The 56,900-nt window shown below is 59.2% G+C and carries 51 protein-coding genes and 2 pseudogenes (2 of these 53 only partly in view); 24 read left to right on the forward strand and 29 right to left on the reverse strand.

Going from position 1 to position 56,900, the window contains the following annotated elements:
- Both J3R84_RS32455 and J3R84_RS32460 read right to left on the reverse strand, forming a co-directional pair.
- A protein-coding gene (locus tag J3R84_RS32455; RefSeq protein WP_203529196.1) for an FtsX-like permease family protein crosses the window boundary here: on the reverse strand, positions 1-796 show its start. It extends 1,616 nt beyond the left edge of the window; only the first 796 of its 2,412 coding nucleotides appear in the window; its start codon is at positions 794-796; the stop codon falls past the left edge of the window.
- Complete coding sequence (locus J3R84_RS32460; protein WP_057221043.1) at positions 793-1,449, reverse strand: ABC transporter ATP-binding protein; 657 nt, start codon at positions 1,447-1,449, stop codon at positions 793-795. Before J3R84_RS32460 ends, J3R84_RS32455 begins: the two co-directional genes overlap by 4 nt.
- A gap of 433 nt (positions 1,450-1,882) precedes the next feature.
- Between J3R84_RS32460 and J3R84_RS39180 the strand changes: the two are divergent.
- From J3R84_RS39180 to J3R84_RS32475, 4 genes and pseudogenes are all read left to right on the forward strand, one after another.
- Positions 1,883-2,302: pseudogene (locus J3R84_RS39180) on the forward strand (DNA-methyltransferase); the annotation flags it as partial.
- A gap of 128 nt (positions 2,303-2,430) precedes the next feature.
- On the forward strand, positions 2,431-2,703 hold the full coding sequence (locus J3R84_RS32465; protein ID WP_057221040.1) for a helix-turn-helix domain-containing protein: 273 nt from the start codon (positions 2,431-2,433) through the stop codon (positions 2,701-2,703).
- Positions 2,700-3,938 (forward strand): type II toxin-antitoxin system HipA family toxin, encoded by a 1,239-nt coding sequence (locus J3R84_RS32470; RefSeq protein ID WP_203529197.1) that lies wholly within the window; start codon positions 2,700-2,702, stop codon positions 3,936-3,938. The genes J3R84_RS32465 and J3R84_RS32470 overlap by 4 nt, the downstream gene beginning before the upstream one ends.
- A gap of 427 nt (positions 3,939-4,365) precedes the next feature.
- Positions 4,366-4,836 (forward strand): GNAT family N-acetyltransferase, encoded by a 471-nt coding sequence (locus tag J3R84_RS32475; RefSeq protein WP_203529199.1) that lies wholly within the window; start codon positions 4,366-4,368, stop codon positions 4,834-4,836.
- Here J3R84_RS32475 and J3R84_RS39185 read toward each other — a convergent pair.
- Both J3R84_RS39185 and J3R84_RS32480 read right to left on the reverse strand, forming a co-directional pair.
- Positions 4,774-4,995, reverse strand: a pseudogene (locus tag J3R84_RS39185) (hypothetical protein); the annotation flags it as partial. The gene J3R84_RS32475 and the pseudogene J3R84_RS39185 sit on opposite strands and share 63 nt — an antisense overlap.
- Before the next feature lie 395 nt (positions 4,996-5,390).
- Entirely contained in the window at positions 5,391-5,633 is a 243-nt protein-coding gene (locus J3R84_RS32480; protein ID WP_203529201.1) for a hypothetical protein, read from the reverse strand.
- Positions 5,634-5,954: 321 nt separating this feature from the next.
- Here J3R84_RS32480 and J3R84_RS32485 point away from each other — a divergent pair, with 321 nt between their 5' ends.
- A complete protein-coding gene (locus J3R84_RS32485) occupies positions 5,955-6,266 on the forward strand; it encodes a hypothetical protein (protein ID WP_203529203.1) in 312 nt (103 codons plus the stop codon).
- Positions 6,267-6,473: 207 nt separating this feature from the next.
- Here J3R84_RS32485 and J3R84_RS32490 read toward each other — a convergent pair whose 3' ends face one another.
- Positions 6,474-7,094 carry an FMN-dependent NADH-azoreductase gene (locus J3R84_RS32490; protein ID WP_203529205.1) on the reverse strand — a complete coding sequence of 207 codons (621 nt, stop codon included), beginning with the start codon at positions 7,092-7,094 and terminating at the stop codon, positions 6,474-6,476.
- Between the two features lie 319 nt (positions 7,095-7,413).
- Between J3R84_RS32490 and J3R84_RS32495 the strand changes: the two genes are divergently transcribed.
- The gene (locus J3R84_RS32495; RefSeq protein ID WP_203529207.1) at positions 7,414-8,022 is read left to right on the forward strand and encodes a TetR/AcrR family transcriptional regulator; all 609 of its coding nucleotides are present in this window, start codon (positions 7,414-7,416) and stop codon (positions 8,020-8,022) included.
- A gap of 106 nt (positions 8,023-8,128) precedes the next feature.
- On the opposite strand, the gene J3R84_RS32500 is transcribed toward J3R84_RS32495, so the two are convergent.
- Complete coding sequence (locus J3R84_RS32500; protein ID WP_203529209.1) at positions 8,129-8,794, reverse strand: TetR/AcrR family transcriptional regulator; 666 nt, start codon at positions 8,792-8,794, stop codon at positions 8,129-8,131.
- A 614-nt stretch (positions 8,795-9,408) separates the two neighbouring features.
- Here J3R84_RS32500 and J3R84_RS32505 point away from each other — a divergent pair.
- Positions 9,409-9,948 (forward strand): malate:quinone oxidoreductase, encoded by a 540-nt coding sequence (locus J3R84_RS32505; RefSeq protein ID WP_225906470.1) that lies wholly within the window; start codon positions 9,409-9,411, stop codon positions 9,946-9,948.
- Positions 9,949-10,115: 167 nt separating this feature from the next.
- On the opposite strand, the gene J3R84_RS32510 is transcribed toward J3R84_RS32505, so the two are convergent.
- Positions 10,116-10,745, reverse strand: coding sequence for a TetR/AcrR family transcriptional regulator (locus tag J3R84_RS32510; protein WP_203529213.1), 630 nt, complete (start codon positions 10,743-10,745; stop codon positions 10,116-10,118).
- A gap of 228 nt (positions 10,746-10,973) precedes the next feature.
- Here J3R84_RS32510 and J3R84_RS32515 point away from each other — a divergent pair, with 228 nt between their 5' ends.
- The 4 genes from J3R84_RS32515 (at position 10,974) to J3R84_RS32530 (ending at position 17,486) form a co-directional block, all read left to right on the forward strand.
- Complete coding sequence (locus J3R84_RS32515; protein ID WP_203529215.1) at positions 10,974-12,038, forward strand: efflux RND transporter periplasmic adaptor subunit; 1,065 nt, start codon at positions 10,974-10,976, stop codon at positions 12,036-12,038.
- The gene (locus J3R84_RS32520; protein ID WP_203529217.1) at positions 12,039-13,139 is read left to right on the forward strand and encodes an efflux RND transporter periplasmic adaptor subunit; all 1,101 of its coding nucleotides are present in this window, start codon (positions 12,039-12,041) and stop codon (positions 13,137-13,139) included. It abuts the gene before it with no gap.
- Positions 13,136-16,186, forward strand: coding sequence for an efflux RND transporter permease subunit (locus J3R84_RS32525; RefSeq protein ID WP_203529219.1), 3,051 nt, complete (start codon positions 13,136-13,138; stop codon positions 16,184-16,186). Before J3R84_RS32520 ends, J3R84_RS32525 begins: the two co-directional genes overlap by 4 nt.
- 118 nt (positions 16,187-16,304) lie before the next feature.
- Positions 16,305-17,486: an alpha/beta hydrolase gene (locus J3R84_RS32530; protein ID WP_203529236.1), complete on the forward strand. Its 1,182-nt coding sequence runs from the start codon at positions 16,305-16,307 to the stop codon at positions 17,484-17,486.
- A 315-nt stretch (positions 17,487-17,801) separates the two neighbouring features.
- Here J3R84_RS32530 and J3R84_RS32535 read toward each other — a convergent pair whose 3' ends face one another.
- The 13 genes from J3R84_RS32535 to hisD form a co-directional block, all read right to left on the reverse strand.
- Positions 17,802-18,866, reverse strand: a complete 1,065-nt coding sequence (locus J3R84_RS32535; RefSeq protein ID WP_203529222.1) for an OmpP1/FadL family transporter — start codon at positions 18,864-18,866, stop codon at positions 17,802-17,804.
- A gap of 195 nt (positions 18,867-19,061) precedes the next feature.
- Positions 19,062-20,018 (reverse strand): fumarylacetoacetate hydrolase family protein, encoded by a 957-nt coding sequence (locus tag J3R84_RS32540; RefSeq protein ID WP_203529224.1) that lies wholly within the window; start codon positions 20,016-20,018, stop codon positions 19,062-19,064.
- Positions 20,019-20,095: 77 nt separating this feature from the next.
- Complete coding sequence (locus J3R84_RS32545; protein ID WP_203529226.1) at positions 20,096-20,773, reverse strand: VOC family protein; 678 nt, start codon at positions 20,771-20,773, stop codon at positions 20,096-20,098.
- A complete protein-coding gene (locus J3R84_RS32550) occupies positions 20,770-21,204 on the reverse strand; it encodes a VOC family protein (RefSeq protein WP_203529228.1) in 435 nt (144 codons plus the stop codon). The genes J3R84_RS32545 and J3R84_RS32550 overlap by 4 nt, the downstream gene beginning before the upstream one ends.
- Before the next feature lie 94 nt (positions 21,205-21,298).
- Complete coding sequence (locus tag J3R84_RS32555) at positions 21,299-23,227, reverse strand: acyl-CoA synthetase (protein ID WP_203529230.1); 1,929 nt, start codon at positions 23,225-23,227, stop codon at positions 21,299-21,301.
- A 198-nt stretch (positions 23,228-23,425) separates the two neighbouring features.
- Positions 23,426-24,067, reverse strand: a complete 642-nt coding sequence (locus tag J3R84_RS32560; RefSeq protein ID WP_225906471.1) for a TetR/AcrR family transcriptional regulator — start codon at positions 24,065-24,067, stop codon at positions 23,426-23,428.
- A complete protein-coding gene (locus J3R84_RS32565; RefSeq protein ID WP_203529232.1) occupies positions 24,060-24,935 on the reverse strand; it encodes a 4Fe-4S dicluster domain-containing protein in 876 nt (291 codons plus the stop codon). The genes J3R84_RS32560 and J3R84_RS32565 overlap by 8 nt, the downstream gene beginning before the upstream one ends.
- Positions 24,932-27,925: a molybdopterin-dependent oxidoreductase gene (locus tag J3R84_RS32570; RefSeq protein WP_203529234.1), complete on the reverse strand. Its 2,994-nt coding sequence runs from the start codon at positions 27,923-27,925 to the stop codon at positions 24,932-24,934. The genes J3R84_RS32565 and J3R84_RS32570 overlap by 4 nt, the downstream gene beginning before the upstream one ends.
- 515 nt (positions 27,926-28,440) lie before the next feature.
- Positions 28,441-29,874 carry an aspartate ammonia-lyase gene (locus tag J3R84_RS32575; RefSeq protein ID WP_203530032.1) on the reverse strand — a complete coding sequence of 478 codons (1,434 nt, stop codon included), beginning with the start codon at positions 29,872-29,874 and terminating at the stop codon, positions 28,441-28,443.
- 33 nt (positions 29,875-29,907) lie between these two features.
- Positions 29,908-31,143: a VOC family protein gene (locus J3R84_RS32580; RefSeq protein WP_203530033.1), complete on the reverse strand. Its 1,236-nt coding sequence runs from the start codon at positions 31,141-31,143 to the stop codon at positions 29,908-29,910.
- Between the two features lie 70 nt (positions 31,144-31,213).
- Positions 31,214-31,912, reverse strand: coding sequence for a hypothetical protein (locus J3R84_RS32585; protein WP_203530034.1), 699 nt, complete (start codon positions 31,910-31,912; stop codon positions 31,214-31,216).
- Positions 31,913-31,961: 49 nt separating this feature from the next.
- Positions 31,962-33,794, reverse strand: coding sequence for a thiamine pyrophosphate-binding protein (locus J3R84_RS32590; protein ID WP_203530035.1), 1,833 nt, complete (start codon positions 33,792-33,794; stop codon positions 31,962-31,964).
- Positions 33,791-35,131, reverse strand: coding sequence for a histidinol dehydrogenase (hisD, locus tag J3R84_RS32595; protein WP_203530036.1), 1,341 nt, complete (start codon positions 35,129-35,131; stop codon positions 33,791-33,793). The genes J3R84_RS32590 and hisD overlap by 4 nt, the downstream gene beginning before the upstream one ends.
- A 154-nt stretch (positions 35,132-35,285) precedes the next feature.
- Between hisD and J3R84_RS32600 the strand changes: the two genes are divergently transcribed.
- Positions 35,286-36,125: a helix-turn-helix domain-containing protein gene (locus tag J3R84_RS32600; RefSeq protein ID WP_225906571.1), complete on the forward strand. Its 840-nt coding sequence runs from the start codon at positions 35,286-35,288 to the stop codon at positions 36,123-36,125.
- Here the strand turns inward: J3R84_RS32600 and J3R84_RS32605 are convergent.
- The gene (locus J3R84_RS32605) at positions 36,122-37,633 is read right to left on the reverse strand and encodes a GMC family oxidoreductase (RefSeq protein ID WP_203530037.1); all 1,512 of its coding nucleotides are present in this window, start codon (positions 37,631-37,633) and stop codon (positions 36,122-36,124) included. The two genes, J3R84_RS32600 and J3R84_RS32605, sit on opposite strands and share 4 nt — an antisense overlap.
- A gap of 206 nt (positions 37,634-37,839) precedes the next feature.
- Positions 37,840-39,027 (reverse strand): Gfo/Idh/MocA family protein, encoded by a 1,188-nt coding sequence (locus tag J3R84_RS32610; protein ID WP_203530038.1) that lies wholly within the window; start codon positions 39,025-39,027, stop codon positions 37,840-37,842.
- Positions 39,028-39,113: 86 nt separating this feature from the next.
- Here J3R84_RS32610 and J3R84_RS32615 point away from each other — a divergent pair, with 86 nt between their 5' ends.
- The 3 genes from J3R84_RS32615 (at position 39,114) to J3R84_RS32625 (ending at position 42,149) form a co-directional block, all read left to right on the forward strand.
- Entirely contained in the window at positions 39,114-40,301 is a 1,188-nt protein-coding gene (locus J3R84_RS32615) for an ABC transporter permease (RefSeq protein ID WP_203530039.1), read from the forward strand.
- A 45-nt stretch (positions 40,302-40,346) separates the two neighbouring features.
- On the forward strand, positions 40,347-41,285 hold the full coding sequence (locus J3R84_RS32620; RefSeq protein ID WP_203530040.1) for a sugar ABC transporter substrate-binding protein: 939 nt from the start codon (positions 40,347-40,349) through the stop codon (positions 41,283-41,285).
- A gap of 69 nt (positions 41,286-41,354) precedes the next feature.
- The gene (locus J3R84_RS32625; RefSeq protein WP_225906572.1) at positions 41,355-42,149 is read left to right on the forward strand and encodes an ATP-binding cassette domain-containing protein; all 795 of its coding nucleotides are present in this window, start codon (positions 41,355-41,357) and stop codon (positions 42,147-42,149) included.
- 925 nt (positions 42,150-43,074) lie between these two features.
- On the opposite strand, the gene J3R84_RS32630 is transcribed toward J3R84_RS32625, so the two are convergent.
- The 4 genes from J3R84_RS32630 to J3R84_RS32645 are packed head-to-tail and all read right to left on the reverse strand — an operon-like array spanning position 43,075 to position 44,295.
- Positions 43,075-43,542 carry a hypothetical protein gene (locus J3R84_RS32630; protein WP_225906573.1) on the reverse strand — a complete coding sequence of 156 codons (468 nt, stop codon included), beginning with the start codon at positions 43,540-43,542 and terminating at the stop codon, positions 43,075-43,077.
- A complete protein-coding gene (locus tag J3R84_RS32635) occupies positions 43,535-43,705 on the reverse strand; it encodes a hypothetical protein (RefSeq protein WP_171520995.1) in 171 nt (56 codons plus the stop codon). Before J3R84_RS32635 ends, J3R84_RS32630 begins: the two co-directional genes overlap by 8 nt.
- 55 nt (positions 43,706-43,760) lie before the next feature.
- Positions 43,761-44,030, reverse strand: coding sequence for a hypothetical protein (locus J3R84_RS32640; protein WP_057215178.1), 270 nt, complete (start codon positions 44,028-44,030; stop codon positions 43,761-43,763).
- 19 nt (positions 44,031-44,049) lie between these two features.
- A complete protein-coding gene (locus J3R84_RS32645) occupies positions 44,050-44,295 on the reverse strand; it encodes a hypothetical protein (protein WP_038577891.1) in 246 nt (81 codons plus the stop codon).
- A gap of 184 nt (positions 44,296-44,479) precedes the next feature.
- On the opposite strand from J3R84_RS32645, the gene J3R84_RS32650 reads away from it, so the two are divergent.
- The 7 genes from J3R84_RS32650 to J3R84_RS32680 all read left to right on the forward strand — a co-directional run bounded on the left by J3R84_RS32650 (position 44,480) and on the right by J3R84_RS32680 (position 51,305).
- Positions 44,480-45,481 carry a LacI family DNA-binding transcriptional regulator gene (locus J3R84_RS32650; RefSeq protein ID WP_171520994.1) on the forward strand — a complete coding sequence of 334 codons (1,002 nt, stop codon included), beginning with the start codon at positions 44,480-44,482 and terminating at the stop codon, positions 45,479-45,481.
- 174 nt (positions 45,482-45,655) lie between these two features.
- Positions 45,656-46,690: a sterol desaturase family protein gene (locus J3R84_RS32655; RefSeq protein WP_203530041.1), complete on the forward strand. Its 1,035-nt coding sequence runs from the start codon at positions 45,656-45,658 to the stop codon at positions 46,688-46,690.
- Positions 46,687-46,998, forward strand: coding sequence for a MocE family 2Fe-2S type ferredoxin (locus tag J3R84_RS32660; RefSeq protein ID WP_057208284.1), 312 nt, complete (start codon positions 46,687-46,689; stop codon positions 46,996-46,998). The genes J3R84_RS32655 and J3R84_RS32660 overlap by 4 nt, the downstream gene beginning before the upstream one ends.
- 75 nt (positions 46,999-47,073) lie before the next feature.
- Positions 47,074-48,018: a substrate-binding domain-containing protein gene (locus J3R84_RS32665; protein WP_171520992.1), complete on the forward strand. Its 945-nt coding sequence runs from the start codon at positions 47,074-47,076 to the stop codon at positions 48,016-48,018.
- Between the two features lie 63 nt (positions 48,019-48,081).
- The gene (locus J3R84_RS32670; protein WP_171520991.1) at positions 48,082-49,287 is read left to right on the forward strand and encodes an NAD(P)/FAD-dependent oxidoreductase; all 1,206 of its coding nucleotides are present in this window, start codon (positions 48,082-48,084) and stop codon (positions 49,285-49,287) included.
- Between the two features lie 22 nt (positions 49,288-49,309).
- Complete coding sequence (locus J3R84_RS32675) at positions 49,310-50,155, forward strand: sugar phosphate isomerase/epimerase family protein (RefSeq protein ID WP_171520990.1); 846 nt, start codon at positions 49,310-49,312, stop codon at positions 50,153-50,155.
- Positions 50,156-50,177: 22 nt separating this feature from the next.
- Entirely contained in the window at positions 50,178-51,305 is a 1,128-nt protein-coding gene (locus tag J3R84_RS32680; RefSeq protein WP_171520989.1) for an S-(hydroxymethyl)glutathione dehydrogenase/class III alcohol dehydrogenase, read from the forward strand.
- A 360-nt stretch (positions 51,306-51,665) separates the two neighbouring features.
- Here J3R84_RS32680 and J3R84_RS32685 read toward each other — a convergent pair whose 3' ends face one another.
- The 3 genes from J3R84_RS32685 to J3R84_RS32695 are packed head-to-tail and all read right to left on the reverse strand — an operon-like array spanning position 51,666 to position 54,550.
- A complete protein-coding gene (locus J3R84_RS32685; RefSeq protein WP_057209569.1) occupies positions 51,666-51,977 on the reverse strand; it encodes an antibiotic biosynthesis monooxygenase in 312 nt (103 codons plus the stop codon).
- A 54-nt stretch (positions 51,978-52,031) separates the two neighbouring features.
- Positions 52,032-53,594, reverse strand: coding sequence for an autoinducer-2 kinase (gene lsrK, locus J3R84_RS32690; RefSeq protein ID WP_171520988.1), 1,563 nt, complete (start codon positions 53,592-53,594; stop codon positions 52,032-52,034).
- Positions 53,595-53,602: 8 nt separating this feature from the next.
- Complete coding sequence (locus J3R84_RS32695) at positions 53,603-54,550, reverse strand: sugar-binding transcriptional regulator (protein WP_057209575.1); 948 nt, start codon at positions 54,548-54,550, stop codon at positions 53,603-53,605.
- A 239-nt stretch (positions 54,551-54,789) separates the two neighbouring features.
- On the opposite strand from J3R84_RS32695, the gene lsrA reads away from it, so the two are divergent.
- Both lsrA and lsrC read left to right on the forward strand, forming a co-directional pair.
- Positions 54,790-56,292: an autoinducer 2 ABC transporter ATP-binding protein LsrA gene (gene lsrA, locus J3R84_RS32700; RefSeq protein ID WP_057225500.1), complete on the forward strand. Its 1,503-nt coding sequence runs from the start codon at positions 54,790-54,792 to the stop codon at positions 56,290-56,292.
- Positions 56,285-56,900, forward strand: the 5' portion of a protein-coding gene (gene lsrC, locus J3R84_RS32705) for an autoinducer 2 ABC transporter permease LsrC (RefSeq protein WP_057209584.1). The gene runs 416 nt beyond the window's last position; 616 of the gene's 1,032 nt are visible here — the first part of the coding sequence; it begins with the start codon at positions 56,285-56,287; its stop codon lies beyond the right edge, outside the window. The genes lsrA and lsrC overlap by 8 nt, the downstream gene beginning before the upstream one ends.

Raw genomic sequence — 56,900 nt, forward strand, 5'->3', positions numbered from 1 at the left:
CTCCAAGGCAGCGAAGCGTTCTGAAGGTCGGCCGCCGTTGCTCGAAAGCGAGACCGATCGTCGAGTACACGATGAACAGCCCCACCGCGAAGGCGAGAAAACCGAAGGCCGTCAGATTGAGATGGAAGCTCTCGGTAAGATGCTCGACATCGGTTTCTGCATTCGGCTGACGAACTGAGAGCGTTGGAACAAGCTTTTCAAGCGGATCCAGACCGGAACGTTGGCTTTTGGCGATCACAATCCGACTGAGTACGCCCTCTCTTCTTAATAACTTCTGGGCCAAGCCGATATCGGTGAAGGCGGCGCCGTCCAGCATCCGATCCGAAACACGCAGTGCGAGGTCCGTCTGTCCTCGCATTTTTTCCGCTGTTTCGGGAGAGACAACCAGCATGCCCGGAGGCGTGATGAAGGAAAGCAAGTCCCCGGCATTTCCCAGATCGACGGTGTTGGTTTCCGCGGGCATCGTCAGTGGCTCGATGCCGATCACCCTTAACCGGGTGGTTCCGAACCGAAAGTCTCCCTCTAAAACTGGTGACACGATCCAGCCCGCCCGTCTGAGCCGCACGAAGGCGGACTGAGGAATCGGGCGGCCGTTTGGAGAAACCAGGCTGGCCAACCCGTTCTGGTCGAGCACAACCGCGGCGCGGGTGTAGCTTGCGCGGGCCTCTGCGTTGATCGCCTGCACTCCGGACCACAAGGCCGTCGCCAGCGCCAGGCCGGACAAGAGAGCGACGAGCTGCAGCGGTCGTCGTCGCCAGTGGGACAGAAGTGCCGTGGCTGCGGTCCACATCTTCATTCCATCTTCCCGGACCGCAAATGCACCTGCCGGTCGAGCCTATCCGCCAGCCTTTGCGAGTGTGTCACCAGAAGCAGTGTCGATCCGGTTGCCTTCGACAGCGAGAGCATCAGTTCCAGAACAGCGTCTCCGTTGGCCTCGTCCAGGTTTCCTGTGGGTTCATCCGCCAGGAGTAAGCCGGGACGCGCGGCAAGGGTCCGTCCGATCGCTACCCGCTGCTGCTGTCCGATGGAAAGCTGCTCGGGATATCTGGTCAGCAATGTCTCGATTCCTAGGCGGGCCACGAGTTCATTTTCCCACAGGGGATCGTGGCGTCCCGCGAGCTTGGCGTGAAAAGCGATGTTCGCGGCCACATCCAGTGACGGGACAAGGTTGAACTGCTGAAATACAAGGCCGACTTCTGTCCGCCTGTAGGCGGCGCGTTCCCGATCGTTCAGCTTGGAGATGTCTCGGTCCCCGATCACGATCTCGCCTGAGTCTGGACGGTCGAGGCCGGCTACGAGATGCAGGAGCGTGCTCTTTCCGCTACCAGACTCCCCTGTCAGGGCAACGCTGTCTCCCTGGCCGAGATCGAGATTGACCCCTCTCAACACTTCAAGGCGCCCTTCGGCAGTCTCATAGGATTTCCTAAGATTGCTAAGAGCGATCACCATGGTGGCCAAGATCAGGACAATTGCACATATGTAACGCTCCATGGCCGCTTGGAAAGGCCACCTCGAGTTTTCCGAATCGGGCAAATCCCAGCCGAGCTTCGCCACTTCGGCGGCATGGCGGGTGGCAGATAGCGCATCGGGGTTCGTCACGGGAGAGGCCTCTTCCGGACATCATCAGGTCCCGGCTCCTCGATGGGTCGCTCTGGGTTGGGCGGGTATCGGGGGACATCTGGTGAAACCTCCTCGGGCCTTTTCGGGTCTCTGGGGCCTGGGACCGTCACAACCTCGGGCTCAGATGGCGTCAGGCCTGCCGGGCCGGGCATCGGAATAGGTTCAGTAGGTTTTGTGCTCATGATGAACTCCTCTTCAGGAGGGCAACCGTTACCGCGAACAGGGAGGCGAGGCATGAGCATCGGAACGCGCTCGATTGCGTCTTCGCGTCTATGGTGTTGAAGGCAAGATCGGCCTGGAGCCGACGCTCGGCGATTATCTCGCTGTCATGGTTGAAGCCGCAGGGCTCGCTCTGGCTCAACTATGGTAACTGCTACGCCACGACTCCGAACGGGCGGTCGGCCGCGGATGTCATGGGCGACGATCGCACTTTTCGCGACAAGCCGTTCGCGACGGTCGGACCGATTCAGTGCCGGGATAATGGCGGCGAGGGCCACCACCACGATCGCAGGGCGGGTATCTGAAACCCATAGACCTCTGATAGACCTCTGCATGATCCCGAACCGCTCGGCGATCGCCTTGCAGGAGGCTGGTTGGTGGGTTCGCTCAGAAATCATCTGGCACAAACCGGATCCGGGGCGGGCCGACGACGGTGCACGCGAAGGTCTTCCTGCTCACCAAGGGACGAGGAACACAAACTTCCCGAGCAGGATGATTCTGTGTAGCTGGTGCTGCTGCTTCCCGATCGGTACGGATCGCATTGGACTTTTGAGAATCTTCCTGTACGGTAAGTCACCACTGGAGATTTCAATGTTCAGGTCCGCACGCGAGTTCGGCGCCGCCGTTCGGGAAAAACGCAAAGGCCTCGGCTGGACCCAGACCGAGCTTGCCGCTCGCTCAGGCACGGGCGAGCGCTTCATCGTCGAACTCGAATCCGGCAAGCCGAGCTGCCAGCTCGAGAAGGCGTTGATCGTGGCGCGTACCGTCGGCATCGAGATCGGCGATCTCAGGGCAGCCCAGATGACCCCAACCGCACCGGACGATGACCTCGGCTTCCTGCCGACCTTTGGTGAGGGTGGATGACAACCATCTTCTATGAAACCCTTCCCGTCGCGCGCATGACCTTCGAAGGGGAATGGCGGCTCGACTACGATCTTTCTTGGAAAGCGCGCCGCTCGGCCTTCCCCGTCTCGCTGACCATGCCGCTGCGTTCAGGCTCCGTCGGCGCCGACAGGCTGCTGCCATGGCTTGCCAACCTTCTTCCGGAAGCACATCTCGCCGAGATCGGCCAGCGTCTGAAAGTATCTCCGCAGGACATTGTGGGCCTGCTTGGTCACATCGGGCGGGACACGGCAGGCGCGCTCTCCATCGGGGAGGCGCGAAAGGCGGGCGTCAACCATGAGCCAATTCCGGATGAACAGGCACTGGAACGGATACTCAACGAACTTCCGGCCAAACCCTTTCTGGTTGGAGAGCGCGGCGTCTCCATGTCCCTTGCGGGCGTGCAGGAAAAATTGCCGGTCTTCGTCGATGAAGAAGGCAAGATCTCCATACCAGTCGACGGAACGCCGTCGACCCACATCATCAAGCCGGACACCAGACGGCTTGCCGGAAGCGTCGAGAACGAAGCCTTCTGTCTCACCCTAGCACGGGCCTGCGGCTTGGACGCCGCAGAAACAACCATAGGCGCAGCCGGGAAACGACGCTATCTGCTGGTGAAGCGCTATGACCGCTTCACGGATCCGCGAGGCGAGATCCGCAGGCTGCATCAGGAGGACCTCTGCCAGTTGACGGGTCATTTTCCGTCACAGAAATATGAGCGATCCTCGACAGGTCGTGGCGTGACTCTGAAGATGATGTTCGGCGCCGTCAGCGATCTCGTTTCGCCTGCTGAACGCCTGAAGCTTCTCGATGCGGTAATCTTCAACGTGCTGATCTGCAACTCGGATTCACACGCCAAAAACTATTCGATCCTGATCGGTGCTGCAGGATCCGCAAAGATGGCGCCGCTCTACGACCTGATGTGTGCGGCGGTTTACCGCCAGGTGGATCAGAGTTTACCGCAGGCTATTGCTGGACGTTTCCACGCAACTGACTTGAGGCGTTCCGATTGGCAGGAACTGGCCAAGGAGCTCGGAATGAGCGGCGCATCGACCATCAGACGGGTGGAGGAACTTGCTGGACTCATCAGTAGCGCTTGTGAGGACGTCGCGCCGCAAATCGCGGCCATGGCTGGCGATCCGACGGCAGTTCTTGTTCGCATCGTTCATCGCGTTCAGAAGAGATGCAGGCGAATTCTGGCTCAGGCGTGGGGATGATCATCGGATCGAGAAAACTCCTTCGAGAACGGCAAAAATCCCGCTTGGGGCCGCAGTTAGGTGCGAAAGCTTTGTGCCTCCCAACACGGCCGCTTAATCCCACTACGCTATTACCGAGGCAGACGCGATGCCCCGCAGCACGAGCAGAACGAACGCACCCGGCTGACACGGCTCGCGCTCGGACGAGGAAATACAGGTGTTTCATCGAAATATGTACTGGCGAGAGAGGCGGATTGCACGGGAAGCAACTCGCTGGTACCAACGACGCCTCACCTGGGGAGAATGCCTTTGATCGCCATCGCGAATCTTCCAACCTACCGGCCGTGCCGGCGGAGATGAGCCGTCGCAAGTTTGTGGGCGGCTGACCTTTACCTGCGTCTCGGCCTGATCGCCAACAATGGTGTACTTTCAAAAGCTGAGAAAAACCATGCTTACAATCCTTACCCCCGGCGCCTTCGACGCGCTGGCGAACGGCGTTGCTCCTATAGGTCTCCGCCTCGTGCAGGACAGCTCCATCGCCTCTCAGGAGGTATTGCGGATGCTGTCCGATCTCAATCGCGGCGTCGACGAGGAATTCAGTCCATCGGCCTGGCTGATCGTTGAGGATGGCGAGGTGGTCGGCCTGTGCTCGATCACCAGGCCGCCTGAGAACGGCGACGTGCATATAGGGTACGGCGTTGCGCCCTCGCGCGAGGGCCGCGGCTACACGACGGCAGCTATTTCAGAACTGCTGAGGTGGGCATGCGGCGATGCGCGGGTCAGAAACATTTCGGCCGAAACGGCTGGGGATAACATCGGCTCGCATCGCGTGCTCGAACGAAACGGGTTCGTTCAATCAGGAGAACGCGTCGATCCAGAAGATGGCCCACTGATCTGCTGGACGATCGCCACCACATAGGCCACAGAGAAGCGTCAGCGCCGTTCCCAGGACGATGCCACCCATCATTGCGTAGGCCATGGGTCCCCAGAAGATCTCGTGCGAGATCGGGATCAACGCCAGAGTTGCCGCCGCAGCGGTGAGCATGATCTGCCGCATACGGTGTTCGGTCGCCTCCACTGGCTGAGAGTCCGTTGAAGAACTTCCGTGTGCGCACTTGGCGGCACGGTTGAGGGTGCTGCGGTTTCCATGTAGCGCACCCTCCTTCACCCGGGCCAGCACCTGTTCACGGTCCTCGGCAAATACACCGTGATCTTTCGCGATTTATCGCTGACTGTCGAGGGATGGATCCCAAGAAAAGCGGACTGTCCCAATGGCGCGCCGTCAAAGCAGGCATCCGGACGCTGCTTGAGCGCTGGATACCTCGATTGCTGAAAGCGTCGCGGCAAGCAGCTTCAGGCGAATAGCGAATCGATGGCGCTGCCGTTCCTCGCGTATTCGATACTGACCGGTATTTTCGCGAACTATGCGGAAACAGCCGGCGGATTTTCTGCGCCAATCCTCAACCCGCAATTTTACTTGATAAAGCCTGGGTACTGCACTTCCTCGCGATTCACGCCTTTCGTATCCAACCGAACCGGAGTGGGCTCCGGCACGTCCGTCATGTACCGATGTGCTACAAGCCAGTCGCGTAGGATGGTCTCAACCGCGGCGGCACGACCGGCAGATGGCGGTATAAGGTCCGGGTCGGTCATGTAGGCCGCCAGTCCGGCTTCGATTTCGTCTGCAAGAAGTGGGAAATCTGCTGAATCGGACATGGTAGGCTCCTCAGGGCTTTAGCAAAGATAACGAGCTTTTACGGCGCCGGTTCCATGTGCCGGGAACTTGATCGAAAGGCATGAGCAACTCTGTCATCGCAATTTGTTCTCGCAGGTTTTTGCCGTCGAGCAACAACGCCGGCAAGCTGATCAGCTACGACAGGAACAAGTACGGCTGTGGCCGCGAAGAGGTTATGCGGCGCGCGATAGACGACAGAAGACGTGGCGCCAATCGATGGTAGAGTTTGTGGGCGGCTGACCTTTACCTGCGTCTCGGCCTGATCGCCAACAATGGTGTACTTTCAAAAGCTGAGAAAAACCATGCTTACAATCCTTACCCCCGGCGCCTTCGACGCGCTGGCGAACGGCGTTGCTCCTATAGGTCTCCGCCTCGTGCAGGACAGCTCCATCGCCTCTCAGGAGGTATTGCGGATGCTGTCCGATCTCAATCGCGGCGTCGACGAGGAATTCAGTCCATCGGCCTGGCTGATCGTTGAGGATGGCGAGGTGGTCGGCCTGTGCTCGATCACCAGGCCGCCTGAGAACGGCGACGTGCATATAGGGTACGCCTGCGGGCGCGGGAAGCCGGCCAGCCCCTCTGGAAGTGGGCGGCTGCGGTCGCGGCAGCGATGAGGTTCGACGATGGCGTTGCTGCGATGGGCGGGCGGCACGGGACAACTGCGCCGATAGTCTCGCGAGATGGAAGTTCAGGCTCGGAGATAATTGGGCGGTCATCAAAATTGGCAGGCATTGGGGAGGCGCGCTGGAACATTCAACGGTCAGTTCCGCTTCACGGCCCGAGCGGCTTGCACAAGCGCGCCAACGGACTCGGCAACATGCTTATGCCATCTCTAGCTCGGCAACCTTTGCCTCTGCCTCCTTCAGTGACGACTTTCGCTGCTCGGAACTCACGTTGACCCCATCGGCAGCGATAACCTCAGGATGGGCGATACCGATGAAAGCCAGGACACTTTTCAGATAGCTGAGCGTGTGCTCGAAGTTCTCGGCTGGGGAGCCCGGCCCGTAGAAGCCGCCGCGCGCCAACGCTATGATGACACGCTTGTTGACCACCAAGCCTTCGGGTCCCTTTTCGGTGTAACGGAACGTCTTGCCGGGGACCGCGATGCGATCAATCCACGCCTTCAGTTGGCTCGGCACGCTAAAATTATACTGGGCGACGCCGAGAACGACGGTGTCGGCCCTCAGAAACTCTTCGAGAACAGCTTTGCCAACAGCAAGGTCGGCCCGAAGTGCGGGATCGTGGGGCGCCTCCAGGCCTCCCCTGACCACGGCTACGTAGCCGCCCGTGAGGTGCGGGATCGGCTGGGCTGCGAGGTCGCGATACACCACGTCAACGGCAGGATCGAGATTCTTGAGCCGTGCGACCACCGCCGCCGAAAGCGCTCGACTGACGGAGTTTCCGCCGAGGATGCTGGAATCGAGATGCAGAATGGTCGGCATCGATGAACCTCATAAATGAAATCAGGGATGAAATGAATGAGAGGGAGGTCTCAATCAAATCAATAGAACTTAAACGTCAATACGACGAAGTAGTCAATATGAAAATTCACCCGTCGGTTCGGAGGTGGAAATATGGTTGCCCGCCCCTAAAATACCGCGATTTCGCGACTCCCCTTTTAGACGGCTCGTCCTGCTGTCAGGCTTCTCGGGATGGTGACTGATCGAGTGGATGGCACCCACGCGAGAGCGCAATTGAACCATATAGTCAAAACGACTATATGGTCATATCAAGTAGGGGTTTGGCGGAGCAGGTTGCCGAATGGCAAAGATAGATTTGGAGCGCCGGGCGAAGATCGGGCGCGAAAGGCGAGCGAGGACGCACGCGCAGATCGTCGAAGCGGGGACGGTGTTGCTCGCGCAAGCGCCCGCCAAAGCCCTCACGGTGGATGCTGTTGCCGAGGCAGCCGGCCTCGCCAAGGGCACTTTCTATTATCACTTCCAGAACATCGAAGAGTTGGTTTCTGCGGTATGTGCTCAACTCGGCCAGAGTTTCGGCGACGTGCTGGCGCCTGCCCGGACCGAGATGAGAGACCCTATCGCGCGCCTGTCCTTCGCCTTCACGCAATCCCTGGAAAAAGCGATTTCAGACACGGGTTGGGCGCGGTTGGTAGTTCAGACCTCGCAAACCCGCAGTGAGTTCGGCCGCAGTATTCGCGACAATCTCAAAAACGAGATTACCGAGGCAATTGCCCAGGGGCGAGTGACGGTGCAGGATCCGGAACTGGCTACGGACATCCTCGTGGGCATTTGGCTGCAGGTGACCCGTGGCATTCTCGAGCGAGTCGCCCCACCTGAATTGTCCAGCCAGGCTCTGGAGGCGGCACTTCGGGCCATCGGGAGTGCCCGACCAAAGAGCCGGAGTCCCTAAGGGGCTCTAGCGAAACTTGCGTATCGGCATGATAGCATGCTTATGCCACCCAGTAGTGTGCCTGCTCGTCGCAAGGCAGTCTGAAAACGCCGCACTGTATATGCGCTTAGTTCGTCGCGCTTCGCGAGGAATCGTCCTGCGTGGGGGGGAGTGGTAAGCGCGCAACCACAGACTTGGCCTCCTCAGCTTCGAGGCCGATCGCGCGCAGAATCGCGCTGATGGCCGCGTCACGGTCGATTGAGGACAGCCTTCCCTCGCCGAGCGCGCGCAAGATCTGGAGCATGATCCCGACGACAATCTCCAGTTTCAGCTCCGCAGACACTCCGTCGTCGGGTAATGCCTCGGAGAACTGCTGCAGGTCCTCGAAGAGGCGGCGGCGCGCAATCTCGCCACCCTTCGGAGCTGCCGCCGCCAGTCTTGCGACAACACTAGCCCATAGAGGGTCGTTGAGAGCCTTGTCGATGAATGAATAGCATCCGAAGGCTATCTTTAAAGCAGGGTCGGCGAGGGAGCCTCGGCCCGGCTGCAGCAGTTCGTCGAAGGACTGCACCAGTTCCTCCCCGACTGCTGCGGTCACTGCCTCCAGGCTGTCGAAATGAACATAGAAGGTTCCCTTGGCGACGCCGGCCTCCTTGACGACGTCATCCACCGTGACAGATTCCACCGCCTGCCTGGCGAACAGCGAATTGGCGGCCGCAACAAGCTGCGCACGCGTTCTCGCGCGCTTTTCGCGCCCAATTTCGGCGCGTCGGATCGGATTGATGTTGGCCATGGTGCAGACAATCTGAAATTTTTTCAGACAAATAGGTCATATTGACCAGATTGTCTAGTTATCATGCTGCTCTAAGGCTCGCATTGCATTGTCGGCGTGGTCTACGCGACGTGCGACGCAGCCGTCATAGAAGCGACCCGCAAACGCGCGGGGAGATATCATTCCTCGATTCCTTGCCCGGCGCTGGATCAAGCGGACGCGAGTGCTTTATTCGCACATAGCGCAATTCTCATATTGACGTTAATGTCGAAATGACGTATTGGTCAAATCGAAGGTCAGTTTCGGTTATGCGTAGGCCTTCGCATCGCCAAACTCTTACAACCTCGATCCTTTCGAGCGGAGGCTTTCATGCGCCCGTCGTCCGGTCAGTTTCTTTGTGTCTGTATTGCTAGCCTCTGTCTCTCTGGCAGTTGCGAGGTCCTCGGACTCGCAATCGTGACCGTGCTGGCGCTGGCCTCCTATGCCTCCGCCAACCACTTTCGGGAGACGGGTGAGCCGGTGACAGATCCAGGTCCACTCGCGGCGCCTGCTCTCGCACGGCTGCACTGAGGGAGACACCCATGCCGGAGACCCCAACCTCTCTCCTTGAGCGCCCTCGTCGATCGGATGCCCCAATGCACCCCGCGCCGAGTGAGAACAAGCGCGACTATGTAGACAGAATGCTGCTTGCCGCATTGCAGGAAGCGCAAGTGACGGCACGCGCCTATGATACTAAGGCGCAGATCGTTGGTGCCGGCTACATCCTGGCACTCAATCTAGTGCTGCATTTCGGTGATCTCCTGCCGACGCGTGCACCGCTTGGCCCGCTGTTCTTCGCCGTGGTCTGGGGTGTTGTCATCCTGCCCGTCCTGCAGTTCGGGCAAGTGCTCTATCCAAGCCGAACTCGCGCAGAGAAGGACCTGATTGCAAAAACGTCCGGTGCTTGCGAGGAGCAGGTCTACTATGTCGAACCCGACAAATTTGCCGATCTCAAAGACTTCGTGCGAGACGCACGGAAGTCCGACTGGACCACGGTGCTCGGCGCCGAGTTGCTCAAAACATCTCGCGTCAGGATCATCAAGCAGCTGCGCTTCCGGCGGGGTCTGATGATGGCCGTTGTGTCTTTCATCGTTGTCGGAGGCGAGCAATTTATTCGAAGTCTTTCCATCGCCTGACAAGCGCTGACGGCGACGCGGCAGTGTCTAAGGCAGGACGATTGCCGGCGACCGGGAGGTTCTTCGGTTTCGACACGCAAGGCTTGCTTTTCTACAACCCACGGCTCTCCGAAGGAGAAACCCTATGCGGCCATAGAGGTACACCGAGATCGGCATCCCAGCTGAAACTATGAACGCTGCAAAAGTCCATTTAGGGCCAGGTCGAAGTGCGCCTCGATGAAGGCGGGCCCATCGATCGGCTTTCGATCCGCAAACATCAGGCGCCACACGGCAACATGAAGGATCGAACTGGCGACGACGTCGGGAAACCTTGCCGCGGCCCCCTCGCGGAACTCTCCCGATGCCACGCCTTCCTCGACCAACCTACGGACGGCAGCAATCAAAGGGGCGATAAACTCGTCGTGGTGTCGGTCCACAATGTCGGGGAAGCGCGTCCCCTCGGACAAAGACAAGCGCAGGAGTTCTCTTGTTTTGCGGTCGTCGGCGATCTTTTCGTATGCCAAGAGCAGGAGGGCCCGCAACCGGTCCGCCGCCGAGCCTTCGAGTGTGCCGACAGAAGCCAGCAAGTGCGCGAACGGCGTCGAGATGTGGCGGAACATTTCCTCGAAGAGAACGTCTTTCGTCGGGAAATAGAGATAGACGGTTCCCTTCGTCACCCCGAGACGGGCGGCAACGTCTTCCACCCGGGTAGCCGCGTATCCATTGACGGAGAATTCCTCGAACGCAGCCTCCAGGATCTCCTGAGGGCGCTTGGCCTTTTGTTCCGCCCGCGAGGTCTTCTTTTCGGTCTTAGTCATCACACTTCCATTTCCTGCTGGATTGGACCGGTCGTTCGAATCGCTTGGTTGCAAGCAAGCCTAGCAGGTTAGCCCGGGTTCACGGACCCCGCCGTGTACCCGGGTACACGGACCCGCGGCGTGGTCAACAGCAAGCTCCGGCCCTCTTGCTCAACTTAATTGACTAACCCGTTAGTCATTGATATTAGCGCACTCTCATTTGGTTGCAAACCGCTGTGGAGAAAAAACATGCAGCCCTTTCGTTTGATTGGAATCGGTCTCGCCTGCGCATATCTCGCCGCCTGCGAAGACAAAGCCGAAACAGCGGCGCCGCCGCAGCAGGTTCGAGCCGTTCGTGCATCGGCGAGCGACTATCAGCCGAGCGCCCAGATCACCGGTGAGGTGAAGGCGCGGATCCAGTCCGATCTATCGTTCCGCGTCAGTGGTCGGGTGATCGAGCGCCTTGTCGATGTCGGATCGCATGTGCACGCCGGCGAGGTCCTCGCCCGCGTTGGAGACACCGAACAACGAGCCGATGTGGAGGTCGCCCGAGCCGGGCTTGAGTCAGCACAAGCGATCGTCAAGCAAAGGACGCTGACGTTTGAACGGTACAAGGCGCTATTGCACTCGCGCTCGATCTCGCAGGCAACCTTCGATCAGGCAGAGAAGGATCTGCGGACGGCGCAAGCCTCCCTGGAGACTGCGGAAGCGGCGCTCGCGACGGCTAAGGACGCCCTGTCCCATGCCGAGCTAAAGGCTGACGCGGACGGGATCATCACCGCACGCGAAATCGAGGTCGGTCGGGTTGTTTCGGCAGCGCAGGCTGCCTTCACCCTCGCTCATGACGGGCCAAGAGATGCGGTCTTCAACATCTTCGAGGCGTTCTTTTTGGAAGGGCGGCCGCTGAGCGAAGTGGCTGTGGCGCCGGTCGCGGATCGGGCGCTCGAAACGCAAGCGACCGTCAGGGAAATCGCTCCATTCATCGACACGAGAACCGGAACGATCCGCATCAAGGTCGCACTGCCGGAAGATGCGCAATGGCCGCTTGGCACACCCGTCGTCGGTGCATTCCGTTCTCCATCGCGTACTGGGATTATCCTGCCTGCAAGTGCGATCGCCTCTGCCCTTGGCGAACCGGCCGTGTGGCTCATCGACCCTGCAAACCGCTCCGTGTCCCTGCGGAAGATCGCGGTCGCGAAGTACCGTCAGAACGATCTGATTGTGGCCGGCGGGATCGCCCCGCAAGACCTTGTTGTCACCGAGGGCGGCAAGTTCCTCAGGGAAAGTCAATCGGTCGCTTGGGAGGGCAAGTAGATGGTTGGCTTCTACCGTCCTCACCTTTCATGTTCACTCCTTGCAACGCTCGCAATTCTCGCCGGCTGTGATCAGGATGCCGGCGCTGGTGAGACCACCAGGCCGCGGCCAGTCAAGTCCGTTACGGCGAAGGCAGCACAAATGGAGCTCTTGCATCTCCCTGGTATCGTCCAAGCCAGGGTTGAGACCGACCTTGCATTCCGGACATTGGGCCGCGTCGTATCGCGCAAGGTGAGCGTCGGCGAGCTCGTGCGCGCGGGCGATATCGTGGCGGAAATCGATCCAATCGCACTTCAGCTGTCGGTTCGCAGCGCGGAAGCCGATCTGCGCAATGCCGAAGCGCAGTTTGAGAACGCCCTGTTGACGCAGGACCGCAAGCGGAGGCTTGCCTCGACGAGCACCGGGAGCATCGCGGATCTGGACCTTGCCGATCAGATGCTGAAGTCGGCGTGGGCCGGCGTCGGAAAGGCAAATGCCAGCCTGGACAAGGCGCGCGAGCAGCTTGGCTACGCCGCGTTGACGGCCGAGTTTGATGGCGTCGTCACCGCCACTTGGGCCGAAGTCGGACAAACAGTGACCGCCGGTCAGCCCGTCCTGAAACTCGCACGCCTCGATCAGCGAGATGTGGTCGTCGACGTTCCAGACGCGTATTTCCGATCCTTGCGTCAGGGGGACCGGTTCGACGTTGCCCTTCAGCTTGACAATACGCTGCGAACCTCGGGCCTTCTGCACGAGATCGGTCCGCAGGCCGATGCCGGTACCCGCACCCACAGGCTGAAAATCGCCATCGATCAGGCGCCGGAGGTCTTCCGGCTTGGATCGGTGGTGACCGCGGCGCCGCCGGACCTGCTGCAAGGGCGTCCGATCAGCGTACCTGCAACGGCCGTCGTCAAGAAGGACGGCGCCGATCATGTCTGGGTGGTCGACCCCGCGACACACGCCGTCTCGCTCAAATCCGTCCGGCTCGATACCCCCTCCACCGACATCCGTTCCGTCCGAATCCTCTCCGGGCTCAAGGACGGAGAAGAGGTCGTCGTCGCCGGCGTGAATGAACTTGCCGAGGGGCAGAGTGTGAGAACTGAACAGGATAATCGCCCGTGAACAAATTTAATCTTTCAGACTGGGCGCTCGAACACCGCTCGCTCGTCTGGTACTTCATGATCATCTTCGCAGTGGCGGGAGCCTTTGCCTATCTCGGCCTCGGCCGCGAAGAGGACCCATCCTTCACAATCAAGACGATGGTGATCCAGGCACAATGGCCCGGCGCCTCTGCCCAGGAAGTGACCCAGCAGGTTACCGACCGCATCGAAAAGAAGCTGCAGGAGCTCAACAATCTCGAACACACCCGCAGTACCACAACCGCCGGCCAGACGATCGTCTTTGTCGATCTGCTGCCGGATACGAATGCGCAAGATGTAAAGCCCACCTGGTCGCGGGTGCGCAACCTGATCGACGACATCAAGCACGAGTTCCCCCAGGGTGTGGTCGGTCCGTTCTTCGATGACCAGTTCGGGGATGTTTACGGCAATATTTTTGCATTCACCAGCGACGGGCTCAGTCACAGGGAGTTACGCGACTTCGTCGAAGACGCCCGAACCCAGATCCTCAAGATTGCCGACGTGGGCAAGGTCGATATCGTCGGCGCACAGGACGAGGTCATTTATCTCGAATTCTCCACCCGCAAGATCGCGGCCCTCGGGCTTAACCGCGCCGACATCATTTCGACGCTGCAGGCGCAGAACGCCGTTACCCAGTCGGGTTTCGTCCAGACAGGACCGGAACGGGTCGCATTGCGGGTCGGAGGACGCTTCATCTCCGAAGACACCTTGCGTGGGATCAACCTGCGGGTAAACGACCGATTCTTCCCACTGACAGACGTTGCCAACATTACCCGCGGCTATGTCGACCCCCCGACTTCGCTCTTCCGCTTCAAGGGAAAGCCGGCAATCGGATTGGCAATTGGCATGAAAACGGGGGGCAACCTGCTCGCCTTCGGCGAAGCGCTGGAAAAGACAATGACCAGGATCGTTGAGGATCTTCCGGTCGGCGTCTCCGTCGAACAGGTATCTGACCAGCCGAAAGTAGTTCATGAGGCAGTGGGCGGTTTTACAAAAGCCCTGTTCGAGGCAGTCGCCATCGTTCTCGCGATCAGTTTCATCAGTCTCGGTTTCAGGGCTGGCCTGGTCGTGGCAATCGCGATCCCGCTGGTCCTCGCCATCACCTTTATGGTGATGCTCTATTCAGGCATTTCGCTGCAGCGAATCTCGCTCGGAGCGCTCATCATCGCACTCGGTCTTCTCGTCGACGACGCAATGATCGCAGTCGAGATGATGGTGGCACGGCTTGAAATGGGTGACAGTCTCAGGAAGGCCGCCACCTACGTCTACACGTCCACGGCGTTCCCGATGCTGACCGGCACGCTCGTGACCGTCGCGGGCTTCATACCGGTCGCCTTCAACAAGAGTAGCGCCGGCGAGTTCACCTTCACCCTTTTCGTCGTCATATCCGTATCGCTCGTCGTCTCCTGGATTGTTGCAGTCCTTTTCACGCCACTCATTGGCGTGACCATTCTACCGAAGACGATGAAGAAACATGGCGAACACAAGGGCTGGTTTGCGAGGGCGTTTTCGCGCCTGCTGCAATTTTGCCTGCGCTGGCGCTGGATGACGATCATCGCCACTGTCCTTCTCTTTTCTGGTTCGATCGTTGGCCTATCGATGGTGCAACAGCAGTTCTTTCCAAGCTCCGACCGGCCGGAACTGATCGTGGACTGGAACCTACCGCACAACAGCTCGATTGCCGAAACGAGCCGTCAGATGGAGCAGTTCGAACGCGAGATGTTAGCCGGCAACCCAGCGGTCGATCATTGGTCGACATATGTCGGAAGGGGCGCGCCGCGTTTCATCCTTTCTTTCGACGTGCAGCCGGCAGACGTGTCCTTCGGACAGACAGTTATCCTCGCCAAGGGGCTCGACGATCGCGACAAGCTGAAACAGGAAGTGGAAGCTTACCTTCAGAGGACTTTTCCTGGAACTGATGCCTACGTGAAACTACTGGAAATCGGGCCGCCGGTGGGCAAGCCGATTCAATACCGCGTGTCCGGCGAAAACCTCCAGACAGTGCGCGATCTGGCACAGAAGCTGGGGTCCATCGTCGGTGACCATCCTTCCCTCAAGAATCTCGCCTTTAACTGGAATGAGCCGGCACGCGTCGTGAAGATCGATGTGCTGCAGGACAAGGCGCGGCAGCTCGGTGTCTCTTCTCAGGACATCGCGATGGCGCTCAACTCCGTCGTACAAGGTGACGCTGCAACGCAGGTCCGTGACGACATCTATCTGGTCGATGTGGTCGGCCGTGCCTCGGAACAGGAGCGTGGCTCGATCGACACCCTGCTCGACCTGCAACTGCAAAGCAGCAGCGGTCAGTCAGTTCCGCTGTCATCAGTCGCAACGTTCCGCTACGAACTCGAACAGCCGACGATCTGGCGCCGCGACAGGGTCCCGACCATCACGATAAAGGCCGGGATCGGTGATACGACGCAGCCGGCAACCATCGTGAAGGCGCTCGCCGACAAGGTCTCGGCGTTCGAAAAGACGCTGCCGGTTGGGTATTCCGTTGCAGTCGGCGGCGCGGTCGAGGAAAGCGCCAAGTCCATGGGTCCGATTGCGAAGGTGGCCCCGGCCATGTTCCTCATCATGGCGACCCTCCTGATGATCCAGCTTCAGAGTTTTCACAGGCTGTTCCTGGTCTTCTCGGTTGCCCCGTTGGCGCTCATCGGCGTTGTCGTGGCGCTGCTCGTGAGCAATGCGCCGCTCGGCTTCGTCGCCCTCCTGGGTGTGCTCGCGTTGGTCGGCATCCTCATCCGCAACTCTGTGATCCTGATCGTGGAGATTGAGGAATTGCGGGGCGCGGGAAAGTCGCCCTGGACGGCGGTGGTGGAGGCGACCGAACACCGTATGCGGCCGATCATGCTCACCGCTGCGGCGGCGACCCTGGCTCTGATCCCGATCTCGCACGAGATCTTCTGGGGACCCATGGCCTACGCAATGATGGGTGGCATCGTCGTGGGAACGGCGCTGACGCTTCTCTTCCTGCCGGCGCTCTATGTCGCCTGGTTCCGGATCCCGCATGAAATCGAGCAAAACTGACATGGCAATTTCCAGGTTCTCTTTCCCCGGACGAAACGACGCCCGGGGACCGCAACGGACTGCCCGATCGGAGCGGATCGCTGCAAAATATGCGTTCCCGCGGCGGGCGCTTTCTTCCATGCTGGTGCTATCTATCTTCGCATCCGGCTGCGCAACTCGGGTCGAGAATGTCCTTCAGCCTCCTGAGGTGGCCGCCCGCGACGCCAGCAAGGTGAACATGCTGGTTGCTACGACACGCAAGCCTTCGGAAAGCCGCGGCAAACTCTATACCGGCGAGCGCGGAACGGCGATCTCGCTCAACAGCGTCGCTGTGTCCATTCCTCCGGATCGGAACCGCAAGATCGGCGAGGTGCAGTGGCCCTCCCGTGTGCCCCCGAATCCGGAAAAGGAATTCGCGGTACTCGAGGTCACCAAGGCCGAATCCGAACGTCAGGCGCTGGAGTGGTTTCGCAAGCATCAAAACTCCAAGCGTCAGGTGCTCATCTTTGTACACGGCTTCAACAATACCTATGCCGACGCCGTCTTCCGCCTGGCGCAAATCGTTCATGACTCAGGAACAGATGCGGCGCCAATCCTCTTCACTTGGCCGTCGCGGGGCCGTGCGTTCGACTACCTCTATGACAGGGAGAGCGCCAACTATTCGCGTCGCGCCTTGGAGGATCTGATCCTTCAGGCCGCAAAAAGTCCCGATGTTCAAGACGTCACGATTCTTGCTCATTCCATGGGAGGCTGGCTGGCGGCGGAGGCGTTGCGGGGCGTCGCCATGCGCGAAAAATCAATCCCGGCGAAGGTCAGGAATGTCATTCTGGCGTCGCCGGACATCGACATCGACGTGTTTCGTCGTCAGTTCGTCGAAATGGGACCAAAGCGGCCGCATTTTGCGATTCTGACATCGACACGAGACAAGGCGCTCGAAGTTTCGGGCTGGCTGTCGGGCGGCGTTGACCGGGTCGGAGGCTCCGATCTCAGGCCTTACGTATCTATTCTAGACGAACTCGGTGTCTCAGTCATCGACACGAGCGCTGTGGCGTCGAAAGATCCGCTTGGCCACAATACCTTCGCAGATAGTCCTGACATGGTACGGCTGCTGGGCCGGCGTCTTGCAGGACAATCGCTTTCGGGAGGCGAGGCGACCCTTGCCGATCGTGTAGGGGTGGCTGCCGCTAATTTCGCCGGATCGGCAGCGCGCGTGGCCGTCGCGGCTCCGGTTTCTGTCATCAGCGGCGAGGCTCGCGAAGTGTTGAAACGCGAGCTTACCCCGTCGACCGGCCAGATGGTGGACGGGCAGATCGCGTACTAAGGTCAGAATTGCTTTTGCAGACCACCGCAGGAAGAAGCTCCCGGAAAATGGAGTGGGCATCGTTCGGCGCGGGCCGGCGGCTCCCACTCGGGGGGAATTCAGGTCGGGGTCATGCCGATCGTTCGCAGACGGTCGCATTCTACCATGTCGTGGTTGAAGCCCTCCGTGGGACAGCAGATCGATCCTCCAAATGGGGGCCAAGTAAATGCATTCAACAGCGTCTCATCGTCCACAACGGGCCGCCCGCAACAGCCACAGGGCATCACACGGAAAGATGCATGTTTGCTTCGCTGAACGATGTTCCTGGCAGCGAAGTCAAAACGAATACCCCAATTTGACGGCAGCGCTGACTAGATCGTTGTCTGTAAATTTTCCGAACGAACCCGAAGCATCACCGAACTGGTGGTAACTGATGGCGGTGGTTATTTTCACTCGGTCCTTCGTGTAGATCGCCCCAAGCGTGGCGCCCCACAAGCCGTCGGTTGCGTCGAGCGGCCCTTCAGCAGACACGTCAGTGGACGGCTCGTAAGTGAGAGACGTGAATCCCGCCCATTGTTCACTGAACATCTGCACCACGCCGAGCCTGTAGGTCGTCGTGTCGTTGAAGTGTACGAGCGATCCCAAAGGATAGCCCGGCGGATTGATCGTGTGTTCGCTCCAATCGGCCCAGCGAACCGTCGCGAAGAGCAACGTGGAAAGGCTGATCGGAGCCTGGATATGGACGTTAACCGATTGCGGGGTCTCTACATCCGTCGTCCCTCCATATGCGCCGGAGGTGTCAAAATCGTAGTTAATCGCGGAATTGTAGGTGATTGTGGCCAGGACATGGGCCTCCGGGATTTCGAAGGCGGCCCCGACCACGTAGCCAGCCGCCCAGGTGTCGCCAAAGGTCACGTTGCCAAAACCGGCGGGCACGCCGCCAACGAAAACTGAGATATCGGTGTTGCCCCCCATACGTTGCAGTCTGGGTCCGCCGAAGACACTGAAACGATCTGTGAACTTGTAACGCAGCAAACCTGTAACTGCGATCGACTCGACATTTCCCGACAGGCCGGACAGCGGTCCGCTATCATACTCAAGTGCGCGCCCATAAGGATTGTCTACGATGATTGCTCCTGAGAATTGTTCGTTGATATCGGCCTTGAAGGCGCCATTGAAGAATGGAACCGTGGGCGCAGTATCACCCGAAACAAACGGGGCCCCGACGGCAAGGATCTGCCCGCCCACGTTCGGACTGCCAAAGCCGACCCCGAATTCAACGTAGCGTCCGGTCTCGAAAAGGGCTTCATTCGACTGCCCCAGAAGATCGAATCCTCCTCCCATCGCCGGTGTGATCAAAAGACAGCTGAACAATCCGGTCGACAAATTAATAGCTTTCATGCGGGTCTCCCTCCTCAGAGACGTGTCGCTTTTCCGCAAAGCCTAAGGAAATGCGCATTGCTCACTTTTCCTGCAGCTCCTGCGCGTCACCTGCTGGTCTAGGTTAAGGGACTGGACCAGCAGGTGACCGTCGAGCCCTTCACACCTGATCGGGCTCTGCTGTGGGCGGCGACTTGGGCGTCCTATCCGCCAAAATCACGCGTCCAGAACTCCGAGCAACTGCCTGCCAAAATCGACGGTGTTGTCATCGGTTCGCATTTCGGCGCGCATGATGTCGCCCGGGGTGAGGTAACGGGCGTGCGCGGTCGCTTCCTGGACGATCGCTTCTTTCCGCTCCGAATCCTTGAAGAGCTTGGTCGTCAGGATCTGGGCGAGGGGGGCGCTCGCTTGCAGGATCACTCCGCCCGGCGTCCCTGTTAGGACGAGATCGCCCGCAGACAGGTCCATCAGAGAGGCAATATCGTTGAGGCAGGTTTCCGGGCGAAAGATGAGGTCCCGCGTGTGGGCCGACTGTCGCAGTTCGTCGTTCAGCCAGAGGCGGATCTCAATCCTGTCGAGCAACTCGGCCACCTCTTCCGGTTCTGGAATGACCAGCCAAGGGCCGCAGGGGCAGAAGGTACGGGCGCTTTTGCCACGGAACCACTGTAAGAAAGCTTCGCCGAACATGACGTCGCGAGCTGACACGTCGTTGCACAGGACCAGCCCGCCGATGAAATCGCCGAGGGTCTCTCGGGTTACGTGATCGCCTACACTTAGTGGTCGCTTCAGGACAAGCCCGAGTTCCACTTCATAGTCGAGCATCTGGCATCCGGCCGGCCGGATCACGGGATCGAACGCTCCCGACAGCGATGAGGCGGCCTTCATGAACAGCAGGTTCTTCTGGCGTGGCGCATGCCCCGATTGATCAGCGTGATCTGCATAGTTCAGACCCTGGCAAACGATCTGCGCCGGCGCTGTGACGGGGCTCAGAATGTTTGCGGAGCTGATCGGGAAACGTTGAGCGCCTGTCCGCGTCTTGAGCTCAGCGGGAGGGCGGCGCAGGATGTCGGCGGTCGAGACGAAGGTGCCCTCGATCGGCGCAATCTCTTCTCCGTCCAAAATTCCCCATAGGGGTTCGCTGCCGATTGTAAATCGGGTCACTTTAACTACCATTTCATTTCCTTTTTTGAGGAGGGCCGCTTTGAAATCGGCTCGAATATCCGCTCGCAGCGCTTTTGCTCGGAGCAGCGTTAGCTGCGGTCCTTGCCCTTGAGGTCCCCGTACCGCGCGCGATAGTTCTCGATCGTGTCCATCGCCCCGCAGAATTCGACATTGTGCCAGTCGGGATCGTAGAGATAGCAGGCGACGTTGCCGCCGGTCTCGCCGTCGCCCAGAGGCGGATCGCTGTTGTGGCGGACTGGACCGTAGTTCAACTGGAATCCGTTCGCCTGCTGTTGCTTGGCAAAGGCAAGGACATCTTCCAATTGGTTTCCTTCCACCTCGAGCGCGAAATGGAAGAAGCTCATGCCCGAAGGCACCGTAATCCTGCCGGAGGGATCGTATTCCTCGACGAGCGCGAGGCATTCTTCGTGGTCAGTTGCGCTCATGTAGCAGCAGCGAATGCGCCAGCCTTCCTTGAACGGATGCGGTTCGGGCTCGCAGGTGCGACTGTGGATCATGCCGGAAACTTTCTCGTACCAGGCCCGGCTTCGCGCGATGTCGCGCACATAGATGGAGAGCTGCCCGATGTGAGAAACGAGCGAGGGTCTGAAGACGCCGTAGTCTTCGGTCTTGTTGGAGAACCGCCGCTTCGTCAGCGTTGGCCACAACAGCACCATTTCGCGGAACCATTTCCGCTTCAGGAGGCCAGCGAAGCGTAGCTTGAATGGGGGCAGGACGTTCGGGGGAACTAAAGCGGTGTTGCTCATCTGTTGGACTCCTCAATGATCTCAATCCAGTGCTTGTCTGGGTCCCGGACGCAAAAAGCGCGCGACACAGGGCGCGCGGAGGCGAGCATGCGCCCCTCGCGGATCGATAGGTCCATGTCCCGCGCGCGGCGTCTGACACCGTCGAATGCCTCCGCGTCCTTCACGGCAAGCGAAAAATGCAGCATGGAATTGTTGTCCAGCTTCAGCTTGTGATGCTTCACCAGGCAGATGTCGTGGTGGTGGAAGCCGAACGAGAAGAAGTGCATTTCCTGCTGTGACAAACGCATTGCGGCGCTGCTGTCTGGATGGTTGAGAGCGGAGAACTGGAGGTCGAAAAGCTTGATATAGAAAGCCTTGGAGCGCTCCAGGTCGGTAACGTAGAAGACGTGGTGCTGAAGGTTGGTGACGGGGATCCGAGTTGGAGCGTTCATGACTGGTTTCCTGACTGATGGATTGCCCAAGAGAGTGCTGGCTGCCCCGATCTCGTAACGGGCATGGTTGACGTCCTTTTCTTCTCGCGAACGTTCAGAGGAACTGCGCCCTAAAGGCGTAGCGACCCAGTTTTTCGCGGAGAGGGCCTGGATCGCCCTCGGTTGCAATTCTCGCAAGCAGCCCGAGTCGGGCATCTTGAACGACCGAGAGCGATTCGAGTTTCACGCCAGTCGACGCCGCCTCCTGGCGCACCACATCCTCGATCTCCAGCATCGACAGTGCTGGCTTGAAGATCTTGCCGACGGATGTGACGGGAAGCGCAGACAGAATCCGGACCGATCTGGGATGTGCAGCGCGCTCTGGAATACGGTCGACGGCATGAGTAAGCAGGTCCACCTCCGACGCCGTCGTCGCCGGCTTCAACTGAACGTAGAGGACAGGCAGTTCTCCGGCGCGCTCATCGGGTCTTCCCACCGCTGCGGCCAGTTGTACCGCCGGGTGATCTTGCACTGCATTTTCGATCAGCTTGGGATCGATGTTATGGCCGCCCCGGATAATGAGCTCCTTCTTGCGACCCGTCAGCCAGAAGTATCCGTCCGCATCCTGGCGAGCGAGATCGCCGGTGTTCATCCAGCGCTCGCCGTCGATCTCAAGCCAGAGACCCTTGTTGTGCTCGGCATTGATATAGCCAGCGAAGACGTTCGGCCCGTGGATCGCGAGCACGCCGATCTCTTCCGTCCCGGCCATTCCGGTGAAGCCGCCGGAATCGTCAAGTCTGACCACGGCCATTTTCTGGTAGGGGAGGCGTAGGCCGATTGAGCCGACACGTCGCTCGCCTTCCGGCGGATTGACGCTGGAAACACAGGCACCTTCCGTCAGGCCGTAGGCTTCCAGAATACGGATTCCCGTCGTCTTTTCAAAAGTGCGAAACAGTTCAACGGGCATCGGAGCCGCGCCGCAAAAACCGTAGCCGACGCTCGAAATGTCGCGGTCGTCGACCGGCACCTGCAGCAGTGCCGAATATACAGTCGGAACGCCCGAGAAGGCCACGACCCGATAGTGTTCGATGATCTCCCAGAAGGATGGAATAACTCCCTCTCCGCGATAGCCCTGCGGCGTGCCCATGACGACATGTCCGCCTTGCGACCACGGGATGAGGCCCGTCACCAACTGCCCATTGACGTGGAAGAGCGGCAAGCCGCAAAAGATCGTCTTGCCCGGTGCGAACACACTCCCGACATAGGCTTGGGTGGACCAGGCGTCGAACACTTCCGACACATGGGTGCGCGCGGCGATCTTGGGCAATCCGGTCGTGCCGCCTGTACAGAAGTATGAAGAGGTGTCTGCGGAGCTTGGCATCTCAAAGGTCAACCTATCGCCTCGTTCCGAGGCAATTTCCTGACGCAGGCTGAGAACGGGGATGGAACGACCATCGACCCCCGAGGCATGCGAGCGTACCTCCGTGGCTTTCTGGGCGGTTCCACGGAGATACGGTGCGAAACTGACGGTTAGAATTCCTTGCAAGTCCGGCACATTCGCCGCGGCCTTGATCGCCTTCTGCCAGATGTCGGTTCCCGGAAAGGGGGCCAGAGTGACGAGCCATTTTGCCTTTCCGGCAATGAGGAGCTCTGAGATCTGTCCCGCTTCAAGCAGCGGATTGATCGCGAAGGCGATGCCCGCCGCCTCGCCGCCCCAGATCACGAAATGCGCTTCGGGCAGATTGGGCAGCACGAAGGCGACGACGTCGTCGCGACCTATTCCCAACCGCCGGAGGGCATTGGCTGTCCTCGTGATGTCAGCGAGGAGTTGTGCATGCGTCCAGACGAAGGGCTCACGGAAATCGTCGACGCGCAGAAAAAAGGACAGGGCAGGCTGATCCGGCCCGACAGCCGCGCCGCGCGCAAGCATCTCGTAGGTGCTTGCCGGGAGGTTACGGTCCGACAGCGGGATTTGCTCGAATGCCTCAACATCGGGCAATGCGACAATGGGGCGACCGCCGCCGCCACGGGTTTTTGCGAGCATTGTGATCTTCCTCCCTATAAATTCGCGCCGGCTCAATTGAACGGCGGCGGCAATTAGCGATGCGACGAGCTTCCTCCGGCTCGATCTCGAGTGCCTGGAGCACGAACTCCACCACGTCGGAGCCGCCATCCGGCCAGGTCTTGAGGCCATGCAGCAGAACCGCTGCATCGGGACTGGTGCCGGCAATCATCGCCGGCATTAAGAAGGGCCGTTCCGGAGAGCCTCGACACAGAAAGAAATCAGGTCTTCGGGCGTAATGAGCGGGTGCCTGAGATGGAGATTCTTGATCGCTTTGGGTTCCAAGAGGGACGCAGTTGACGCGCAAAGGCATTCAGCGGCCCGTCGACTGTCCTGTTGTCGAAATTCCTGTGCACGGATGCCCTCTTCGATAAGTTCAGCGACGGCGGCTCTCACGCGTTTTACGTGTACCTCGAAAGCCGGCCAGCGCTCCTCATCGGCGACTGTAAGGAGCTCGAATATCTTTCCCTCATTCCGCATGAGAGCAAAAGAATGCCGATACAGCCCCAGCATGAACTCTCGGAGCGTTTCTGCAGTCGTAAATCTTCCGTAGCCGGGTTGCATGACGGGAAAATTGTTTTGGAGCACCCGCGCAACAAGCTCGTCGTATATCGCCAGCTTGGAAGGGAAGAACCTGTAGACATTTGCTGGCGACATTTTGAGATAGCTGGCGATGTCGCACACGTTCGTTTTGCCGGATCCATAGATCGCGCACAAAGTTTCTGCTGCACTAAGAATGCGGGCAACGTTCGTTCCCCGGCTCTCCTGCCGGCTGGTTCGTCGCTGGGTCATGTCAGAGCAGCAATTACCTCTGTCAAGCATCGGCGGCCCCCCGCGCGTCTGCAGCGCCGGGGCGGGTCAACCTCAGTTCACCCAGATAGACGCTCTCGGATAGGACGCAGTCCCGCCAAAGGCTACCATGGGCATGGGACACTTCGACGCGATACTTGCCTCCATCCCCGACCAGATTGTCGAAGCGAAAGTCGCCGAAGCCGTCGGTGACTGTTTTCGTGAGAACATTGCCTCCCTGGGACAGGGTCACCTCCGCCCCCTCGAGACATTCCAACACTCCGGCGATGTCGGCGCTGACGCTGCCGCCGATGAAGCTTTTCTCCCATCGTTCCAGACCGCGGTACCAGACGCGGGGTTTGGTCCCGAGCTCGGGCTTTTGCACCTTGAGCTCCTCGATGGTCGCCATCCGCTCCATGGCGACGTCATCGAGTTTCACCGCCTCGAAGACTTCCGTCGGACAACTCTGCTGGCAACGAGGCCGCTGCCAGCCCTGGTCGAGCAGATGGGCGTCGAAGATCCAGGTCTGCGGCACCTGCTGCTCCTCGTTCCAGACAATTGCCCGATACGGGCACGAGCCGAGGATGTCCTTGCGGCCTCGAGCCTTGGCTGGATCGATAATAACAATGCCGTCTTCGCGTTTACGAATGGCGTCGCCCGCATATCGCATGCAGGGCGCGTCATCGCAGTGATTGCACATCACCGGTAAATAGGTGGTCTCCACCATAGGCGCACTGCCCTGCGCTCGGCGCAGGATGCGGATCGTGCTCTCACCCACGGCAGCCGCCGGCGCCGAATAGCCCGGAAAGTCGTTGCCAACATGTTCGTCCCGGTCCGCGATGACGCAATTATAGCAGTTCTCGCAGCGGCCGACGTTGATGATCAGGTTCCACTTGCTCAAGACGTCCTCCTACGCCGCGCAGCCATCTTGAAGGCGTGCGCGTTCTGCCACTTCTCGATTTGCACAAGGCAGGAATTGGGAGCCATGCTGCTGGTTCCGCGTGTTTGAGATCGGTCCGAGGTAAGGATGTTCAGGCAGCCGCCGATCTCGATAGTCTCCCCGGCAAGTTCGATAAGCTGGAACTCGGCGCTGGCCTCATAGGACTTGACGACGCCTGGAGCCACCAGGGGCGAAATGTCGGCGGCGCAGATCACGGCGCCGCGGTCGTTGAAGATTTTCACCAGGTCACGATGGCCAATGCTCCGGGCGGTGGCATCAGCCGGGTTGAGACGCAGCAACCAGAAGCGATGGCCAGCAATCAGGGCACGATGGTCCTCCACCTGATTGACCGCGCTGTTCTTGCCGTCCATGCTGGTGTGGAAGCTATAGCGGCTATGCGTGGCGATCATCTGGAGCGGATAGCGCTCCGTCAACTCTGCGGTGCGCAGCCCTTCCCAGGAGGGAATGTAGCGATTGACCGGCGGCCGGTCCGGATTGTCTGCCGTGTTCCGCTTAAGGATCTCGGGTACGAATTCCAGTTTGCCGCTTGGCGTCTGCAGGCCCGTGCCGAACTCTTCGGCATACTGGGACGGCATCGGAAAGGGTTCCGGCAGATCCTTGCGCCTTCCCTCCGCGAACCAGCGCATGTCGACGGGTTGGCGCAGCTCCGGCTTTTCGGGCGGCACGACGTAGTAGCCTTTGCGACAGAATTGCTTCCAGGAAACTTCGCCGGGTAGATCTGACGAATCGAACACCCGCTTGACCCAGTTGAGTTCACTGCAGCCTTCGGTGAAGACAGCGCCCAGGCCCAACTTGGTCAGGATGGCGGTGAATATGTCGTAGTCGGACTTCGACTCACCCAAAGGCTCGATGCACTTATGCTGAAGGGTGATGAGGCGATGATTGACGACGTTGACGCCGTGATGGGCATAGCCTCCGGAATTTGCCCACTCGCCGATGTCCCAGCGCTCCAGTGAAGTGCAGGCCGGCAGGATGATATCGGCGAACTGGGCCTCGCCCTCCATCCAGATGGACTGGTTCACCACGAACTCGATGCTCTCGTGCCGATAAGCGTCCACCCAGCGCCCCGATCGAGTTACGGTGCTCAGGGACGATCCGCCGTAGCGGTAGATCATGTGAATTGGCGAGTAGCCCGGCATGGGATAGCTGAAAGGCGCAAACTGGGCCTCCTGGGCCATTCCGTCCCAGAGATAGCCGGTGGCGTGGCCGTTGATGATCGCGTCGGGCAGTTGCTGGCGCGGCACCATCTGCTTGACCGGATTCATCGTCAGGATGTGCGGCATGCGCTGATAATTGTTGACGGCGTTGCCGGTCCACGCCAGGTCGCCGGATATCCCGCCATCTGCATAGCCCGGGAAATAGAAATGCAGGTCGTGCGGGACCCCGATCTGGAGACCGCCGAAATTGATGCCCGGCTTGCCCCAGCCCTGCATGGCCATGATCATGATCATACAGCGAGCCCACTGGGCTCCGGTCGCGCCGCGGCCCGCACCGCCGAAACCCGTGCCGGTCATTCCGACAGCTAGATAGACTTTCTTGCCGCCCCACTTGCGGGCCAGGGCGCGCACGTCCCTGGCAGGGATGCCGGTCTCGGCTTCCTGCCATTCGGGTGTCTTGGGGACGCCATCGGTTTCGCCCAGCAGGTACGCCTTCCATTCGTCGAAGCCGGTGGTGCGGGTCGCGACATACTCCTCGTCATAAAGGCCTTCCGTGACCCAGACATACATGATCGCCTGGGCCAGAGCCGCGTCGGTCTGTGGCCGTACGGGAAACCAGCGTCCGCCCAGCAACTGGGCTGTCGGATTGCAATGCGGGTCGATATGCACGAACTCGATGCCGAGTTCCTTGGCCCAAAGACGACGCGTGGTGCCCTCAAATCCCGCATAGGCTCCATTGGTGCTTTCGGGATCGCAGGACCAGAAGACGATCATCTCGGCTTCCTTGAGGCAATCTTCCACTCCGCCATAGCCCGCAGGCACGCCGACACGCATTGAATTGCCGAAATGGTGCATCGCGCCCCAGTACCAGCCCTCCCAGCTGTCCGGATTGGCGGCAACCCGGGTGAAGCCGATCAGGTTTGCGAACCGCGTCAGCGAACTCAGGTAGTAGCCCACGTTTCCCCACTGATGATGGGACGACATGGGGAAGGTGATCGAGCCAGGCCCGTGGACGCGCTTCTGCCGGTTGATCTCCTTGGCGACGATGTCCAGCGCCTCGTCCCAACTGATCCGTACGTAGTCGGATTTGCCGCGGTTCTGGGGATTTCGTTCGCCATTGGGATCGAAATCCACCCGCTTCATCGGGTAGAGGATACGCTTGTCCGAATAAACCAGGGATTTCATGGTCAGCGCGTGCGGTGCCACCAGGGCGCGGCGGGGTGGACTGAACTTGCGGCCACGGGCTTCGATTACCCAGGTGGACGGGTCCGTGGCGTCGAACTCGATGGGCGTGACCCGCAGGATCCTGCCGTCCTTGACGTAAACGAACAGGGGCCCACCATTGGTGCAGGTGGTATAGCGGCGGCTGCCGTCGGGCATCGGCGTCCCCATGGCCAGGCCGGCGGTCTCGCTCATATTGAGGGTCTGCGTGAACCAGACCACAAGTTCGTCCGGTCCGGCCGTAACCACCTTGAAATTCTTGGCCGCGTGGATGACCTCGCCCTGATCGCGATTGGGGAGCAGCAGTTTCAGGGCAGTCGCCACATCCTTGAACGCCATGCTCACTTCGGCCTGGGCAGCGCTACCCGAACGGGAGCGGAACTTACCGCCTCGGATTTCCACGATGCGGCCGATACTGCCGTCCTGGAGTCCGACCCACGCGACGACGTTGCGCTGCTTCAGCCGTTCAGCAAACGCAGGAACGCGGGACGCCGTGTGGTTGAGCACTTTGGGCAGGGCAACAAGGATGGTCCTGAAAACCTGCCGGTTCATTGTAGATCTTATGGCTAACATCTCGCGGTGCTCCGCGAGTCGAAATGTTCGATTTCGACGCCGTAGGAAAACGCCCTGATCGCGACGTCACGCGAGGCTTGCGGCATAGTTCTCCTCCAGACCATTCCTCTACATTGACCATATAATCATAATGACGAGATAGTCAATTCGAAAATCGGAGTTCGGATGGAATTGGAGAGCGAGGGGCCGGGAGGGAAGCTTCGGGGATGAGGCTTGCGGGGTAGTTACCGACGGTGTCCGTGTTTCGGGGAGGAAAAACCGGTCAGCCATAGCCTTTGAGGAAACCGGCGCCGGCTGGAGCGCATTGCACTTGGAGGTGACTGATTGGAGGACTGCACGAATATCGCCAACCTGCGAGTCAACGGTACGCGCGATAGCGTGTGCCCGGCCGCGTGCTCTGGCTATGCGGGCCACGCGGGTGGGACGCTATTGCTTCGATCTTCAGGATAGGTCGCTGAAAGTCTTCCCTTTTCAGCGCCTTGATCACATCGCGGCTATCGCTCGGTCGTCGGCGACCTGAACCGGGTTGGCCTGACGAGCGCCTTTGAGTCGAGCACGCGATCGACGAGATCGGAGGCGAGCGTGGTTTTTTCCTCTAGTAGCCCCCGTATGGGGCGGCCGCTCTTGAGGATTTCCGCGGCTATCTCCGCGGCCTTCTCGTAGCCGATGAGAGGGGTTAGGGCTGTCGCAAGAGCGGTGCCGGACTCGAGATGCTCCCGGCAGCGCGTTTCGTTCGCTGTAATGCCGATTACGCATTTGGAAGCAAGCGTTCGGACCGCATTCGCCATGATCGACATCGATTGCAGCAGGTTGAAGACGATGACGGGCTCCATGGCATTGAGCTGCAGCTGCCCTGCCTCCGCTGCGAGTGTCACGACAAGGTCCGAGCCAATGACTTGGAAGGCAACCTGGTTCACCACTTCCGGGACAACAGGGTTGACCTTCCCCGGCATTATTGACGATCCGGCCTGCATTGGCGGCAGATGAATTTCGCCTAAGCCTCCTCGAGGCCCGGACGAAAGCAATCGCAAATCGTTCGATATCTTCGATAGCTTGACGGCCGTTCGCTTCAGTGTCCCTGAAAAAAGCACGAACGCGCCCGTGTCCCAGCAGGCCTCGACAAAATCAGACGCCGATTTCAAATCGACCCCGGATACCTCGCGGAGCTTCGCGACCGCCAAGGCCGCGTATCGCGGGTCGGCGGTGATCCCCGTTCCGATCGCGGTACCGCCAAGATTGACCTCCCTCAAGAGACACGACATTTCGGTAAAGCGCTGGATATCTTCGCGCAGCGTTACGGCGAATGCCTTGAACTCCTGGCCGAGTGTCATTGGCACAGCGTCCTGTAGCTGCGTCCTGCCCAGTTTCAGGATGTCGGAGAACTCGGTCGACTTCAGTTCGAACGCGGTCGCAAGCTCGTCGAGAGCTGATATCAGGGTTTCGTCGCTGAGAAGCAGGGCAAGGCGGATGGCCGTTGGATAGACGTCGTTGGTGGACTGCGAAAGGTTGACGTCGTTGTTCGGATGGATGACGTCGAACCGACCTTTGGGAAGCCCCAGTCGCTCCAGCGCGCGGTTGGCGATCACCTCATTTAGGTTCATGTTCGTGGAGGTTCCTGCGCCGCCTTGAAACACGTCAACAGGGAATTGGTCGGCCAGAATGCCGTCGGCGATGTCGTCGCACGCCGCGACGATGGCCGAGCCCTTGTCAATGTCGAGATCGCCGAGCTCGACATTTGCCAGCGCCGCGGCCTTCTTCACAAATGCCATGGCACGAATGAAGACGGGATAGTGTCCAATCGATATCCTCGAAATCTGGAAGTTGGCGATCGCCCGGGCCGTTTGCGCGCCGTAGTAGCTTGCGACGGGGATATCGATGTCGCCGAGCATATCTTGGACACGTCGCGTCGGTTCTGCCGAGGACAACATTTCTGGCTCCATCCTTGTTAAAGTCATTCGTTTTCATCGCGCACTGGACGACAGGCGCGCACCCATGGCCCCGTACTGCATGCCGGCCAAATTCAATTCCATCAGTTCGATGCGGTTGCCTTCAGGGTCCTTGATCCACGACTGTCGATTACCGTCCCGTCCCGTCGTGATGGCGGTTCCTTCCACTTCGCAGATACCGGACAGGTCGTCGCGCCACAAGCACATCCGCGCTCCGCGAGCGCGGAGCGCCTCCACCGTGGCGTCGACATCGGCTACCTCGAGGCACATGTGCTGATAACCACGCTCTTCAGGGGTCGGAGCGTGCTCCCCGATCGCGCCAGGAAACAATTCCAGATATTGGCGATCGTTGATGCGGAGATAGACCAGGAACACCGAGCCATCGTCATTCGGCAACCGGAACATCTCGCGGAAACCCATCACGCGCTCGTAGAACGAGAGTTGAGCATCGAGATCGTGAACCTTTAGCGCCACATGGGTGAAACCTTCGAAGGATCGGCCGGGCCGAAGCGCGGACAAGCGATCGTGGGCGATCTTCCAACGGGATACGAAGCGGGAAAAATCGAGGGGTGCGTCGTGCTCGGCGACATGTGCCGCCAGACGCGGCAGGGCGCGGAGCGTTCGAAAAACATCGGACCAATTGCTCTCACCGAAACCCAGGTCGGCCCATCCCTCCTCGAGGATGTCGGGCTGAATGTCCTTGAGGTGAACGGCAACGATCCGGCCCGCGTAGGACGTCAACCACAAAACGGGGTCCTGGCCGGCACGCAGAATCCAACCCACATCCACTTCCCAATCCATACCCGGCGCGCCTTCCAAAAGGATATCGATCGGCGTTCGCCCGTCTGGCAGGGAGATGAGTTCGAAATCGTGATTGTGCCAAGCGAACCGGAGGCCCAAGGCGCGCAGCTTGCCTTCGACAATATCGAGGCGCTCTCCGAGGTTTCGCCAGCCGTCCGTACTCGATGGCCGCCCATCCTCGGGCAGCCCTGGCACGATCACAGTATAGATGTCGAGATGCCTGGTCAGATCGACCACCCGATCGAACGCATTCTCCAGCATTTCCAAAGGAACGTGAGCCTGCGGCATCGCCAGGCTGCGCAGGTCGAGTTCTTTCCGGAAAGCGGCTGGATCCTCGAAGTTCAGCCAGCAGCCCTCTACGCCGTCGTATCCGACCGCGGCTATCCGGTCGAGCGCCTCGGTTTGGGATTGGACGTTGCGGGCCGAATAGAGCTGCACCAATGTGGGCACGCTAGACCCTCCGATTATCAAAAGTGTCCGTCATAATGATCTGGACCAGGAATTTGGAATTGGGCCCCGATCAGACCGTCGGGTGGAACTCAATCGCCATCCAGATGCAGTCGGTATCTGTCCAGCCTCGGTGCCACGGATAGAAGAAGGTGCGTTTGTCGACCACCCAGACAATGGGATCGTGGGTATCGCCTGGAGAAGCGCTGATTTCGCGATACATCTCCTTGCCTGCTGCATCCTTGAACAACTGGATGCGTCCGTGGCCGAAAATCTGCGTGTGCAGTTCGATAAAGGAATGTGTGTTGTGGATCACCGCGTCCGTGCGTGCAGGCGCCCACCAAAGGTTCAGCTGGATATCGAACTGCTGGAGTTCGTCCCTGGGTTCGGGACTGTTGGAAAGGTTCCAAGGGTTCAGTTCGACGCGTGCGACTATGTCCTTGGGCGAGATGTAGAGGGGTGTGCGTTTCGGAAACTCCGGCACGGTCTCGCCAAGCCATTTCCAACCGTCCAGAACGACGCCGCCAAGGTTGACATCCTCTGGGACATGGACAACGGAGGCACATTTGCCTTTGGTAATAACCCCGTCCTTGAGGATCGCAGAGCGCCAAGGCGGAATGACCCCGATCGGTTCGCCGGCGATATACATGGGCTCGTCCGACAGGTTCGTGACGACGCCACTGGTTGTGTAGTTGCGCGCGTCATACACCATCTGGGCCTTTACGAACGTACCATCAAAAGCCAAAGGCCGGGTGCGGTTTTCTTGCATCATTTTCCCTCCCCAAGGTATCGGGCCAGCCACGTGGGCTGGCCCGCTTTCATCAAAAGCCGCGTCCCTTGACGTACTGGGCGCGCAAATCGCCGAGATACGCAGGGACGGTGATGTCCCACCAACCGGTCACGTGCATGTTGGAGTATGGGCGCTCGATCGCGCAGATCGCATCAATGAGATAGGGCTTGCCGGAGGCAAGAGCGCGCTGAATGGCCGGCCCGATTTCGGCCGGATCGGTTACCCGCTCGGCTTGGCAGCCCAAGGACTTCGCCACCCCTGCCGCGTCCGCCATCCAAGGTTCACCATCCGGCGTCTTGAATTGCGTGATGATCTCGCGGTCTTCGCCGAACATGTTGAGCTGAAGGTTGCGTATTGCGCCCCAACCACCGTTGTTGATCACCAGGAAGATCACCGCGGTGCCAAGCATTGCGGCGGTGGCCAGTTCGGTACCTGTTTGCAGGAACGCGCCGTCACCGAAGACGGCGCATACGGGTGCCTCGGGTTTACCGAGTTTCGCGCCGATAGCCGCCGGCAGAGCGAAGCCAATGCCTGACATGCCACCGGGCGTGATGTGCTGGCGCGGGCCATATACCGGGAACTCGTTGAAGACCTGGTTCTGCGGGTTGGAGCTGTCGGTTACGACGATCGCATCGCGCGGCAGGACCTTGCGCGCTTCGACGAGCACTTGGGAGGCGGTCATGGGCTGCACATTGGCGGTGCGGAGGGGTCGGAGGAATTCTTCCCACTCCACCTTGCGCGCCAGCAATTCCTTGAACTGCGCGCTGTTCTTGTAGTCACGCGGCTTGGCTATCGTTTTGAGTGCGTCAAGGATTGCGGACAGGACGGCCTTGGCGTCGCCGACGATACCGACTTCGACAGGATAGTTCTTGCCGATCTCGAAGCCGTCCAGATCGACCTGGATGAGCTTTGTCTTCGGGATATCGAACGTGATACCCGGCTGGTAGGACGACGTGATGCGGTCGGAGAAGCGGCAGCCGATCGCCAGGAGCACATCCGCCGTGCGCGTCATCGCGTTGCCCGGGATCGATCCCAGATCCCCGCATGCACAGGCGAACAGCTCGTGATCTTCTGGGAAAGAACCCTTACCCATGAACGACGTCGTCACAGGAGCTCCCAGAAACTCGGCGATTTCGCGGAGGATTTCCGTCGCCTCGGCAGTAATGACGCCGCCACCCGCCAGAATAACCGGACGGTCTGCCGCGATAAGCAATTGGACCGCTTCGGCGATGTAGGTGGGATCGCCATAAGTGCGCGCTGCGGTGCGGCGCTTCTTGCCGTCATTAATGACCACGTTGCCGGTCTCGGCCTGAATGTCCTGCGGGACATTGAGAAGCACGGGACCCATGCGCCCTTCGAGCATGGCGTTGAAAGCCTGCTCCATCATGTTCGGGATTTGCTCGACGTGGCTCGGGTTGAACCAGCGCTTCACTACCGGCTCGGCCATCCGCGGAAAATTGTCCGAATGCGGTCGATCGAGTTCCTGAAGAACTCCGCGACCCATCATGTAGGTGTGGACACCACCGGTAATGACGAGCTGCGGGAGGGAATCGGCGAAGGCCGTAGCTATACCCGTCAGCGTGTTCGTCGCACCCGGGCCGATGGATGTTACGACGGCCGCAACCTTGCCAGATGAACGGTAGAAACCGTCTGCCATGTGCGAGGCGTTCTGTTCATGCATGGCTGGGAGCAGATTGATCTCTTCCTTGCGGTCGACAAAAGCATCCATCAATGCCGTGTCGCCATGTCCAGGAATACCGAAGACATGCGTGACGCCTTCTCGTATGAGATGGTCCACAATGATCTGGCCGCCGGTCATTTCGCGCGAAACTTCGATCCCTTCGACTTTTTTGTCCATTTTCATTTCGTTACCTCCAGTTTCTTCTCCGGTGCGATCGGCTCAACGGCGGTCGCATAGTCTACATTCCGATGTCCGTAACGACGAACCCGGACGTTGGCCTGTTCTGCATGTCCGGCAAAACCCTCCATCATACACAGGCGTGAAGTGTACTCTCCGACGAGTGCAGAAGCTTGGTCCGTTAGGATTTTCTGATATGTGCAGGTCTTGAGAAATTTCCCCACCCATAGGCCGCCGGTGTAGCGCGCGGCTCGCATCGTAGGCAGGGTGTGATTGGTTCCAATGACCTTGTCGCCATATGCAACCGTCGTCCTCGCCCCGAGGAAAAGTGCACCGTAGTTCTTAAGGTTGTCCAAGAACCACTGGTCGTCGCGGGTCATGATCTGGACGTGCTCGGAAGCGACGCGATCGGCTTCCGACAGCATTTCCTCCCGGGTGTCGCAGATTATGATCTCACCGTGGTTCCGCCATGCCTCGCCAGCGATTGCCGCCGTCGGTAGGATGCGTAGGAGGCGATCGATCTGCTCCAAGGTGTCGTTTGCGAGCTTTTCAGAATTGGTAATCAGGACTGCAGGGGAGTTGGCTCCATGCTCGGCCTGTCCAAGCAGGTCGGTTGCAACAAGCTCGCCATCAACCGTTTCGTCGGCGACAATAAGCACCTCGGTCGGACCTGCGAAAAGGTCGATACCCACGCGCCCGAACAAAAGACGCTTTGCTTCGGCCACATAGGCATTACCCGGGCCGGCAAGGACACTAACAGGCTTGATCGTCTCGGTGCCGACCGCCATCGCGGCTATGGCTTGGACGCCGCCTAGAGCATATATCTCGTCAGCACCGGCAAGATGCTGAGCCGCGACGATCAGGGGTGCCGGAGCGCCCTTGAATGGAGGTGCGCAAGTGATCACGCGGTCGCAGCCGGCAACTTTCGCGGTCAATACGGTCATGTGAGCGGAGGCAAGCAACGGGTACTTGCCACCGGGTACGTAGCAGCCGACGCTGTCCACGGGCACATGCTTATGCCCGAGCACCACACCGGGAATGGTCTCAACCTCAAGTTCCGACATCGTATCGAGCTGGGCCTGGGCAAAATTCCTGACCTGGTCCTGCGCGAACTCGATGTCTTCGCGCTCCTGCTTCGTGATGCCGTTCACGCAGGCGTCGATCTCCGCTTTCGTGAGTCGATAGTCCGCCCGGTCGAGGCCGTCGAAGCGGATGGCCATTTGCCGGACGGCTTCGTTGCCGCCCGTTTCGACTTCAGCGATCAGGTTCTGCACGGTCGTCGTTACGGCCTCATCGTGGAAATTCGACGCCTCGGCGAGAGGACGTTTCAAATGTCTTATCATGGCATTATCCCGCTTTTGATCCGCGACTTCCGCCGCCGTCGGCAGAGTGGCACTTGCTCATTTCGATCGCGGCAGAGTGTTCCAACGAACTGCCGCGGACAATTTCGCAGGGCCTTGAAACTTGGCGCAAACTGACGCATTTTCAGCAGGAGAAATGAAGCACAACGAGCGCGCCAAAGTGACCACCGAAATCATCGATCCCTTACAGAGCCAGAATTTTGGTGAGAACCTGCGCTTTCTGTGTGAGCGTCAGGGAACGGTCTCGAACATCTGCCGGAAAATCAAAATAAACAGACAGCAGTTCAACAAGTACTTGTCGGGCCTCCACCTGCCGTCGATGCAGAACCAGCGCCTGATCGCGAATTTCTTTGGCCTCAGCAGGTCCGTCCTGTTCGCCGAGCCCGAAGAGTTCCGCACTCTCATGGAGGGCAACTACTTCTACGCCATCGACACGCTGCGCAGTTCCAAGAGGATGGCGGCATTCCTCGACACGCTGCTGGTCGCGGAGGATACAGCAGGGGACGAATACGCAGGCGTGTACGACCGATATCAGTATTCGACGATCTACAAGGGGAAGGTGCTAAGGTCGGCCTATTGCATCTACCGCAACCGGGACTTGCTGCAGCACTATTACATCGAGCGCTTCCCCAATCTTGAGGACCAGGACAAGATCGACTTCGTCTTCAAATATCACGGTTTTACAATCCCGCTGGGCGGCCGGTTGTTTTCGCTGGATTTCGAGGCCGTCCAGAAAAACGAAATGACGTTTGGAATCTACGCCCCAGTCCAGCGGAGTTCAAAGAGCTTCCTAATGGGGATTACGAGTGGGATCGCGGAGACCATGCTTCGTCCGCCTTACTCGACGAAAGTCGCGATGCATTTCCGCGGACCTGGTCTGCTGAAGCGAGAACACCTGGACCGGGTTACCACGCTGGAAAAAGGGGACCGATCGATCCCCACCGAGGTCCAGCAGTATCTCAGCAGCGTCGATTAGGCCGACTTCTTGAATTCCGTCGCGAGGATATGGTCAGACGCGCGTAGCGCCTGCGCAGCGATCGTGAGCGCGGGGTTCACTGCCGCCGACGATGGGAAGAAGGACGCGTCGATCACGAACAGGTTGGAGTGATCCCAAGTGCGACAATACTGGTCCAGCGCTGAAGTCGCCGGATCGCTGCCCATTTTCACGGTGCCGGATTGATGGGCAGTCGCATGCGCAACAAGCGACTTCGTAACGACAACGGGATAGCCCGCGCGTTGCAAAGCGCGCTTCATGCGTTTCACCAGTTCGAGATGCCCTTCCATGTTGTTGAGAGTTACCGCCAGCTTGATCTGGCTGCCCTCAAGGGTGACGCGGTTGTTGGGGTCAGGTAAATCCTCCGACAAAGCGATCCAGTCCATTCCATGCCTGGCCATCTCGTTGCCCAAGAACCTCGGGAGGTACGGCACGTTGGCGGTCAACATGCCGCCCTGGAGCTTGCCGAGCATCTGCATATGTCCCATCGGCCACGGAAAATTCTTATCGCCGAAATACCAGTCGTTGATCGCCAAAGTCTTTTGGAACGTTGTCGAGTTGATCCGATGCGATAGCCCCATGAGAGCCGTCTGGTTATGGACCATGTAGTGGCGGCCGACGACATCCGAGCTGTTTGCAACGCCTTTCGCCGCGGAGCTGCTCGCGGAGCGCAGGAGCAGGGCAGCGGTATTGACCGCGTTACAGGACACGACGAACAGTGGTGCCGAGTAGCGTTTTGTCTCGCCCTTTTCTTCCACCTCGACTGCCTCTACCTTCCTGCCGTCCCCCGACAGGATGATGCGCCGAGCGAAGGTCCTGGTCTTGAGATCGACCCTCCCCGTCGCTAGAGCGGGCTCGAGCGCGCACGTCTCGGCGTCGTTCTTCTGTCCGATCTTGCAAGGGAAGCCGTCGCAGGTCCTACAGAGAATGCAGGTTCCCGCGGCTCCGGAGTTCACGCCATTCGGCATAGCCGACGGGGAGATGCCCTGGCTGCGAAGCCGATCCGCCAGGTGTGCGACGGCCGGCTCCGATGGCACCGGCCCGAAAGGGTAAGGCCCGTTCCTGTGCGGTGCGGTCTTGTCTCCCGTGTCGTCACCGTGAACGCGGAACATTCTTTCCGCCTGATCGTAGTACGGCTCCATATCGCAGTAGCGCATCGGCCAGGCAGGCGAGATGCCACCCTTATGTTCGAGTGTCTCGAAGTCTTGCTCGCGCAGCCTGAACAAGGCCGCGCCGTAGAATTTGGTCGATCCGCCGACGTTGTAGCAAGCGCCGGGATCGAAGGGGTTGCCGTTTCGATCGAGCCAAGTGTCCATGGCTTTGTACTTCTTCTGAAAGAAGACGGTATCGACGCTCCAGTTCTCCGGCTCCCGTGGCACGAAATCGCCGCGCTCCAGTATGAGGACGCGTGCCCCGTTTTCGGCAAGTCTGCGGGCCGTTACGCTTCCGCCTACACCACTTCCGATAATGATGACGTCGTAATCTTCCATGTCGTTCCCGGTTTTATCGTGATTGATTATCGAGCGGCGCGACCCATCAGGCGCTTGCCGTCCCTTGTAAGGTATCTAACACCGGTGAAATGACCCGAGAAGCGGGATTCCGGGCTCTTGCGTCACAGTGCGTCACATATCGGACAGGTGCGAACTTGCTGATCGAGCACTGGAAATGGCGAATAGCTAAATCTTGGCCGCGGGCGCTATGGGTCGCCCCACATCCTCGATTTTGGAAACGGTTGCCACATTTTTGTTTGTGACGAGCGGACGCAAATTTCGGAAAGAAGGACCCCGCGCAAGCCTTCGTTTAGGTCGGTGACTGGCGTCTTGCCGATAGTCCGCCAGTTCGGACCGGCTTCAAGCGCGCTGGCGTAGTCCATGTAGAGCACGGCAAGGGCTTCAAGATAGGCTTCGGGGTTTCCGGCAGGCAGGCTCACGCACGATGCTCCTTCCTCTGTCATGTCCGAGGCTCCCCTGCGGTAGATGAGATCGGCCTGTCCCATCCGAGAAAGATGCAGCGTCTCGGGCTGCTCCTGTCGCCACTCAAGCGTGCCCTTGCTTCCAACAATTTTGAAACGGAGACCGTTCCGGTGGCCGGGAGCTGCTAGACTGCACCACAGCAATCCTTCTGCACCTCCTTCGAACTCCATCTGCACAACGCCGGTGTCGTCCAGCCCGAAACCGTCGACCGTGGTCGAGAGCTTGGCATTCAAGGCGACACACCGCTTGCTAGAGACGAATTCGAGGATGTTGAATGCGTGGGTACCAACGTCGCCGAGGGCACCGGTCAATCCCGCTTTGCCTGGATCGCCCCGCCAGAGGCCGCCTTTGCCGAGCTTGGAGGGATCGTTTGCCAACCACTCGAGAAGGTATTCGACGTAGAGGAACTTTACTTCGCCTATCTCGCCACGTTGAACCCGCGCCCTTGCGTCCCTCACCATCGGATAACCTGTGTAGGTGTAGGTGACCGCCGCGAACAATTCAGTCTTTTCGGCCAGATCGATCAATGCCTCGGCTTCCCCGGAGGTATTCACCAGGGGCTTGTCGCAGATGACGGGAATTCCAGCCTCGAGGAACAGCCTGCAAGGCTCGTAGTGAAGGTGATTGGGTGTTACGACGACTGCTACATCGATCTTGTCTGAGCGGATGGATTCCGCCTCAGCCATGTCTCTGAAAGTGCGATAGGTCCTCTCCGGAATGACGCCCAACGCCTCTGCGGCCTCCCGGGATACGGCTTCGTTCGAGGAAAACACTCCAGCCTTCACATCGAAGCAACCGGTCAGGCGCATGGCGGCGCGGTGGATTCCCGCGAAAAACGATCCGTGACCTCCTCCGATCATGCCAACGGTGAAGCGTCGCTTCGCCGGAATGTCCGAGATCAAGTTTGGCATGTGACTGGTCTCCATTCTTATGGCTATTCCAGTCTCATCGGCGACGCATAACAGCAACTTCGCATCGCGCGAATATATGAAGCAGTGTGGCGCATATCTTCCACAATCACCCAATGCCTTCGGTGCGATCGAATCGAAGCGCTGAGTGCTTCAAGCTGCGTCATGAGTCCGCTGCTTGCGAAATTGTCACATTGCCCCCCGCCGTTACTCTCAGAGGTCAAATACGAAAGGCGTTAGTCGGCGTCTTCGAGAAATCGTTAAAAAGGGGAAGTGGAATGACTCATGTCGCCACAGGTCGGCTCGTAGCCGACAAACCGGGACCGTTGCGTCGGTTCCTCTCGCCGCAGCATCCTGCCGTCATGGTGCAACGCGTCATGCTGTTGCTGTTAGTGGTCGCCATCATCGGCCTGTCAATCGCCAACCCGAGTTTCAGGAACCCGGCCAATCTGTTGAACATCATCCAGCAGGCGTCGATGGTCGGTATTGTGGCGTGCGGGATGCAACTGATGATCATCTCGGGAGGCTTCGATCTTTCTGTGGGAGCGACTGCCGCGGCCGCCGGATGCCTCGCTGCGACCGTATCCCTGGTGGCTGGCGTTCCGGCCGGGATCGTCGCAGCGCTAGTCCTCGGCCTACTTATCGGGATCGCCAACGGCTGCTTGATCGCGAAGGTAGGGATGAACCCCTTTGTTTCGACTTTTGGAACGCAAGCGATCATTCTCGGCACGATGTACGCGCTCACCGAAGCGCGTCCGATCGCGCCGCTGCCACGCGAGTGGCGCGAGCTCGGCTTCTTCCATATCGGCGGCCTGACCTTTCCGAGCATGGTGTTTATCGTCGTTGTTGTGGTGTTGGCGCTCGTGCTGCATTTCACCAGCTATGGCCAGCATGTCCGTGCGGTCGGCAGCAATAAAGTCGGGACCAGCCGCGCTGGTGTCAATGTCGACCGGGTTCTTATCGCGACCTATGCGATCGGCGGGCTCACCGCAGCGATCGCCGGCCTGTTGCTGACCTCTGTCGCCGGCATCGGGAGTCCGCAAGCCGGAACGACTTGGGCGCTTCTTTCGATCGCGGCAGTTGTCATCGGCGGTACCCCGCTGACCGGCGGGGTCGGTGGCATTGCTTCCGCCGTCATCGGGATCTTCGCTCTGACGATCCTGAACAACGCGATGACGCTCTACAGCATCTCTGCCTTTTGGCAACCGGCATTCATGGGAACAGGTGTTCTCCTGGCCGTCGGTTACGAAGCCCTGCGGCGCGGCCGCAAATACTAAGAGTGGAACCGGCAGAAAACACTGCCAAAACTAGGAGGAAATGCAATGAAACTCACAAGACGAATGTTCGGTATCGCTTCGATCGCAATCGCAATTAGCGGTACCCTCTCTGCGCCTGCAAGCGCAGAAAACAAAAAAATCGGCGTGATGATCTACAATGTCGGCGTCGACCCATGGATGAACGTGGGCGTCAAGGCGATGGAAGAAAACGCCAAGAAGCTCGGGTACGACATCACCGTCGTTGATGGCCACAATGACGTGGCGCAGATGAATGCCGCCATTGAGCAGTTCGTCATTCAAGGCGTCAGCGCGATCATTGTTGCACCGGCCGATCCCGACAGCCTTGTCGGCAGTGTTCTGAAGGCAACCGATGCAAAAATCCCAGTCGTCTCCTATTCGATGGGAATCTCAGAAGAAGCACCGATCACTTCGTTCGTTGGCTCCGATGAAGAATTCATCGGTCGGCTTCACGCGGAACAAGCCGTCAAAATGCTCGACGGCAAGGGCAACGTAGCCATCATGACCGGCATCCTGGGAACGGCGCCGCAGATCGGGCGAGGCAAGGGAGAGCATGATGCGCTTAACGGCGCACCTGGAATCAAGATCGTCGAAGAGCAGGCAAACGATTGGGCTGCGGATAAGACCGTTGCCTTGATCCAGGACTGGCTTTCTAAGTACCCCAAGGGAGAACTGAACGCAGTATTCGCTCATGGACCGGAACTCGTCGCCGCCGCCGAATACGCGAAAGCGCAGGGCCGGGACGAAGTCATGTTCTTCGCGGTTGACTATCCGGAGGACGCGCGTCGCGCGATCAAGGAAGGCACGCTTACTGCAACGGTCTCTCAGAGCCCGGCCTTGCTCTCGAAGCTTGCGGTCGAAGCCGCCGATAAGGCGATCCGCGGCGAGAAGGTTGAGTCCAAGATCATCATCCAGAATACGCTGATCACGAAGGACAACGTGGAACAGGTTCCGGCTGACTACTAATGCGGATCGACCCGCGCCGCCGAGACGGCGCGGGTTCTCACTTGACGAACTTATTTTAGGAGAGGTGCAATGCCCTTGTCTGTAGTCCGCCAAAGCGAGGCTGTCGTTATGCCCTTAACATCCACCCCGATTGTGGAGGCAGTCGGCGTCGCCAAGCACTATGGTGGCGTGATCGCCCTTTCGGGTGCGAACCTCAGAGTCATGCCAGGCGAGGTGGTCGCCATCGTCGGCGACAACGGAGCCGGGAAGAGCACCTTTGTCAAAATCCTTTCGGGTGCCCAACCCGCTACCGAAGGAAAGCTGCTGGTTTCAGGGCGTGAAGTAATCTTCCATCGCCCTAGCGATGCCCGCGAGGCGGGTATCGAGACCGTGTATCAAGACCTTTCACTTGCAGAGCATCTTGATGTCCTGACCAATCTCTTTCTCGGTCGCGAGGAGTTCTACTTCAAGTTCGGCGGTCTCAGCATTTTGAACCGTCGCAAGATGACCGCTCGCGCGGAAGAACTCTTGAATGAAATTGGAGTCAACGTTCCAGGCGTGCGTGACATCGTTGGTGGTTTGTCCGGCGGCCAGCGCCAGGGTGTTGCGATCGCGCGCGCGGCAGGCTGGGGTTCGCAGCTAATAATCATGGATGAACCCACTGCGGCGCTCGGCGTTCAGGAAACCGCCCATGTTCATGACATTATCCGGGCGCTGCAATCCCGCGGTGTTGCTGTCCTTCTCGTCAGCCACAACATGAAGCAGGTCATGGAACTCAGTAGCCGGGTTTACGTGTTCCGCCGCGGTCGGATCGCGGCCGAACTGCAGACACCGCGCACGACGACTGATGAGATAATCTCTTACATCACAGGTGCCCGCGCCTGAACAAAACAACCCGGCGCTCCACTGTAGAGTGATGCGCCGGGTTTTTATTGCCTGAAATCGCGCTATTTAAAAACTGCTGCGAGAAACGCATTCCAGAACGTCTGCCCATTCGTGACTTTGACATTTGCGTCGAGTGCGTGATCGTAGTCCGGGCAGATAAACGCGAGTGCAAGTAGCTGTCTAAACATTGCCTTCTCCCATTCCCAAGCAGGCGTCGAGAACGATGCCGATACCAAGATCGCTCCTTTCCACCTGCACCTTCAATTTCGCAGGATAGGGAAAAGTGAAGCCCTCTGACGCACTTTTTTAGATATGGCGACTGCATGTCGTCGGCTTTGCCTTGCTGGCAGCCTTAGGCTCTTGCTTGCCTTCCATTCTGGCGCCCTCGATTTTTGATGGCCTATGCTATCAACTGCGCATCCCTATTGAGATGCTCGTGATCCCGTCGAGTGCAGTGGGATCGCGGTTCGATTCCATCGATCTGGCGCTTCTCGTCGCCAACCGCGAGAACATTGCAGCTCCTCCCATGTTCTATTGCCTTATGGCATACCAAAGCCGTTCTTCCGGAGCCTGAAGCGCCTCGATGAGTTTAACGCTATGGCCCGATGGCAAACGTGCAACAACTTGTTGCACGATTTCCTTGTCGGGACATGCCCCAGCAAAAGCTCGCATATATAGGTTTAGGGGTGAAAGCCTGTCCTCTCTGGAAAATTGCGCCGGAGGTCCGCGGCCAGCCGGGCCATCGATCGTACAAGGGGTTGTCCGAGCTGCCGATAATGTCGATTTGTTTGAGCTAAAAAAATAGGCCCCAGGAGAGGGGCCTTGCAGAGGTGCAACCTTCGACATGAGTACATATAACACCCTTGCGGCAACAATGTTCCATCGCGGCGGTCGACAAATCACCGTCTCTGTTTTCGCACCCGGATCACGTTACCGTTGCTGTTGCTGCACTGCTTGCAACGCATGCGTCGTCCAAGTGCCACGATCGACTGCGTCGTGCCAAACCGACGCGCCAGGTCGTTCCGATCAAGGTGATGTTCTCGGCCGCAGCGTTTGCATTGGCAGAAAAGCTCATACCATTCCGGTAGATTGGCGAAGGTGATTTCTTCCGGTCGTCCGGCTGGCTCCGCATTGCCAGCCGGTACGATCGGGAGGGCGGGGCCTCCGAAGGCATTGGGTCGCTGTATTTCAGCTGACAGCGACCATTGAAGTTGTTCTTGGTTTTCGAGCAGCCGTTTGCTTGTGCCAGTTGGTCCAAAAGGGAGGGCATAGGCATGTCGCCGATGCGCTCCAGCAGCGCCTTGGCGTCATATTGCTTCCTCATGCCGCATGAACATTCGACCCGAACCTTGGCGACGAGCTCCGATAGCCACCAGGCACCGTTCTTAGGCATTGCCCTTCTTCCACTCCGGCCGATGTTCGTAGCCGAACCAGCTCGGTGTGGCCCTTCCGATAGCGAAGTCGAAGCCGTCCCACTTCTTGAAGCCGTGGTGTTCGCACAGGTGCTCAGCCAGGCTGCTTTCCGCTCTCTTGGTAACGCCAACTTCGTCGCTCATGCTCAATGCCTTCTGAGTAAATCTGTTCTACAAATGTTCTCATTAAGGCAGAGAGTCAACGACCAGATTTGGGGAGGCTCTCCGCATAACTCAAAAAGGGGAGCGCTGAATCGCGGAGCTCAATCGACCATTCGAAGCCGGTAGGTGGCTCGCAATTATCCCAACCACCAAACTCATTCATTTGCTGCCATCGACCCTTCTTGCCGTGTCGAAATTCCTCGCTATTCGATTTGTAGATTTTGAACCGATAGGGGCGCACGACGCGGACAAAGATTACGGATCCATCCTCCGGCATGTCGCCTTTTCGCCATGTGGTGCCGGGCATTTTGATAGCCTCCACCCAATCAATGCGGCTTTGGGGCTATCAGCACGACGCCGGCGCCAAGCTCAAACATTTCTGCCTCAGCATTGATCGAGAGATAGTGGTTTTCGGCCAGCTCGATCAACGCTGATGAGGCCTCTTCGGGCGACCATCCTGCTGCCTCGATCCTTTCGATCAAAAACTGGAATTCATCAGTGATCGCCTCCTGGCATTGCAGGTCACGATCGGGGTGAGATTTCGGATGTCTAGGCCCGGCGATTTTCGGCATGGCGTTTCCTCCTGCAGAAGATGTTAGGGCGGCGTTTGCTGTTCGCAAGGTCCCTCTAATGCAAGACGTTCACAATGCACTGAAGCAATCCGATTTCCTGAATTCTATCTGTGACGCTTGACGCCAAGGTAATGATGGAGGGACATCTTACGTGTAGTACAGGCCTTTGTTAGGGATCCGGAATGTGAGCAAGCCGAACTATCGGGATATCGCCCGCCTGGCCGGAGTCGGAACTGCAACGGTCGAGCGGGTCGTGAACGGGCGAGGCGGCGTACGCGCTGAGTTGGTCGAGAAAGTCGTTATCGCCGCTCGCTCCCTCAATTACCCCCGATTACCTGCGGACACCCATCGCGGACTGCTGCGCATTGAAGTCTTGTTGGTTCGACCTGAAACGACCTTTTACCGCCGGCTCGCTAATGCCTTCGAGAGGATTGCCGAGACACTCGATCCGCTCGTAATCGTGCACCGCACCTTCACTGAAGAGATGAAGTCTGCGGAAATCGCAAGGCGCATCATGTCTACCGAAATGACGCGCGCAGGTCTGATCTTGGCCGTACCCAACAATCCAACGATCAGCGCGGCGGTGGAAGCCGTTGTGGAGCGGGGTCTCCCGGTCGTCCATGTTGTAACGCGTGCCTCTGAGACGAAAGGTGAGTTCGTCGGCATTGACAACTACGCTGCCGGACGGACTGCGGCGCATCTCATTGCTCGAATGACCCGGGCAAAGGGCTCGGTCGTTGCCTTGTGCCATCCCATCTATCAGGTGCACCGCGAACGCATCCGCGGGTTCTCCGATTACTTTCACGAGCATCCTGGTTCGATCGCCTTCGAATGGCTTGGGTTCACACGTGATGACGAACTTTATAGCGCGGAGACTTTGGTCAACGCGCTCAAAATCTATCCCGACCTCGTGGGGCTCTATAACGCCGGGGGTGCAAATTCCGCACTGATTGACGTGCTGCGCCGAGATCCCCGCGGTCGGGACCTGCTGTTCGTCGGTCATGAGCTGACAGACTATACGCGCAAGGCCCTGCGTGATGGGATCATGGACGTGGTTTTGGATCAGGCACCGGAGGCACAGGCCCAGCGGGCGCTCGACCTCATTCTGCGACGCATCGGCCTGACGTCGATCGAGCCGGATCTCGCTCCAATCCGCTTCATCACCATCACCCCTGAGGGGCTTTGATCTAAACAGATCAAACGAACTTTCGGAATCCAACCCGCCTCCTGCTAGATTTTTGTCAAGGAAGATGCCGGCCTCCCAGAGGAAGAGGACCCGGATAGGGGCGCTAAATGCGTCCTTCTTCCATCGTCAATTTGTGCGGTTGTGAGCACATCCGATCCCGCGGAGGAGAGCGCAATGGATGATCTGAAGTTTGGAACGCGCAACAAACGCGGTGATTGGGCTCCGAACGAGCCGATTGAATTAGCGCCATTGTTTGCCTTTCCGCTCAAGCTGCTGGCGCTTGCAAAGTGGCTGCCACACTATTTCTTTCCGTGGAATGCGATCTTCGCCGTATCAGCCGTGGCCTATTGGGCTTGGGTGATACCGTCCACGGAGACGATGCAGGACTTGGGCATCGGCTGGATCGCGTCGCTTTATGCCGTGAATGCAATCTGCGTCTTTCTCTTTTACGGCGCTTTCGAACTTCATCTTTACATCCTGAAGCGCCAGGAGAACCGCTTCAAGTACAACGGCAAGTTTCCGGCCGACCAGAAGAGCAAGGCCTTTTGGTTCGAAAGCCAGAACGTTGACAACATCCTGCGAACGTTTCTGTCTGGAGTGATAATCTGGACCGCGATCGAAGTCCTGATGCTGTGGGCCTATGCCAATGGTTCCGCGCCTTGGCTGACGTTTGCGGAAAATCCCTGGACGCTGGCACTCGTCGCACTCGTGGTCCCGATCATCCACGAATTCCACTTCTTCTGTATCCACAGGCTCATCCACACGCCGTTCCTCTACAAGTGGGTCCATTCTGTCCATCACAACTCGGTCAATCCATCGCCCTGGTCGTCGTTGTCGATGCATCCGATCGAGCATCTGCTCTATTTCGGAACTGCGTTCTACCACCTCATCTTGCCGTCCAACCCGATCATCATGCTCTACCAACTTCACTATGCGGGTTTTGGTGCGATCCCTGGTCACGTCGGTTTCGACAAGGTTGAGGTCGGTGAAGACAAGCTGGTCGATAGCCACGCCTATGCTCACTATCTCCACCACAAGTATTTCGAGGTGAACTATGGGGACGCCTTAATTCCGCTCGATCGCTGGTTCGGCACCTGGCACGACGGCTCTCCCGATGGCGAGGCCCGCATGCAGGAACGCTATCGCAAGCGGAAGGAAAAACTCGCAGCCCGCAAGGCACGCAACGCAATCGGGGAGGCCGCCGAATGACCTGGGTTTCAGCATGCAAACTTGACGACATTGAGCAGGAAGGCGCGCTGCGCTTCGATCACGCAGGCCGCACTTACGCGATCTACCGCGGGCCGGACGACAACGTCTACTGCACGGCCGGGCTCTGCACGCACGAGGCGATCCATCTCGCAGACGGGTTGGTCATGGACTTCGAGGTGGAATGTCCCAAGCATTCCGGCGTCTTCGACTATCGTACTGGCGAGGCTCTTCGGCTTCCCGCCTGCGAGAATCTGAGAACCTATCCGGCCGAGGTGATCGACGGAGAAGTACGCGTGGCCCTCGGCTAAAGGCTCCGCTACCGAACAGGCCCGTGGGGCCTCCGGAATGCGATCGGGTGATCCGGCACCTACTGGGAGGATGATATGAAATCCATGTACATGGCAGCCGTTCTGGCCGCCTTAATGGGAACGGCTGCGTCCGCGGAGACGATCGGCGTCTCGATGCAGAGCTTCGACAACAATTTCCAGACATTGCTACGACAGGGACTCGACGCGAGAGCTTCTCAGATAAGCGGCGTCAACCTTCAGATCGAAGATGCTCAAACCGACATTTCCAAACAGCGCAGTCAGTTGGACAACTTCATCGCCTCGGGCGTGGATGCGATCATCATGACGCTTGCAGATACGTCGGCTGCCCCTGGCATCAGCGAAGCAGCGCAGAAGGCTGGCATTCCATTGGTCTACCTCAATCTTCAGCCCGACAATGTCGATACGCTACCCGAAAAGCAGGCCTATGTTGGCTCGAAAGAGACCGACTCGGGGAAGTTGGGTGCCGAGGCTGCCTGTGAGCTCTTGAAGGCAAAAGGAAAAGCAAGCGATGCCCAGGTCTACATCCTGATGGGAGATTTGGCGCATCAGGCTTCGCGGGATCGCACCTCTTCGGTGAAGGAAACGCTGGCGGCGGGCGATTGCAAGGGCGTGACAATTGCTGACGAGCAATCCGCTGCCTGGACACGCACCAATGCGATGGATCTGACCACGAATTGGATCACCGCCGGCCGACCCATTGACGTGGTGTTTGCCAACAATGACGAGATGGCGATTGGTGCCATTCAGGCGCTGAAAGCGGCGGGCGTATCGATGGACGATGTAATCATCGTTGGTATCGACGCGACGCAGGACGCACTGGCGGCCATGGCGGCAGGCGACCTGGACGTCACGGTATTCCAGAACGCCAAGGGCCAGTCAGCGAGCGCCGTCGATGCGGCGGCAGCATTGGCTCAGGGCAAGAGTATCGAGAAGGCGGTCTGGGTTCCCTTCGAGCTCGTCACGCCCAAGAACATGGCCGAATACGCCCATCAGAACTGATCCTCCCACGACTGGCGCATCGCCATTGCGTTGCGCCAGGCCATTTCAAGCTGGAGATAGAACATGGGCGGTATCGTCATTATCGGGGCCGGAGAATGCGGTACTCGAGCGGCCTTTGCGCTGCGCGAAGCAGGCTTCTTAGAAGCCGTCACGCTCGTCGGTTCGGAACCTCACCTGCCCTATGAGCGCCCGCCGTTGTCGAAACCGATCGAGGGTGCGGTCCAGTTGAAGCCGATCTGCGGAGCGCAGGCGCTGGAAGCTTCCGGCATCGACTACCTTCAGGGTGTCTCGGCGTCGAGCATTGACGTGGAAAGCCATACCGTTGCGCTTAGCGACGGGCGGGTGTTGACCTATGGAAAGCTGCTTCTGGCCACTGGCGCGCGTCCGCGGCGGCTGACATGCCCCGGCGCAGAACGCGCGCTGGACTTCCGCACCTATGCGGATGCTGAGACGATCTTCTCTGGTGCCGAGATCGGCAAGAGCGTCGCGATCGTCGGTGGCGGCCTGATCGGAATGGAACTCGCAGCCGTGCTGCGCAAAAAGCGCGTTGCTGTCAGCATCATTGAAGCTGCGCCAAAGCCGCTTGGGCGCGCCGTACCCACGCGTTTCGCCGCAAAGCTTCATGCCAGGCATCTGGGCGAGGGCGTGCAGTTCCATCTCGGACAAGGGGTGGCCGAAATCACTGATGATGCCGTTTATCTCGCCGATCGTGTCGTGGTGCCAGCCGACATTGTCGTCGCAGCGATTGGAGTTCAGCCCGATATGGCGTTGGCCGAGTCGGCAGGGCTTGCGACCGGCAATGGCGTCCTGGTGGATATTTCCCTTCGCACCAGCAATCCGGACATATTCGCGGCCGGAGACTGCGCGGCGGTTTCGCTGGCGAGCGGCGGGCATGTCCGGTTAGAGAGTTGGCGCAATGCGCGTAGCCAGGCCGAGACTGCTGCCCGCAACATGGTGGGCGGCAACGATGCATTCCTGGCCATCCCCTGGTTCTGGACCGACCAATATGATCTGGGCTTGCAGGTCGCGGGTTTGCCGCAGCCCGCTCATCAGGCAGTCGTGCGTTGCCTCGAAGAAGGAGAGCTGGAATTTTATCTGGACGGCGGGCGGCTCGTCGCGGCGGCAGGACTGGGCGCTGGCAACACCATTGCCAAGGATATCAAGCTGGCCGAGATGTTGATTGCCGCCGGCGCCGCTGTCGATGCAGCGTCATTGGCTGACCCGGCGGTTAATCTGAAGACGCTTCTGAAAAGCGCGCGGGCCGCGTGATCAAATCGGCGGGGAGGGGGCAATGCAATCACTTTTGGTGTTTCAATCACTTTGGGCGATGGAACTGCGCAGCAGCAGACGCTCCGAATTCACCCTCGAGGAGAAGGTCGAGCGGATCGCTCAAGGAGGCTTTGATGGTGTAAGCGCGCACTGGCACGACCGAGCGTATGTGCGGCGGCTTCACGCCCTGCTGCGCCAATTCGGGCTTCAGGTCGAAGGCCAGTGTTTTCCAACGACCATAGATGATCTCAAGCCGGTTCTTGAAAACGCCGCCGAATTCGGTGTTCACCATATCTGCCTGCAACCCGACGTTCGTTTGCGCCGCGTAGAAGATTGCCTGCCACTTCTTGAAGGTTGGCAACAACTGTCGGAGGAAGCGAGAATTCCTGTTTTGATCGAGACTCATCGCGATCGGATGACCACCGACCTCTTCTTCACCTTGGACCTTCTTGATCGTCTTCCTAATCTGAGGCTACTGGGAGATGTGTCCCATTTCCTCGTCGGGCGCGAGTTTTGCTGGCCCATCTCCGACGAAAATCACCGACTGATCGAGAAGATTCTGGACTGCTCCTGGGCATTCCACGGAAGAGTAGCCTCACGAGAACAGGTCCAAATCGAGATCTCCTATCCTCACCATCGCCCTTGGGTGGATCTCTTTCTCGGCTGGTGGGAATTTGGTTTTCGCAGTTGGCAAAAGCGGGCAGGGGCGAACGACAGCCTCGCATTCGTCTGCGAACTCGGCCCCAAACCCTATGCGATAACAGACCGCTTCGGCGAAGATACTACAGACCGTTGGGAGGAATCCCTGGCGCTGAAGCAACATGCTCGTGATTTGTGGGCGAAGGTCTCAACCGGCCCCCTGACCTAATCAAACTATCGGAGATATTATTATGGATGTACGCGCCGCCGTCGCCGTTCAGGCCGGCAAGCCGCTGGAAGTGATGACCGTTCAGCTCGAAGGCCCGCGGGCCGGCGAGGTGCTGGTCGAAGTCAAGGCCACCGGCATCTGCCACACCGACGATTTCACGCTTTCCGGCGCCGACCCCGAAGGTCTGTTCCCGGCGATCCTCGGCCATGAGGGTGCCGGCGTCGTCGTTGATGTCGGCCCGGGCGTGACCTCGGTCAAGAAGGGCGACCATGTCATCCCGCTCTATACGCCGGAATGCCGGACCTGCCCGTCGTGCCTGTCGCGCAAGACCAACCTGTGCACGGCGATCCGCTCGACCCAGGGCCAGGGCCTGATGCCGGATGGCACCTCGCGCTTTTCGATCGGCAAGGACAAGATCCATCACTATATGGGCTGCTCCACCTTTGCCAATTACACCGTGCTGCCGGAGATCGCGCTGGCCAAGGTCAACCCCGACGCGCCGTTCGACAAGATCTGCTATATCGGCTGCGGCGTCACCACCGGCATCGGCGCGGTGATCAACACGGCCAAGGTCGAGATCGGCGCGACCGCGATCGTCTTCGGCCTCGGCGGCATCGGCCTCAATGTCATCCAGGGCTTGCGCCTTGCCGGCGCCGACATGATCATCGGCGTCGACCTCAACAACGACAGGAAGGCCTGGGGCGAACGCTTCGGCATGACCCACTTCGTCAATCCGAAGGAGGTTGGCGACGACATCGTGCCTTACCTCGTCAACATGACGAAGCGCGGGGCCGACCAGATCGGCGGCGCCGATTATACCTTCGATTGCACCGGCAACACCAAGGTGATGCGCCAGGCGCTCGAAGCCTCGCATCGTGGCTGGGGCAAGTCGGTGGTCATCGGCGTTGCCGGCGCTGGCCAGGAAATCTCCACCCGTCCGTTCCAGCTCGTCACCGGCCGCAGCTGGATGGGCACCGCCTTTGGCGGCGCCCGCGGCCGCACCGACGTGCCGAAGATTGTCGACTGGTACATGGAGGGCAAGATCGAGATCGATCCTATGATCACCCACACGATGCCGCTCGAAGACATCAACAAGGGCTTCGATCTGATGCACTCGGGTGAAAGCATCCGCAGCGTGGTTCTATTTTAGTCCAATGAAGGATCACGGTCGACCGGTCGGAATTCCATAAACCCCTCAGGGAATAGGGCAGCCCTCCACCTGTCCTATGCCGAGTTCCCGCTCGGCAAGCGGCGACCGCATTTGTGGTCGCCGCAACAAAATCGCGTAACAAAATCGCAGAATGTATCGACGGAACGCGGCGGTTGCAGCGATGGTGGCTTCCCCTGAGGGAGCATCAAAGCGGTGCCCTGCTCGGGTTGCACTCAGGATGAGAGCAGGCCGGTGTGGCTCCACCTACGTTTGAGACACCGGCCTCTTCGCCTGGGACGGAAAAATTCACACGGCCAAGCGCGAAGTTTGCATCGCCGCAGTTTTTCCAGAAGCTAAATTCTAAGCCGTCTTCTCAAGAAAGTCTGCCATCTCGGCGTTGTAGTAGACCTTGGTCCGTGGACCAGCAAGAATTGGGTCAATCATGCGGACGCACTCTTTGTAGTGCTCAGTCTTGCGATGGTCCTCCAGAGCCTCGGCCGATTGAAAGACTTCATAGATCAGGAACGTGTTTTCGTCCTGCGGATCGCGCAAAACATCGAAGCGCAGATTGCCGGGCTCGCGGCGTGTGCCCTCGTAGTTGATGCGAAAGGCTTGGAGAAATTCGGCCGCATGGCCTTCCTGGACCTTGATGCTGACCATCTGAATGAGCATGTCGTTTTCCTTGGTAAAGTTAGAGCGGCACGCTGGTGCGTGCGAAGAAAGGGTTTAGAGACCGGGAGCCTTCCACATGGCGGTGGTGACGCCTTCATCGACCAGTTGACGTTGAAGAGCGTAGGCTCGGGCCCAACGCTCGCCGGCATTGTCGTAGATCGCCTTGTGTTCGAGATTGGGTTCGAAGTGTCGGTCCCAACGAACCCAGCTTTCGGCGGCCTCGACGAAATTGCGGTGGAATCCAACGCCGATTGCCGCCGACGCGGCACAGCCGAGAGCAGTCGCCTCCTTGACGACGGGTGTTACCACCGGCAAGCCGGTTGCATCGGAGAGGATTTGTGACCAATGGGCGGACTTGGAGGCGCCGGCCGCAAAGACGATCTTGTCAGGTATTTTGCCGGAGAGTTTGAAAATGGCGGCAAGGTTGCGGGCCGCAACAATGGCGGCGTTTTCCTGCAGAGCGCGAAAGATTGCCGCCTTGCCGGATTTTTCCGGATCGATGGAGAGGTTCAGCAGTGACGGGGCCGCGTGATACCATTTTCCATAGTGCATCACGTCCGAGAACACCGGGATGATGCCGTACGCACCTGGAGGAACAAGGGCCGCCTTCTGCTCCAGCAAGCGATAGGCGTCGCCGCCGGGGCCGACGGTTGTGATTTCCTCAGCGCCGAAGCTGTCGCGGAACCACCGCATCACGATGCCGACGAAGAAGCTGATTGCCTCGGCCTGGTTGAGACCCGTGACGACGTGGGGGTTGATACGCAAATCCATCGACGGATCCGTAACAGACGGCGCCACATTGACCACCTGCTGCCAGAAGGTGCCACCAAGCACCGCGCAGTCACCTTCGTTGACGACCCCGAGACCGGCGGCGCCGATCTGGCAGTCACCGCCACCCATGACGACCGGCGTGCCGGCGGCAAGACCGGTTTCTTGCGATGCCTGCGAAGTAACGCGGCCGATCACAGCGCCCGGCTCGGCACTCGGCGGGAAGATATCGTCACGCATACCGACCTTGGACATGGCATCCGGAAGCCAGTTGCGCGCCGCCAAGCTATAAAGACCGGTCGTGCCAGCGTTCGAAGGATCGCTCGCGATCACGCCTGAAAGCCGGGCGAGCACCCAATCCGAAAGCATGCTGACGCGATGAACACGATCGTAGACGTCGGGAAGGTTGCGCTTCAGCCAGAGTAGACGGGGCAGGGCGCCCAGCGCAAAGGTTTGGCCGGATTGGGCATAGAGTTCCGCCTCAAGCTGCGGAAAGTCCTGCTTCAGGTCGCGAACCTCGTTGTTGGCGCGGCTGTCGACATTCGCGCAAGCCCAGATTTCGCGACCGTCGCGATCATAGGCGACAATGGCTTCGCGCATGCTGGTGGCACTGACGGCCGCAATATCGGCTGCCGGGATCCCCGCATCAGCAATGACGCGGCGGATCGCCCGCGCCAAAAGTGTCCAGTTGCCCGTAACATCGAAATCCATCGAGCCGGCAAAGCGCGGATCAGTCTTGTGCCACCACTCATGCTGGGCGCTGGCGATCTGGTTGCCGTCGTGGTCGAAGATGACGGCGCGGCCGCTGCCCGTGCCAGCGTCGACGGCCAGGAGATATCTTGCGTTCATCGTGATGCTCAGTCCTTGATCTCGAGCAGGCCGGCTGCGGTGGTTTCATCGGTGATGAGGATACCGACGAATTTTCCCCGCAATGCAGAATGGATGGCTTGTACCTTTTGCAGGCCGCCTGCCGCGGCCACGACCTTTTCGGCGCGCGACAGGGTCGCGAGCTTCACCCCGATCACGCGATCGTGCAGCGGCAGATCGAGCACCTCGCCCTGTTCATTGTAGAACTGACAAAGGATGTCTCCGACTGCGCCCTTGCGGCGCAGCGGCTCCACTTCATCAGGGGTGACATAACCGGAGCGCACGACCGTCGAGGCAGGCGAAAGCTCGCCGATACCAACGAGCTGAAAGGATGCGTTGAGCGCCATGTCGAGCAGGTTGGCGACTGCCGGTTCAGAGGAGAGGTTGCTTGCAACCTGCGGGTCTCTGACGACAAGAGGGGCGGGGACGAGATGGACGCTGCTTCCCCAATTGGCGGTGCGCATACCGTCTACATAGGTTCCGACGCCGCCGGTGAGGCTGACGAGGCCGATATCGCGTTCATTGGCGAGATGGCCGAGCCGCTGAATCGTGTTGCTGACGGTGGCGCCCCAGCCAACCGCCAGGAGGTCGCCATGCTGCAGGCGCTGCATGAGGAACTGGGCGGCCGCCTGGCCCAGACGGTCGCTCGGATCCTGATCGGGCAGTTGCGGCACGACATAGGCCTCCAGCAATCCGTAGCGCTCCTTGATCTGACGTTCGAGTGCCAGACATCCCTGATAGCGCGAATTGATGCGCACCTGGATAATGCCCGAACGCCGACCGCTTTCCAGAAGACGCGACACCTTGATGCGCGACATGTTCAGCCGTTCGCCGATCTCGTTCTGAGTCAAGCCGTCATTGTAGTAGTACCAGGCAATGCGGGTGAGGGTCTCCTCGTCCGCATCCGCGTAACTCCACTCGCCATTGTCCGAAGCCATGCGGCCCATTCCTTTGGGTTGTTGTGATCATTTGAATATTGCAAAAACATTTGATACGTCAACGGTGTTGAGCGCCGAAATAATTTATTGATCGGCAACCGACTGATATTGCGCGATTATTTGCGCGTCTGGTCCTCATGTAGTCATTTCCATCTCCGTTCGACACGGATGACCATATTGACGGTGGTAGGGCGTTATGATCACATGATGGTAACCGAATACATTTGAACAGGTGGGGAATGGTGAAGGAACAAGCGGCCGGGAAGGTCGCCCTTCTAGAGGACATCTGGAAATCCTATGGTGCGGTGCCGGTCTTAAAGGGCGTCTCGCTGGCGCTCGAAGCCGGAGAAGTGCACGCGCTTCTCGGAGGCAATGGCGCAGGCAAATCCAGTCTGATGAAGATTATGTCCGGAGTTATTCCGGCCAACTCCGGCCGCATCGAAATCAACGGCCGGACGTTGATGCATGCCTCGCCGGCTCTCGCCCAAGACCTCGGTCTCTATCTGGTGCCGCAGGAAGCGCATATCCTGCCAAACCAGACGGTTTTGGAAAATATCTGTCTGGGCTTGACGCTGTCACCACGCTCGCTGCGGCCTCGCGTCGAGGCGCTTGTTGCCGAGCTTGCCGTTGCGGTGGATCTCGATGCGCAGGCAGCATCGCTCGAGATCGCCGAACGGCAGATCGTCGAAATTCTGCGTGGCCTGGTGCGGGACGCGCGCGTCCTCATCCTCGACGAGCCAACCTCGGCTCTGACACCCTTCGAGTCGAGCGCACTTTTCGAACGTGTGCGAAAACTGCAGGGGCAGGGCGTCGGCATTTTCTTCATTTCCCACAAGCTGCGTGAAATCCGGGAAATCTGCAGCGCGATCAGCGTGCTTAGGGACGGTGTCATCGTGCTCTCGGGGCCGCTCCACGACCATACGGACGCCGAGATCGTGGAGGCAATGAGCCGTGTACCGCTTGCAGCCGGCAACGGACCCGCCAAGCTCGGGCGCAAGGTTGCGCAGATCGGTCAGCCGAGGCTCACGGTGCGCGGGCTGTCGGGAGAGGGCTTTCGCGACATCGACCTAGATGCCAGGGCAGGGGAGATCCTCGGTCTTGCCGGTGTCGTCGGTGCCGGGCGCACGGAGTTTGCCGAGACACTTTTCGGCCTGCGCAGACAAAGCGCCGGGAGCGTGCATCTTGAAGGCAAGGAGCTGAAGAACCGGCAGCCACGGTCGTGCATCAATCACGGCCTCGTCTATCTGCCGGAAGACCGCCAGCAGAACGGCCTTTTCCTCGAAGCGCCGCTCTACTGGAATGTCTCGTCGTATCTTATCCATCGCCTGCCGTTTTTCCTGCGGCCGGGAATTGAACGCCGGATCTTCGACGGCTTTCGCGACAGCATGGGCATAAAATGCACCGGCGCCGGCCAGGCAGCGCGTGGCCTTTCCGGGGGCAACCAGCAGAAGGTTCTCATGGCAAAATGCCTATCGGCGAAGCCGAAGGTGTTGATCCTCGACGAACCGACGCGCGGGGTGGACGTTGCCGCCCGCAATGACATCTACGGACTGATCCGCACGCTTGCCGGCGACGGCGTCGCCATCGTCCTCATATCCTCCGATTTCGACGAGATCGAGCAATTGGCCGATCGCGTTCAGGTCATGGCCTTTGGCCGACACGGCGGCGAACTCTCGGACGCGATCAGCGTGGATGCAATCGCCAGACTGGCCTTCGGCGCCTCGGAGGCTCATCATGCTTGATCTCTTCGCCCGGAACCGCGTTGTCACGCTCATCTTCATCCTGACCCTTGCCTACGCCGCAATCGGCGCAGCGGCGCCGGGCTATCTCTCCGGAGCAACGGTCTCGACCGTGCTGTCGAGCAGCCTGGTTTTGATGCTGATCTCGCTTGGCACCATGGTCGTTATCCTGACGCGCAACATCGATGTGTCGAGCGGCTCGGTGCTCGGTCTGAGTGCCGCAGTGCTTGGCCTCACGTTGAATGCGGGTCTCTGCCTGCCGCTCTCGATCGCCCTTTGTCTGCTCACCGGCGCGCTGGCAGGTGCGTTCAACGGGCTGATGGTCGCCTATCTCGGCATACCGTCGATCGTCGCCACCCTTGGTACGCTTGGTCTTTATCGCGGCGTCATGCTGGTCATGACCGGTGGACGCTGGATCGAGGACCTGCCGCAGGATCTGAAGGCGCTTTCCACCAATCTCGGCTTCGGTTTCTCAGCGCTGACAGTCGTCGTCGTTCTGCTAATCGTCACGCTCTGGATTTTCGTGCGCAAGACGCGTTTCGGCCGCTTCTTCTATGCGGTCGGCGACAACAAGGCGGCAGCGCACCACCTCGGCGTGCCGGTGCGGCGCG

It is taken from the genome of Ensifer canadensis (assembly GCF_017488845.2).
GTDB classification, from domain to species: domain Bacteria; phylum Pseudomonadota; class Alphaproteobacteria; order Rhizobiales; family Rhizobiaceae; genus Ensifer; species Ensifer canadensis.

Bases quoted from the DNA above. Each gene is read 5' to 3' on its own strand.
- hisD (WP_203530036.1), bottom strand. From the start codon at position 35,131: ATGATAAGACATTTGAAACGTCCTCTCGCCGAGGCGTCGAATTTCCAC.
- J3R84_RS32465 (WP_057221040.1), top strand. From the start codon at position 2,431: ATGTTCAGGTCCGCACGCGAGTTCGGCGCCGCCGTTCGGGAAAAACGC.
- J3R84_RS32630 (WP_225906573.1), bottom strand. From the start codon at position 43,542: ATGCCTAAGAACGGTGCCTGGTGGCTATCGGAGCTCGTCGCCAAGGTT.
- J3R84_RS32495 (WP_203529207.1), top strand. From the start codon at position 7,414: ATGGCAAAGATAGATTTGGAGCGCCGGGCGAAGATCGGGCGCGAAAGG.
- J3R84_RS32665 (WP_171520992.1), top strand. From the start codon at position 47,074: ATGAAATCCATGTACATGGCAGCCGTTCTGGCCGCCTTAATGGGAACG.
- J3R84_RS32670 (WP_171520991.1), top strand. From the start codon at position 48,082: ATGGGCGGTATCGTCATTATCGGGGCCGGAGAATGCGGTACTCGAGCG.
- J3R84_RS32460 (WP_057221043.1), bottom strand. From the start codon at position 1,449: ATGGTGATCGCTCTTAGCAATCTTAGGAAATCCTATGAGACTGCCGAA.
- J3R84_RS32480 (WP_203529201.1), bottom strand. From the start codon at position 5,633: ATGTCCGATTCAGCAGATTTCCCACTTCTTGCAGACGAAATCGAAGCC.
- J3R84_RS32660 (WP_057208284.1), top strand. From the start codon at position 46,687: ATGACCTGGGTTTCAGCATGCAAACTTGACGACATTGAGCAGGAAGGC.
- J3R84_RS32485 (WP_203529203.1), top strand. From the start codon at position 5,955: ATGCTTACAATCCTTACCCCCGGCGCCTTCGACGCGCTGGCGAACGGC.
- J3R84_RS32635 (WP_171520995.1), bottom strand. From the start codon at position 43,705: ATGAGCGACGAAGTTGGCGTTACCAAGAGAGCGGAAAGCAGCCTGGCT.
- J3R84_RS32575 (WP_203530032.1), bottom strand. From the start codon at position 29,874: ATGTTGTCCTCGGCAGAACCGACGCGACGTGTCCAAGATATGCTCGGC.
- J3R84_RS32550 (WP_203529228.1), bottom strand. From the start codon at position 21,204: ATGAACGCTCCAACTCGGATCCCCGTCACCAACCTTCAGCACCACGTC.
- J3R84_RS32520 (WP_203529217.1), top strand. From the start codon at position 12,039: ATGGTTGGCTTCTACCGTCCTCACCTTTCATGTTCACTCCTTGCAACG.
- J3R84_RS32500 (WP_203529209.1), bottom strand. From the start codon at position 8,794: ATGGCCAACATCAATCCGATCCGACGCGCCGAAATTGGGCGCGAAAAG.
- J3R84_RS32605 (WP_203530037.1), bottom strand. From the start codon at position 37,633: ATGGAAGATTACGACGTCATCATTATCGGAAGTGGTGTAGGCGGAAGC.
- J3R84_RS32535 (WP_203529222.1), bottom strand. From the start codon at position 18,866: ATGAAAGCTATTAATTTGTCGACCGGATTGTTCAGCTGTCTTTTGATC.
- lsrA (WP_057225500.1), top strand. From the start codon at position 54,790: ATGGTGAAGGAACAAGCGGCCGGGAAGGTCGCCCTTCTAGAGGACATC.
- J3R84_RS32645 (WP_038577891.1), bottom strand. From the start codon at position 44,295: ATGCCGAAAATCGCCGGGCCTAGACATCCGAAATCTCACCCCGATCGT.
- J3R84_RS32505 (WP_225906470.1), top strand. From the start codon at position 9,409: ATGCACCCCGCGCCGAGTGAGAACAAGCGCGACTATGTAGACAGAATG.
- J3R84_RS32675 (WP_171520990.1), top strand. From the start codon at position 49,310: ATGCAATCACTTTTGGTGTTTCAATCACTTTGGGCGATGGAACTGCGC.
- J3R84_RS32515 (WP_203529215.1), top strand. From the start codon at position 10,974: ATGCAGCCCTTTCGTTTGATTGGAATCGGTCTCGCCTGCGCATATCTC.
- J3R84_RS32555 (WP_203529230.1), bottom strand. From the start codon at position 23,227: ATGCTCGCAAAAACCCGTGGCGGCGGCGGTCGCCCCATTGTCGCATTG.
- J3R84_RS32695 (WP_057209575.1), bottom strand. From the start codon at position 54,550: ATGGCTTCGGACAATGGCGAGTGGAGTTACGCGGATGCGGACGAGGAG.
- J3R84_RS32640 (WP_057215178.1), bottom strand. From the start codon at position 44,030: ATGCCCGGCACCACATGGCGAAAAGGCGACATGCCGGAGGATGGATCC.
- J3R84_RS32540 (WP_203529224.1), bottom strand. From the start codon at position 20,018: ATGGTAGTTAAAGTGACCCGATTTACAATCGGCAGCGAACCCCTATGG.
- J3R84_RS32620 (WP_203530040.1), top strand. From the start codon at position 40,347: ATGAAACTCACAAGACGAATGTTCGGTATCGCTTCGATCGCAATCGCA.
- lsrK (WP_171520988.1), bottom strand. From the start codon at position 53,594: ATGAACGCAAGATATCTCCTGGCCGTCGACGCTGGCACGGGCAGCGGC.
- J3R84_RS32680 (WP_171520989.1), top strand. From the start codon at position 50,178: ATGGATGTACGCGCCGCCGTCGCCGTTCAGGCCGGCAAGCCGCTGGAA.
- J3R84_RS32510 (WP_203529213.1), bottom strand. From the start codon at position 10,745: ATGACTAAGACCGAAAAGAAGACCTCGCGGGCGGAACAAAAGGCCAAG.
- J3R84_RS32590 (WP_203530035.1), bottom strand. From the start codon at position 33,794: ATGAAAATGGACAAAAAAGTCGAAGGGATCGAAGTTTCGCGCGAAATG.
- J3R84_RS32655 (WP_203530041.1), top strand. From the start codon at position 45,656: ATGGATGATCTGAAGTTTGGAACGCGCAACAAACGCGGTGATTGGGCT.
- J3R84_RS32475 (WP_203529199.1), top strand. From the start codon at position 4,366: ATGCTTACAATCCTTACCCCCGGCGCCTTCGACGCGCTGGCGAACGGC.
- J3R84_RS32585 (WP_203530034.1), bottom strand. From the start codon at position 31,912: ATGATGCAAGAAAACCGCACCCGGCCTTTGGCTTTTGATGGTACGTTC.
- J3R84_RS32545 (WP_203529226.1), bottom strand. From the start codon at position 20,773: ATGAGCAACACCGCTTTAGTTCCCCCGAACGTCCTGCCCCCATTCAAG.
- J3R84_RS32600 (WP_225906571.1), top strand. From the start codon at position 35,286: ATGAAGCACAACGAGCGCGCCAAAGTGACCACCGAAATCATCGATCCC.
- J3R84_RS32490 (WP_203529205.1), bottom strand. From the start codon at position 7,094: ATGCCGACCATTCTGCATCTCGATTCCAGCATCCTCGGCGGAAACTCC.
- J3R84_RS32470 (WP_203529197.1), top strand. From the start codon at position 2,700: ATGACAACCATCTTCTATGAAACCCTTCCCGTCGCGCGCATGACCTTC.
- J3R84_RS32625 (WP_225906572.1), top strand. From the start codon at position 41,355: ATGCCCTTGTCTGTAGTCCGCCAAAGCGAGGCTGTCGTTATGCCCTTA.
- J3R84_RS32560 (WP_225906471.1), bottom strand. From the start codon at position 24,067: ATGCTTGACAGAGGTAATTGCTGCTCTGACATGACCCAGCGACGAACC.
- J3R84_RS32570 (WP_203529234.1), bottom strand. From the start codon at position 27,925: ATGAACCGGCAGGTTTTCAGGACCATCCTTGTTGCCCTGCCCAAAGTG.
- J3R84_RS32610 (WP_203530038.1), bottom strand. From the start codon at position 39,027: ATGCCAAACTTGATCTCGGACATTCCGGCGAAGCGACGCTTCACCGTT.
- J3R84_RS32685 (WP_057209569.1), bottom strand. From the start codon at position 51,977: ATGCTCATTCAGATGGTCAGCATCAAGGTCCAGGAAGGCCATGCGGCC.
- J3R84_RS32530 (WP_203529236.1), top strand. From the start codon at position 16,305: ATGCTGGTGCTATCTATCTTCGCATCCGGCTGCGCAACTCGGGTCGAG.